We start from the raw sequence: 57,671 nt of genomic DNA, 5'->3' as shown, positions 1-57,671 counted from the left end.
GAAGACAGATACGGGTCCGTGACGGCCATGTGGAGGAATAGATGATCTGGGAGAATATCAAGCTTGCCTTAAAAGATATGATGGCGAGCAAAATGCGTACACTGCTCTCACTGCTCGGCATTGTAATTGGTGTCGCATCGGTCATCGCTATCCTTACATTGGGCCAAAGTGCCACAAAGAGCATTACCCAAACGATCGTAGAGGGTGGACTCGAGATGGTCACCATCTTCCCCGTCCGCTCTGAAAAGGCTGCCAACGAGTTCACCGAGGACTTTGGCAACCGACTCATGAACAATGTTGAGAATATCAAGACAGTTCTACCGGTAAACTCAAGTAGTGCGCTGATCCGAATTGGTCAGAATTCCATGACTGCCAATGTATCGGGAGTACTCTCCTCCTATGCTGAGATTCTCGATTATGAAGCTGAGGAGGGGCTGTTCTTTTCCCTTAGCGATAATATGGCTAGCCGACAGGTAGTCGTGCTCGGTTCCGATGTAGCCGAGGAGCTTTTCCCAGATGGTAATGCCGTAGGTGAGTATGTGAGCATTTTCCGAAACCAGGCCAAGAGTTACCAGGTGGTAGCGGTCATGCAGGAGAAGGATTCCTCTTTCAACCTCCAGTTCAACGGCAGCGTGTATATCCCCTACAATACCTACGCCCAGCGGTTCATCAAACCCTCGATCGTAGGTAGCTATGTGGTGCGTGTGGATGAAGGGGCCGATGCCTTAGCTGTTTCGGATGCGATTACCGAATACTTGGATGCGACAGTAGGATCGGATGCCTACCGGATCTTCTCCCCCGCAAGCTTAGCCGATATGGCAGAGCAAATCACCGGAACTTTCAGCTCCTTCCTTGCAGCCATCGCAGCGATATCGCTCTTGGTCGGTGGAATTGGTATCATGAATATCATGCTCGTTTCGGTCGCAGAACGGACGCGGGAGATTGGTATTCGTAAAGCAATGGGAGCCTCTCCTTGGACTATCATGGGACAATTCATCACCGAGGCGATCGTACTTACCATTACCGGTGGAATCATCGGGATCGGTTTGGGAACCCTGCTCAGCTACCTGGTGGCCGATGTCGTTGGTTGGACACTTTACATCTCCTACACATCCTTCCTGTTTGCGGCGGGATTTTCTACCCTTGTTGGGGTCTTTTTTGGATGGTATCCAGCTATGAAGGCCTCTAGACTCGATCCTATAGAGGCATTGAACTATGAATAGAAGCAGACGATGGTCCTTCATTGAGGGAAAAGAGCAGATTTTCGTGGTAGGTGGACTCATCTTCCTTTTCGCATTGTTGGTTACCTTGGTACTCTTTCTCTCCCAACTGATTATTGAGAAGGAGAATACCTTGATGCAATTCGAAGCCGAACGTGGTTTCGCCTCTTCAACTCTCCTGCTGCTTCAAGAGGAGCATTCAAGAGCACTCTCTGCCATGCGGGAGGAGAATGTCCGGGGAATCGGAGTCTATTCGAATACCGGACGTTTACGTTTAGGCTTAGGGGAGGTACCCAATACCCTGCCTCTAGAGCGATTCAACGATATCTGGAGAAATAGGAATGCTAGCCAATGGAACCAAGGGGTGGCAACCTATAATCCGGAGACAGGCATGATCGAATATATCCGCTTCAGCCGTCTAACGATCCAAGTGGAAACCGGAGATCTCATGCTTGAGGAGGATGGATATCTGCCCTCACCACTAAACTTTCCCGATGTCCTCTATATCCTATTCGATGGACAGCAGTACTACCAAAAGGTGATGCTTGTACGATTCTTCAGCGCTGCTGCATTGATCGGACTATTGGCATTCCATCTTCTTGTTTACAGCATTTACCGGAGCAACCGCAAATACCGGGAGACCTTGGCAAAGCAGGAGAACCTGGTGAATCTTGGTGAAGCTGCCCGCACCCTTGCCCATGAGATTAAGAATCCACTCAGTGCCATTACGCTGCAGATGGCTCTACTGAAGAAAACCCTTCCATCCTCATCGAAAGATGATCTGATGGTGGTCGATACCGAGGTACAACGGTTGATTCAGTTGACTAACAAAGTTTCCGACTTCCTGCGCAATCCTGTGGGAACTCCTGAGAGGATGGATACCGCCGCTCTGATAGAGTCCTTGCGGCACACATTCCAGAACAGAATTACCATTGTTCCTGGTTCCCTCCAACGGGCTTTTATCTACTTCGATCCCGATAGGGCTCGCTCTGTATTCGAGAATCTGATCAAGAATGCCTTGGAAAGTTGCATTGATTGCGATCCCAAGGTAGAGGTCGAAATCACCCGCGATAAGAAAAAGTTCGTCCATATCCTGATACGGGATAGGGGGGAGGGGATCTCGGAGGAGAATCTTGAGAAGATCTTTGATCCCTTCTTCACTACCAAGATTCACGGAAGCGGTATCGGATTGGCAATTTGCAGACAATTTGTCCGTGCCCGTGGAGGGAATTTGAAACTCTATCCACGTGAAGGTGGTGGTACCGTAGCGGAAGTGATCCTTCCACCAGAACATAAGTAAGGAACAACCATGAGAATTTTGATTGTAGACGACGAGTACAATATCAGGGAACTGATGAGAAAGTATCTCAGCCTGGAAGGGCTCGAAAGCGACGGTGCAGAGAATGGACTGTCGGCCCAACGTTTGCTTCGTGAGCACCACTACGATGCCTGTCTCATAGACCTCAGGATGCCTGGAATGGATGGAATCAGCCTTATCAGTTGGATTCGCCAAGAGGGTTTCAGGATGCCGGTGATTATGATCAGCGCTCATGGCGAGATTCGCGATGCCGTCACAGCCTTGAAGGAGGGCGCTCAGGATTATATCGTGAAACCCTTCGATCCTGAGGAGCTTACCATCCGCCTACGCAAGCTCATGGAAGCCCAGCAGCTCAAGAGTCTGGTGGAGACAAAGACTCGCTCTGTCGAAGGATTCGATGAAGGACTGGTGGGAAACTCCCCTCCAATGGCCAGGATCAAGGAGATCATTGGACGTATAGCAGACTCTCCCGCTACCGTACTGGTTACCGGTGAGAGTGGTACCGGTAAGGAGGTAGTGGCGCGTCAGATCCATGGGGTATCGGCTATGGCCGATGGTCCCTTTGTCGCTATCAATATCGGTGGAGTTCCCGAGAATCTTCTCGAGAGCGAGTTGTTCGGGTATGAGAAGGGTGCATTCACCGGTGCTGTAAACCGGAAAATTGGCATGTTCGAACTCGCCAGCGGGGGAACACTCTTTCTCGACGAGATTGGCGATATGCCCCAGACGCTCCAAGTTAAGATGCTCAGGGTCTTGCAGGATCGAAAGATCACCCGTTTGGGAGGAACCTCTCCCATGCCGATCAATGCCCGCATCATAGCTGCCACGAACAAAAATCTGGAGTCTATGGTCCATGAAGGGACCTTTCGTGAAGATCTCTTCTACCGCCTGAATGTAGTGCGGATCGAATTGCCTCCTCTTCGGGAACGAAAAGATGATATTCCTCTTCTTGCAGGAGTGATCCTCAACCGGTTGAACCGTCAGATGGGACATAGGATTGAGGCTCTGGCGCCAGAGGCTATTGAAGCTCTGAAAGCCCATCCGTTCTATGGCAATGTACGTGAGTTGGAGAATATCCTCGAGCGCGCAGTCATATTCGCCGATGGCCCAATCATCAAAGCCGATGTACTCGACCTTCGCTCTGGTATTTCACGACCGGGGAGTGAATCAATAAGTTCTACGCCCATGTATTTCTCGTCCGATGATGATGGAGCGGCGAAGAGTCTCAAGGAGATGGAGGTAGAGGCGATCATCCGTTGTCTTCACCGCTGGGAGGGCAACCGTACCCGTGCGGCAGAGGAGTTGGGAATTTCCCGCAGGACATTGATCAACAAGATCGCCGAATACAAATTGGATCTGTAACTATACCCTTTCGGGTGTAGCAATAGGACAATCATGTTAGGCTGTGCCGAACGACTGGTTAGATAATGCATTGCCATTGACCAGTAGCCATGCGATTACATACACTACAAGCCACCACTTTGATCAAGGAGCGCACACATGGAAGCATTACCGCATTGGAATCTACAGAGTATCTACCCGGGGATCGATAGTCCCGAATTCAACCTTGATCTGAAGAGTCTGGATGGACTGGTTGCTGCCATAAAAGCCGACCTAGCCGATGATACTGGTCGCAAGGCCGATTTTCCTCTCTGGTTGGTCACCTTGTTGGATGACTACCAGAAAGCCCTCGATACCACCGAGACCTTGTATGCCTTTGCCAGTGCACTGCTTACGGTCGATACGAATGACGAGCGGGCTATGCGTGGCCTGAATCGGGTAGAGGAGGCTTCCCTCGCAATCAAAGCAATCCATGTGCAGGTGATCAATGCCCTTGGTGCATACCATGAACATGTTGTTGCAGCTATAGCGACCGATGCCAGAATCGCTCCATTCCATTTTGTGCTGCAAGAACTTCTGGTTGAACAGGAACACACGATGAGTGAAGCTCAGGAGGATCTGGCCGCCGATCTCTGCCGTAGTGGAACAGATGCTTGGGGTCGTCTGCAGGAGGCGGTCTCGTCGAATGTGGATGCCCTCTGGGATGAAGATAGTGGTGCGCGAAAAACGGTAATTCAGTTGCGTTCTTTAGCCTTTGATGCTGACCGTTCTGTTCGGAGAAAGGCTTTCGAGAAGGAGTTGGCTATTTGGAAACAACACGAGGTTGCCTTCGCCTATGCGATCAATGGGGTAAAGGGAACAACCATTACGCTAGACAAGAGACGAGGGTATCGTGATCCGCTACAACGTGCTGCCATGCAGGCAAGGATTTCCGATTCCGTCCTAGATGCCCTCATCGGTACCATAGAAAAGAATCTTCCCCTATTCAGACGGTATCTGAAGGCAAAAGCCCATGCTTTGGGTCTACAGAAGCTTGCCTTTTATGATCTGTTCGCACCAGTTGGGGAGCTTGATAAGAGATACAGCTACCTAGAGGCTAAGGAGTTCATTATTGAAAACTTCAGCGCATTCCACGCTCCTGTGGGAGAGTTCGCCCGAATGGCGTTCGATAAGGAGTGGATCGATAGTGAACCTCGTAGTGGAAAAGTTGGTGGTGCCTATTGTACATCGTTCCCCCTGCGCAAAGAGACACGGATACTAGCGAACTTCGACCATACGTTCGATGGAGTATCCACAATAGCACATGAACTGGGACACTCTTACCATGACTATGTAACTAAGGATCTGCCCGCCTTGCTTCGCCATTACCCAATGACTCTGGCTGAGACGGCTTCAATATTCAGTCAGTTCGTCGTTTTCCAGGGAGCATTGCGGGAGGCTTCCGATAACGAGAGGATCGCTCTGGTGGAGGGGTTTCTGCAGGATGCCACCCAGACCTGTGTCGATATTCTTAGCCGATTCTACTTCGAAAAGAACTTGTTCGAAAAACGCCAGGATGGTGATGTGATGGCGAACCAGCTCTCCTCCATGATGGTTAAGGCACAAAAGGACTCGTATGGAGATGCACTGGACGAGGATGCCCTGCACCCCTACATGTGGGCAGTGAAGGGGCACTATTACAGTAGCGATCTCTCTTTCTATAATTTCCCCTATGCCTTCGGGCAATTGTTCGGACTGGGAGTATACCAACTCTCCCAAACCGATTCTGAGAGCTTTGGCACTCGCTATGATGCATTGCTTGCCCATACGGGGCAGGATTCCGCTGAGGCTGTCGCGGCTACTGTCGGTTGCGATATTACTACACGAGCCTTCTGGCAGCAGAGTGTCGATGTGATCGGCACCTATGTCGATGAGTTCTGCGAACTTGTCGGATACACAGGAGAATAACCGATGGAATTACGACTGGAAATAGAGAAGATGGTCTCCAAGGGAGAAGGGCTTGCCCGCCATGAGGGGAAGACGGTATTTGTTGAGGGAGCACTTCCCGGTGAGACGGTGCTAGCAGAAGAGACTACACAGAAGAGCGACTTCTCCCGAGCCGTCACGGTAGAGGTGATAGCTCCCTCGGAACACCGGAGCGTACCTGCATGTCCCCACTATGGCGTTTGTGGAGGCTGCGATATGCAGCACGCAAGCACCGAATCGCAAGTCCAATTCAAACAGGAATTCGTGAAGGAGAATCTAAAGAGGATCGGAGCTATCGATATCGATGATCCAGAAGCCGATATCGAACTGCTTGAAGCGGTCACTGGTGAGGGTTGGGGCTATCGTTCACGTGTTCGATTTCATGTCGATCTTGAAAACGAGCGTTGTGGATTTCTCGGAAGAGGGAGCAAGGATCTGGTCGATATCCACCATTGTCCCATCCTCTGCGATCCGCTGAATCGTCTATTGGATGAAAAACGTCCATTGCTACTCAAAGCAGCGGCTATGCGTAAGGCGACCGAAGGTTGGCAGAGTAAGAAGCCATTTGTCGAGGTTCCCGCCTTCGCTGGCGATACAAAGGTTTCGCTGAGCGCAACCGAGGTTTCGGTGGTGGTTGAAGGGAAGACCCTCTGGGCCGATTCCAATGTCTTTTTCCAGTCCAACCGGCAACTGCTTCCCGCGATGACTACCTTTGTAGCAGAACATACCGTCGGCGATACGGTAGTCGATCTCTATGCAGGAGTAGGGACATTCTCCGCTTTCGTAGAAAAGGAGGGAAGAACTATATATGCAGTCGAGCGAAATAAGCGTTGTATCGATCTTGCCAAGAGGAATCTATCCTCTACCGAATTCGTCGGCCAGACAGCAGAACATTGGAGCAGGATGCATAAGGATATCAAGGTAGACACGGTGATCGTGGATCCTCCAAGAACCGGACTTGAGGCCTCCGTGGTAAGGACGATTGGCTCCTGGGAACCGCAGGCGGTTGTCTATATCTCATGTGACAGCGTCACGCTGGCGCGTGATTGCAAGCGGTTCTCCGAGCAGGGCTACCGGGTAAAGACTGTCCAAGTGTTCGATCTCTATCCACAGACATCGCATGTGGAGACAGCCTGTCTGCTTGTACGCTCATAATAATATTCCGTTATCGGAATAATATTGACACTGCATGATCCTAGTTCTACTATGGTGTCGAGGCAATGGCGATGACGTATATGAGTACCAAGGAAGCAAGTACACGATGGAATATCAGTGATCGAAGAATCCGCATACTCTGTGCGGAGGGTCGTATCGCAGGAGCGAGGAAAACCGGTCGATATTGGTCTATACCAACATATGCTCCCAAACCATTCGATGCAAGGGAGCGTTTGTCAAATGAGTATAAGGATCTTGATTTCGATTACAGTCACATAGATTGTCTCAAAGCCTCTATTGATAAGCTACGGCCTTTTTCAAAAGCTCTCGCAAGCTCGCTTCGTGAGAAACTGATAGTCGAATGGACATACAATAGTAACGCGATCGAAGGGAATACCCTTACATTGTCTGAAACCAAGGTCGTTCTTGAAGGAATCACCATTGGCGGGAAAAGTGTTATTGAACATCTTGAGGCTATCAACCATCGTGAAGCAATACACTATGTACAAGATATCATCTCCGAAAAAGAACCGCTTTCGGAATGGACTATACGTAACATTCATGCTCTCATACTGCGAGGAATCGATTCTTCCAATGCAGGAAAGTATCGTGATGAGAATGTCGTTATAAGCGGTGCCAAGCACATTCCACCGAAACATTATCTCGTTGGAGATGCCATGCAAAGACTCATTGCCGAATATCTGCAAGCATGGAAGAGGTTACATCCAGTCGCCAGAGCAACTTTGCTACATGGGGAATTTGTAAAAATACATCCATTTATCGATGGTAATGGAAGGACTGCAAGGCTCCTGTTGAATTTCGAGTTGATGAGGCATGGCTATAACCCAATCATCATAAAGAATGAGAATCGTTCAACATATTATGAAGCATTGGACAAGGCACATACTACTCAGAATTACAGTCAATTCCTTGAAATGGTTGTTGCATTGGAGGTAGAGTCGCAAGAATTGTGGTTATCGTTAGCGGAATAATATCCTTTACAAACAGAGAGGGATGGTGACGCATCGACCGTCTCCGACCGGCAGACCGTAGGGGAGCCGGAGAAAAGGAGACGGACAGTCGATAGACACCAAGGGAGAGACCTCTCCCTTCACCTACTTCTGATCGTAGACACGAGGGCTAGGCGCCTTCACCACAAAGAACTCACAAACCTCTTCATGGTCATTGCGCACCTTCATGAACGTACCATAGGGAATATTTACGATATTCCCCTTAGCATACGAGTGGGGCTTCTGCTCACCTAACTCCAGCGTCAAATTACCCCGCACCACAATCATATGCACAAGGGAATTCGCATGGTGGTCAGGCACGAAATCCCCCTTGGTAAGAATCATATGGTTGATCATCACCGGATCGACATCGACCAGTTTCTCGATATGTTTGGCATCTGAAACCGCATACTCATAGCTTTTTTCAATCATCATTGACTCCTTTCGCTTGTATTATGCCCCTTTTTCTGACAGTCTGATCATATTATACTATAGGTACTCGAAATCGGGACGGAAGGAAAGCGCTAAAGGGGAGAAACCGTAGTGGAAAAATCGCTTGTGAAAAAGATACTCATTATTAGTGCGGCCAGCATCGTACTGTATTGGGCTTTGGTGAACCATACTATCCTGATATCCCTAGGTAGGCGACTGCTCTCGGTAGTCGGACCCCTTATAGCCGGAGGAGCCATCGCCTTTATCCTGAATGTTCCCGTGCGGGCTTTAGAAAAGCGGGTCTTCACAAAAGGTAAGAGCGGAGTGCGGAGAGTGCTCTCGATTATCCTCACCTTCCTTCTGGTACTTATCGTAGTAGCTTTGCTCCTCCTTATAGTCATCCCCGAACTCGTGGTAGCCATAGAACAACTGGCAACAAGCTTTCCCTCCTTCATTGACTCCACACGGGCGTGGGGAGAATCACTGGGCGAAAGACTTCCTGAACTCGGCTTCTGGCTGGAGGAACTCGATATCTCCTGGGGCAACATGAAAAGCGAGATCCTGGACTTCCTTAAACGGAGCTCTACAGCATTAGTAGGCAGCACCGTGGGTTTGGCTTCATCGGTTATCAGCGGTGTAGTGAACTTTATCCTCGGCCTCGTTTTCTCCGTCTATATGTTGGCAAGGAAAGAACAACTGGCAAGGCAGTTCAAACGATTGCTGTTCGCCTACGTAGAACAAGAGAAGGGAAAGAAAATCGTCCACGCCGCCCATCTGGTCAATACCACCTTCAGTAAATTTGTAGCTGGCGCTTGTACAGAGGCCGTCATCTTAGGGCTCATGTTCCTCGTCTCCATGCTCATATTCCGTTTCCCTTACGCCGTATTAGTTGCAGCTCTCGTATCGGTCTCGGCTTTGATTCCCATCGTAGGTGCATTTATTGCAGCGATCGTTGGAGCATTGCTCATGTTGGTAAGCAATCCCATGCAAGCACTCTGGTTCCTTGTACTCTTTCTCGTCCTCCAACAGATCGAGGGGAACTTGATCTATCCTCGAGTTGTCGGCGATTCCATAGGGCTCCCAGCACTCTGGGTATTGGCCGCAGTCATGGTGGGAGGAAACCTGTTCGGTGTGTTGGGGATGCTGGCAGGAGTACCTTTCGCTGCAGTAGTCTACGTCCTGGTACGTGAATCGGTCGGTGAACGCTTAGCACGGAAAAAGGTAACCGATGAAGGTGATTAAGGGAAAACCGAGCATTCCATCTATTCTCCGAATAATTCCCCTCCTATTGGTACTCGTACTGCTCACCTGGTTCATGGTCAGCCGTGGTGCCACCGCAGTCACCTCATTGGTAGATAGCTTCGAGGACCGTATATGGCTGACCACAGCTGCATTCATGGGACTGTTTTTACTCAAGTCGGTCTCTTTCGGACTACCGTTCGCGCTGCTCTACATTGGTGTAGGAAGCATTTACCCCTTCGGTTGGGCATTGGTGGTAAATATTGTCGGTATTGCAATAAATATGCAGATACCCTACTTTCTCGGACGTTACACGGGAGGAACCTTCGTAGAGCGTCTGGTGGGAAAGTTTCCCCGGCTGGGACGTCTGGAGGCCTTCAGTCAACACTCCTCATTCCTGTTCTCATTCATGACCAAATTCATAGGAAAGATTCCTCACGAAATTACCAATGCACTTTTAGGCTCGCTCAGAGTTCCCTATCTTGCCTACATAACGGGAGGAATCCTGGGATTATGCCCCACCATGATAGCCACAACCTTGGTCGCTGCAAGTCTTGACCAGATTGGTTCACCCCTGTTCTATATCTCCTTGGTAGTGGTGGTTGTTCTTACGCTCGTCTCATTCATTCTCTATCGTCGTTTCGGAGATACAAATGGGTAGGTGTAGTTCCCAATAGCGCCGATTGAGCATATACTGGCAATGATGAGTCTACGTTGGAGGTAGGGCAATGGATGTGTTGCAGGATTTGGGAATCTGGATTTACTTCATTATATTCTTCGGTAAGATTTTCGAGGTCACGGTCGCAACACTACGCATGGTCCTTATCAACAGGGGAGAGCGGGTAAAAGGGGCTATTATAGCCTTCTTCGATATCCTGCTTTGGCTGATCATCACAGGAACGGTACTCGAGGGGTTCAAAGAAGACCCCCTTCGGATGGTCGCCTTCGCTGCTGCCTTCGCCGTAGGAAACTACCTCGGTTCCTGGCTCGAGAACAAGCTCGCCTTCGGCCTTGCCTCAATCCAGATAATAGTTCCCGAATCGCCAAAGAGCAAGCTGCTTGCAGACGCCTTGCGTGATGCCCATTTCGCAGTAACGGTAGTGAAGGGAACCGGTCGCAACGGAAATCGGGAATTATTGATTCTCCACCTCAAACGGAAACGGACCACCGAAGCCATAAAGGTGATCAATACCACCTTCCCCGGTGCTGTAATAGCGGTAAACGATGCAAAGGGAATCCGTGGTGGGTATCTCGCCCGGAAATGAATGGTATCGCACCCCCAGGGCAAGCCCTGGACCCGGGAGGCTTCGCCTCCGCTGCCGCCCCAAGGGGCGGGGTATCTCGCCTTACGTTCCCTGCACTCACTCGGTAATGGACCAATAGTAATTGTTCCGCTACCCTCGTTTCGTTGGGGAATGAACAATCTTGGCAGTCGTTACCTAAGCTGAGGCAGTTGGCTCTATTGATTGGGAAATCGTATTGCCTATATACTGCAGCAAACCGGGAGAGGAGCACAAACATGTCTTTTGATCAGAGAGAACAGAGCCATAATCTTGTCATGGAAGGTTCGGTTATCTTGCTTGGAATGAGGATCATCCTAGATGAGATACGAACCTCAAGCGATGGCTCTGACTGCAAAAGTCTCTCCAAGGGGTTTGTCTCTGCCATGCTCGTATTGCAGGAGCACTACAGATTGGTGGTCGGTGAAGACGATGAGGGAATTGCAGACCATGGACTGGTAGAAAACCTGGTTCGACAATCGGGTGTAGCAATCCAGTTCAATCAGTACCTCAATAGGGAAGATATTGCCTACACGATACATCCAGGACACAGTGTCTCCTTCTCTCATAGACAGGCCGCTGAAGAGGTCTCCTCGACTCTTCCGGGAACGCTTACTTTACATTTCCACAATTACCGGGATATAGCGGCATGGATCGTATCGCATCCACAGCCGTACCGACAACTGGAAGCTGCCCTAGCCGATGGAGCTCAAAAGATCAGAGACGGAGCGTTAGTTGCCTTTCCGACCGAAACTGTCTATGGATTAGGTGCCGATGCAACAAATCCGATTGCCGTTGAGCAGATCTTTGCAGCAAAGAAACGACCACTGTATGATCCGCTGATCGTCCATGTCGGAGATCAGAAACAGATGGATTCATTGGTCACAGAAATAACTGAGAGAGCTGAACAGCTCATGAAACGGTTTTGGCCTGGACCATTGACGATCGTCCTGCCGAAATCACCGTTGGTACCATCGATCGTAACCGCAGGGACTCCTACGGTTGCGGTGAGGATGCCCAGTAATCCCATCGCCTTGGCATTGATCCGTCTTTCGGGCAAACCAATCGCAGCTCCAAGTGCGAATCTCTTCGGGTACACCAGTCCAACAACGGCAATGCATGTACACCAGCAGCTTGGTGACGCCTGTGCCGCAATCATCGATGGAGGGGCATGTACCGTGGGAATCGAATCTACGGTGATCTCATTCCTTGGTGAGACTCCAAAAATCTTGAGACCCGGTGGTATAGATCAGCAGGCAATAGAATCGTGCATTGGTCCTGTACGTTCAGATGTAGAGGAAGTAGCGGATGCATCGATGGTCAGTCCGGGTTTGATGCCAAGCCACTATGCTACCACCACACCGCTTTGGATTGTCGACGATTTGCATGAGTATGCATCGAGAAGCGATGTCGGTGTCCTCTTGTTCGGCGAGAGCGGGGAGGTTTTCCACGGTCCGGTGGAGTATCTCAGTAAAAAAGCCGATCCGGCTGAAGCTGCCAACAGACTATATCAGGCTATGAGGAGACTCGACGGTAAATCACTCTCTTTGCTTGTAGTAAGATTGTTGCCTGAGACCGGTATCGGGATTGCGGTGAACAATCGACTAAGGAAAGCTGCAGTCAATACCTCCTCCAAAAAAAATTAATTCACCTTTACCGAATCTTTATCTTCTGCTCAGCTTTCGTATATATACATCCAGTATCCTTCGGTCATACCAGATAAGAGCCGATTGGCTCGAAGGAGAAAAAGATGGTTAAGAAGAAGAGAGTTTTAGTTACGATCATGGTTATCGTTATGGTCGCCGCGACAATCAGCGCCGGTGTTGTTGGTCGTGGAGGATTCGGTGGCTACCAAGCTGCTTCTGTGGTAGCGGATGAAGAGAGTTCGGATACCGTGACCCGTCCAATTCAGCGTTGGCAGACCCTGACCGATGAAGAGCTGGCGGCGTGTCCTTTGTATGCTGAGGGAGTCGATGTTGAAGAGTTGAGAGCATTCCAAGCCGAACGTTTCGAACTCATGCAAGATGCCCAATTTGGAGCTGGATATGGTGCTGGTAGAAGTTACGGTCCATCAAAAGGATATCCCGGTGCTTCTACACCATTCGGGGGTCGCAATACCGTGGGTAACCAATTTCAGGGACAGCAGTACTATTATGGTAGACATATGATGTACCAGCCGAATGCAGCTCAGGGTTCGTATGGACCAGCTAGAGCTCGCTGGTAGTAGTGAAATACAAGGAGAAAGCCATGACCAAAAAATCTATCTTGATAGCGACAGTGGTTCTGTTGACCTTGGCAATGACTACCCTTTGGGGCCAAGGAGCAGTCGAATACATGGAAGCCAATCCTGATTTGGCTAGTGAAGCGCAAGCGGAAGGACCGGTCGTGGTCTCCGAAACCACTCCTGATCTGACCGACGAGGAGGGAATCCTCCTCATGCGGGAAGAGGAGAAACTTGCCCGAGATGTCTACCTTGCATTGTATGAACAGTGGGGAATCCGCACGTTCGCCAATATTGCACGCAGTGAACAGCGCCATATGGATACGGTTGCGGCATTGATGGCTACGAAGGGGATTGCGGATCCGGTAATCGGTTCGGCACCTGGCGAGTTCGTCAATAAAGAGCTACAAAGCCTATATGATGACTTGGTGGCAAAAGGTTCTGCCTCTGCAGTAGAGGCCTTAACCGTAGGAGCGATTATTGAAGACTTGGATATCTACGATCTCAAGAGGCTTCTTGAGAAAAGCGACGATCCACTGACCATGCATGTCTATACCTCGCTGTTACGAGGATCGGAGAACCATATGCGTTCGTTTGCCGGAATGTTGGAGCGGGTAGGGCAATCCTATGAAGCTCAGTATATCACCGTTGGAGAGCTGGATGCGATCCTAGGAAAGTAGTTTTCTGTAGACATAATGAACGCTGTAGGGACACGGGCGTGGTGCATGACAATTAGTGCGCTGCGCCCTTTATTATTGTATTGACAATAGTGTATGTCATACAGTATAGTAAGGCTATGAAGCAAACTGAAGGAAACGAATTCGCTAAGACATTCGAGAACTTGAGTATGGAACTCCGCCGAGGGACTGTAGTCCTGAGCGTCCTAAGTCAGCTGCAGAAACCCCAGTATGGCTACTCACTGGTAGAAGTATTACGAGAGAAAGGTATTCCGGTAGAAGCTGGGACATTATATCCCCTACTGAGAAGGTTGGAATCACAACAACTCCTGGAAAGTATGTGGGATACCGATGGGACAAAACCCCGTAAATATTATGCCCTTACCAAGCATGGGCGGGATATGTTGGAACTATTGTCAAAAGAGTGGCAGGACGTGACCAAATCGATGATCGGTTTGTTGAGACAGGAGTAGCGATATGGTAAATACAGAAAAACAGCTTATAGAGCGATATGTCTATGCAGTTACAAAGAGACTTCCTCAATCACAAAGGGAAGATGTAGGCTTAGAACTGAGTGGTCTCATTGAAGAGATGGCTCAAGACCGTCCGGTGGAGCAGATTCTACAGGAAATGGGAGACCCGGCTTTGTTGGCCGATTCGTATAGAGGCGCAGAGCGCTACCTCGTGGGTCCCAACTATTTTGATTTCTATATTCTGGTTTTAAAGATTGTCGGATTTGCCGTGACTCTGGGAATTTCGATTGCGTTGGGTATCGGTTTTTTATTCAACACCCCCAGTTCTGTCGGAACCTTCTTCACTCAATTGGTAGGAACACTTTTCGGTGCGTATGCCCAGGCTTTTGCTTGGGTAACAATTACCTTCTGGATTATCGAGTGGCAACAGAAGCGACGTGGTGTGGATGCTCCGCTTGAACAGTGGTCTCTTGAAAGTCTCCCAGACGTTCCTTCAAAATCAACGATTATTCCCCGCTCTGAACCGATTGCATCATTGGTGTTCCTGGTTTTGATTTTCGCAGGGCTGAATTCGGCTCCTTGGATCCTCAGGGTTACCGATTTAGAAAAATCTATCCACATAGTAAGTCCCTTCGTTCCACATGTGTTTCAAAGGATGCTCGTTCTCATCAATCTTACTATCGTTATCGCCATGGGGATCGAATTTGCCAAACTCTATACTGGCGTCCAATCAAAACGGTTGGCTGTATTGACGATTGGCTTGAAGTTCGTCTCACTTGCTATATCGCTCTATATCGTAGCCGGGTCAGGCCTTTGGAATCCGAATTTCGTTCAGGAGATGAGGAGCGCAATGAAGATCGGATCCGCGGATGTTTCGGTACTGCAGCGGCTATGGTCATATCTCCCGACATTCCTCGTTATCGTGATGGTACTTGGTTTTGTGGTGGAGACAGTCCAGACACTTTGGCGGACATGGCACCTGAAACTACCCGAAAAAATATAGGGAAAGGTAGCGAAATTTGACCTAGATCAAGGATAGCTGTTTTACAATGAGCTATAACAGGGTATATCCCAAACAAGGAGGTGCCCTATGAAGCACATAACGTATCAATTGGAAACACTTACCTGTCCGAGTTGTATGGCAAAGATAGACGGAATGTTGAAGAAGACAGAAGGAGTACAATCCTCTCAGGTTCTTTTCAACTCATCTCGGGTGAAGGTAGATATCGATGAGGCGGTCATAGATTCCACAAAAGTCAAAGAGCGTATCGAGGCACTCGGCTACACGGTCCTGAAAGAGAAATAGGTAGCTGGATTTGCATTCCGTTCTTCAGTCGTATAGAGGATTGTACCGACGGCATGCGATCAGGTTGATAGACCACCGATTGTCAACTATAGTATGTCCATGGAATGTGGATGCGCAGGGCATGGCCCCTACAATTGTATCGATATCGTGCCGATCTTCCACCATCTCTCACATGATGAGATGATGGAGGTTGCCGCGATTACCTCTGAACGAACCTATACCAAGGGCGAGACGATTTATCGTGTCGGTGAAAAAAGAGGTGAACTCTATGTCCTGCATACCGGCGTGGTAAAGGTCTATCGACTTACCCAGGATGGTAAGGAGCAGGTTCTGAGAACCGTTGGACCAGGCGAATTCCTCGGAGAACTCTCTCTCTTCAGCGCTCATACCCAAACCGATACTGCCGTAGTCCTAGAACCAACTAGAATGTGCGTCATAGCATGGGACCGTCTGCGGAATCTCATGCAACGAATTCCCTCTATCGCATTCAAGGTGATGGAGCAACTGAGTGGACGCTTAGAAAAGACAGAAAGTCTCCTTGAACAGACGAATCTCGCCTCCGTTGAACAACGTCTGGCTAAATATTTACTCGATTGTTGCCAACAGAATGATTCATTCACATTGCCTCTCCCAAAAGGGGATATCGCATCATTGCTAGGAATGAGTCAGGAGACGTTGAGTAGACGATTATCCTCTTTTCAGCAGGAGGGCATTCTGGAATTGCATGGACAGCGAGGAATTAGGATGCTCGATCGACAGTCGTTGGTCGATCTGTTGGATGAACCGTTTTAGCTGAAGGCATGACATGGTTGCTTCGCGTGCTCTGATGTTCACGGGGCGCCGATTGTGGTAAACTTGGATCGAACAATCCTGGGAAGTGGAGGATGAGCCGATGAAAGATGGATTCGTGCGGGTCGCGGTGGCGACTCCAAAGGTCAAGGTTGCCGACTGTATCTACAATACCGAACAGACATTGGAGTTGATTGAGAAGGCCGAAGCCACTGGTGTGAGTCTGGTTGTGTTTCCCGAGTTAGGCCTTACTGCATATACCTGTGCTGATCTTTTTCTCCAACCGACTCTGCTCAATGGAGCGATGCAAGCTTTAGAAAAGATTGTGGAGGCCTCAAGATCCTTCCAGGTAGTGAGTGTCGTCGGATTGCCCGTGGTTTGGCACGGGAAACTCTACAATTGTGCCGCAGTTGTCCACAAGGGAGAGGTACTTGGCGTAGTTCCCAAGGTACACATTCCCAACTACAACGAATTTTACGAATATCGCTGGTTCACTAGGGCTCCTGAAGAAAACGGTCTTATCGATATTGCAGGTTCTACGTGCCCGTTTGGAACCGATATCCTCTTTCAGTCGGAAACTATGATGAACTTCACCTTTGCGATAGAATTATGTGAAGACTTGTGGGTCCCTTCTCCTCCCTCGGTAAGACATGCCAAAGAGGGAGCTACCGTATTGGTAAACCTTTCTGCAAGTGATGAACTGGTCGGTAAAGCCCCCTATAAACGACAGTTGGTAGAAAACCAGTCAGGAAGGTTGGTGTCAGCCTACCTCTATGCGAGTGCAGGCCCCGGTGAGTCGACTACCGATATGGTGTTTGCCGGGCATGACATGATCGCAGAAAACGGTATGATGCTCGCCGAGAGTGCTACTCCCTTTGAAGGATTGCTGTCAACTGAGATCGATGTGGACAAACTGGCTTCGGAACGAAGAAGGAGCAATACTTTCGAGATAAGCGATGAAAGGCTGCATGATAGGATTGGCTTCTCTCAATCGTTACAGGAGATTGATCTTAGCAGGACGTTCAACCGGTATCCATTCGTTCCTCAGGAGGGACCGGACCGGAAGCAAAGATGCAAGACCATCCGAATGATTCAGGAATTGGGACTCGTGAAACGGGTACAGCATACTGGCCTTCAGCATGTAGTGATCGGGCTTTCGGGTGGTCTTGACTCCACGTTAGCCCTTTTGGTAGCGGTAGATGCATTCGATCGTCTTGGTCTACCGAGGGAAAAGATCATAGGAGTGACCATGCCCTGCTTCGGAACGACCGAGAGGACGAAAGGGAATGCTCACTCTCTCGCAAATGCATTGCAGGTGACCTTACGCGAAATTGATATCACCAAGGCGGTATTGCAGCATTTCTCCGATATAGGACAAGACGAATCGACCCATGATGTTACTTTTGAGAATGCCCAGGCGAGAGAACGTACCCAAGTACTTATGGATATCGCTAATAAGGAATCAGCTTTGGTTATTGGCACGGGAGATCTTTCCGAGCTTGCATTAGGTTGGGCGACCTACAATGGGGATCATATGTCGATGTACGGAGTGAATGCCTCTGTCCCCAAGACCTTGATACGGCACTTGGTGGCTCTCCATGCGGAGACTGCCGATTCGAAAGAGATCGAACGAGTCCTTCTCGATGTTCTCGATACTCCGGTAAGTCCTGAACTCCTCCCTGCGAAGGAGGGTAGGATATCCCAGGTGACCGAAGATATTGTAGGTCCTTACGAACTGCATGACTTCTTCCTCTATTATGCTCTGCGTTGGTCATTCGGACCTGCGAAGGTGTACCGACTGGCAAATCATGCTTTTGATGGCCTCTATGGTAAGGAGACGATTCTCCGCTGGTTGCATATTTTCTATAGAAGGTTCTTCTCTCAACAGTTCAAGCGCTCTGCATTACCCGATGGACCTAAAGTCGGATCTGTAGCTGTTAGTCCGAGAGGGGATCTCAGAATGCCTAGCGATGCAAGTAGCCGACTTTGGTTGGATGAGTTGGAGTCTCTCTCGTAATCCATATAATACCCTCTATTGGACATTACTGCTTGCAATATCGGTAAATGACAATTGTATGATATTTGTAAAATTAAGCTTTACATAGAATTGCTCAAAAAAAATTGAAAAAATTTGTATCCTTTCTTACCCTTCGGCTGTTATATTACCGATACACAATCTGTATAAGTCTGATAGAAAAAGGGAGATGGGATACTATCCAATGCGCAAACTGTTGTTCTTGACCATGATTATACTCCTGTTTTTGCCAGCGACTGTTGGTGCAAGGAACGTTTTCGAAGTAGGCCTCGGAGTCTCAGGAATCTACGATCCGAGTCAAGCCACCGAAGTCTCCAGCTTTTTCGATGGAATGGGAAACGGTGACAACTGGACGCTCGGCGTAGGTTTGAATACCAGGTTGTCAATCGTGAATCTCTCCCTTCTTGCTATGATACCGGCGGGAGATACTTCACAGGAGTTGTCCTATGGATTAAGGACCTCGCTCTCTTTGGACATCCCCCTGGTTACCGATCGTCTCTATCTATCGGCCGGTGCTGGAATATCAACCGATTTTACATCTTCCACTGCAGATAGTACGGGTCCACGTGTGAATGGTAGGGCAATGGATTCAGCTTCATTCGAGGATGCTCTCACAAGTAGCAATCTCCACATGAAGGCTGGATTGGATCTACTTTTTGGATCGGCCAAGCTGGGTTTGTTTTACCTTCTTGAAACCATTGCTACGGTAGAAGGGGTATCGGATGGCGACTGGTCTGACATGTTAAAAACCAACGGTGGAAATCGTTTTGGGATGATGGTGCAGTTGGCACTTTTCTAAATTGGGATTTGAAACTATTATGTTTCATAATTGTTATACTGTACGAGGGACGGTGAGTACCTCGAAAAAGGAGATTTTACTATGAAAAAGACTATATTGATTTTAACTATGGTCCTTCTGCTGGTTCCGGCAGGCTTGTTTGCCGGTGTTTTTGATTTAAGCCTTGGTGTTACTGCCCAAAATAAGATGGGATATGACGCAACCAGTGGCGAATTCGATGAAGATATGTTTACAGATGTTGACAACTATGCTTTTGGAGCAGATATCCGGACTCGTCTGCTGTTCGCGGAAGTTGGTATCGCAGCCCTTTACGAGCAGGTAGAACATCCTACAACAACTGAAATGACACCCTCTTTTTCTGGATTGGTTACTGGTGGGCTCTCTCTTGATCTTCTCGGACTCGTTCGTGTCGGACTCGGCCTAGGGCCTCGTGTAACAGCACTGTTCCCTGAAGGAGAAGATCCGATTTTCTACACCGATTCTGTTGGAGAACTCTCTGCGGACAACTTGATGGATGCGCTTACCAAGTCCGATCTTACTTGGAGAGCAACTGTCGACTTGAAACTCGGAAGTATTCTCCTTGGTGTTAACTACATGGTCGATAGTGATGGCTTTACCATCGAGAACAGTGATTTCACAAAGCTTATACCTACTGCCGATCTTTTCAAGCAAGGTAGAGTAGGAGCATCGGTACTGTTTACCATTTTCTAGACTTGATACCTTTTCAATTGGTTCAGCCCCGTGCTGCAAACACGGGGCTTGTCTTTCGCCCGGTAATCTGGAGAGATTAGTGAAAAAATTCGTTTACATCCTTAGTTTGATAATTCTCCTTCCCTCTTTGGCTTTTGCCGGGAATCTACTCTCGTTTGGCTTTGGTAGCATCAATCAATTCCAACTCGACCCTTTCGCTCCCGAGACTCCCTTCGCATCGGTAGTGGATGTACATAACTGGGCAACCGGAGGAGAATTCCGCCTTAAAGTCCTCGGTATAAATCTAGAGGGTTATACTCTTATCCAACAAGGAGAGATCATCGATGTCTCCGATTCGGGCAAACCAATATTCAAAGATGACATTGCACAACGACTCTTTGGTATGATAGGTGCAGGCTTAAGCACCGAAGTGGCAGCCTTTACCACACTCAGCTTTGCAGCCGGTGCTCTTACGGGCTTGGATATAACCCAAGGATTTGGTATGAATTTTTGGATGGGCGATGAGAGCAATACATTCTCACGCGACAGATGGAGAGATTTTTTAGCCAATATTCCCCTTGCCTATAGGATGAGATTGGACCTCAATCTTGGGAATTTTTCTGTTGGAGTCCACTACCAGGTCCCATCACAAGGTTTTTCCTATGCGAATCCCGACTGGAATGCCATGACACCCGATTGGCGACAGGGAAAATTCGGCGCCTCCTTCATAACAAAGTTTTTCTAAGTCTCCAAACAGGCGCTCTAGTGGCTGACGGCGAAGTATGGTAAGATAGGCGGTACTTCCATAAGGAGCAAAACAATGAAGAAATTCAGCTTTTTCGGTTCGCTGATGACTGCTGTCCTAGTTGCGGTAATCGCATTCTTTGTACTCTATTTCTTTGTTCCCTCTTTAAGTGATTCATTCTTTGGATTCAGTTACCAGTCTTCACGTGATACGAAACAATTGCAGGAGGCTGTTACCGATATTCTAGAGGATGCCAGGGTTCCAAAAGTAGCCATCGACGAATATGTGGCGAAATTGGATGATCCACAGTTGCGTCAGTCTTTGAGTGAAGCTGCCAAGAAGGGTACGGATGCTGTTGTCGGAGTTCTGGAAAAGGCTGGAGAGGGTATCGATTTCGGTAGTTTTGAGACTGCTGAATTGGGAGACAAACTCTCCTCAGGATTTTCCCGTTTGAGTTCTTTTACCTCAAAACAATGGAAATCGTTGCAAAGAATTTTTGCTGGAGCATTGGATAGTCTTTGATGGATATTACATTTCTTGGAACCGGAACATCCCACGGCGTTCCCCGTGTAGGTTGTTCCTGCCCTGTCTGCACATCCAGTGATCACAAGAACAAACGTTTCCGATCCTCAATCCACGTACAGGCGAAGGATGTCTCACTGATTATCGATACAGGTCCCGAGTTCAGACTTCAGGTACTGAGAAGCCACATACATCATTTAGATGCGGTTTTGTATACTCACAACCATGCCGATCACATGAATGGTATCGATGACCTAAGAGTATTCTCTGAAAGTGCTCCGTTACCAGTGTATGGTCCGAACCAGGTATTAGAGGATATTCGCCAGCGTTTCCCCTATGCAGTTGGAGAGAATCCATGGCATGGAGGGCTTCCACAACTCGTACTTCACGAGGTGGGAACCAATGGCGTAACCATAGGAACACTTAAGATCATACCCGTGCCTCTGATCCATGGTTGTAGGGAAGTCTTCGGCTACCGTATTGGGAAATTCGCATATTTGACCGACTGCAAGGAGATCCCTCAATCGAGTATGGCCTTGCTGCATGGATTGGATGTTGTGGTTCTCGATGCCTTACGGTATAGGAAACATCCCACCCATATGTCGGTGGACGAGGCGGTCGAGGTAGCGAAGGAAATCGGTGCACATACCACCTATTTCACCCATTTCAACCATAGGGTGGAACATAATGAGTTGGATGCATATTTACCGCAGAACATGCATCCGGCATATGACGGTCTTGCTATACAAGTATCATCGATAAACGAGGGAGTTCCCCATGTCTGAGAAAAAGAAACCAACACTCTATATTATTGACGGTTATGGATTGATCTATAGGTCCTACTTCGCCTTTATCAATCGCCCACTCAGAGATATGGAGGGGAACAACGTATCGGCCATGTATGGTTTTTTCAGTACACTCCTTATGATTATACGTGAGTATAAGCCCGATTACCTGGTGGTTGCCATGGATACGGCGGCCCCTACGTTCCGACACGAACTGTATGAACCCTATAAGGCAAACCGGGATGCTGCCCCACAAGACCTCCATTCCCAGGTTCCGAAAATTCACGAAGTATTGGAAGCAGCCAATATTCCGCATATTGGTATGGATGGTTGGGAGGCCGATGACATCATCGCCTCCCTTACTACCTGTGCCTCTAAACAGGGTATCGAGAGTATTATGGTAACAGGAGACAAAGATCTCCTGCAGTTGGTGCAAACAGATGTATTTGCATTGAGACCTCCCCGTAAAGGAGAGAAGAAATACCGACTCGTGGGACCAGATGAAGTCCTTGAGGACTTCGGCATACGGGCAAATCAGGTTATTGATTACCTCTCACTCATTGGAGATAGTTCTGATAATGTTCCGGGTGTGGCGGGAATCGGCCCCAAGGGAGCAGTAAAACTCCTGCAGGAATATGGCGATCTGAATGCTATATACGATCATATTGATGAAATGACCCCATCCGTGGCGAAAAAGCTTATCTCTGCAAAAGAATTGGCCTACTTGAGTAGGACCCTCGTCACGCTAAAGCATGATGTAGTGGATATAACCGACTTTTCCACAGACCGTTTCCGTATGGATTCGGTAGACTGGGAGAAGGCCATACCACTATTCGAACAGGCAAATGCAAAATCACTGATAACCGCAGTTGGCGCCTCATTACCTGCATCCACACAGTCCGAGGAGGATGAGAAAGAGGATGATAGTTCCTCAGCAGCTTTAGCAAAGGCTGGGACCTACCATGCGGTAGTCTCCTTAGATGAATTGAAAAGATTGTTGGAGGAGATGGCAGTCGGTGGTGTGATGGCTTTCGATTTCGAGACAACCAGCATTGACGAGATGGTCGCAGAGCCTGTTGGTTTCAGCTTTACCAATAGAAGTTTCGAAGCTTGGTATGTGCCCCTCGTTGCCGGTGGAGAAGCATATATACCCGCCGAACAAGCTAAAGAGTTGTTGCGCTCCTGTATTATTGAAAAGAGTGTTCGGATTATTGGCCAGAATCTCAAATACGATTACAAGGTCCTTGAACGGTGGGGTGTCAGTGGGGCAAACCTCTACTTTGATACGATGGTTGCAGCATGGCTTCTCGATGCAGCTAGCGGAATCTATAATATGGATTATCTGGCGGAGAAGTATCTTGGTGGCTATAAGACAGTTCACTACAAAGATGTTGTGCCGAAAGATAGCCTCTTTTCAGATGTTCCGCTCGAAAAGGCGGTCAATTATGCGGCAGAGGATGCCGATATTACTTGGCGTCTCTATGAAAAATTCTCCAAAGCATTGGAAAAGCGAAAGATGGTCTCACTCTTTGAAGACTTGGAGATGCCATTGGTGAAGATCCTCTCCGATATGGAATTGAGGGGAATATCCTTCGACCGCAAACGCCTAGAGGCTTTCGATACAGATGTTGTGAAACGGCTCTCCGACATCGAGAGGCAGATATACGAAGAGGTTGGGCATGAGTTCAATATCAATTCGACCAAACAACTGCAGGAGGTCCTCTTCCAAGAACGTGGTTTGCCAACAGGAAAGAAGAACAAGACAGGTTTCTCTACAGCGACCGATACCTTGGAGCGGTTGGCCGAGATCGATATCATTCCCCGCTTAATCTTACAAAACAGAGCATTGGTAAAACTCAAGAATACCTATATCGATACCTTGCCTCAAATGGTTAATCACCAGACCAATCGAATCCATACCTCCTATACACAGACCGGTACCGCAACCGGTCGCCTATCAAGTAGGAATCCCAACTTGCAGAATATTCCCATTAGAAGTGAGGATGGAAGGAAGATCCGTGATGCCTTTGTACCAGGTCATGGACACACGTTCTTATCGGCAGACTATAGCCAGATAGAATTGGTGGTGCTAGCTCATTTGGCAGATGACGCTGGACTGAAAGAGGCTTTCCTTCATGGTGAGGATATCCACACCCATACTGCTGCACTTATATTCGGAGTCCATCCCGATTTGGTCATGCCTGAGCAGAGACGTATTGCAAAGACCATTAATTTTGGAGTCATGTACGGTATGTCGGCATTCAGACTCTCCAATGAATTGCAGATTCCCCGCAAAGACGCCCAGACTTTTATTGAGAACTATTTCGCACGATTCTCGGGAGTAAACGACTTCATGAGACAGGTACGCGAACATGCCGAAAAGAGTGGAAAGGTATCGACGATACTAGGACGGGAACGTGCGGTTCCCGAAATATCCAGTAGGAATAAGATGGAGAAGGCTTCAGCTGAACGGATCGTAGTGAATACGGTGATACAGGGTTCTGCTGCAGATATCATGAAATTGGCAATGTTGAAGGTAGTACGTGCCATGGAGCGGGAGGGTTTGAAGACAAGATTGCTCTTACAGGTACATGATGAATTGATCTTTGAAGTTCCCGATGATGAATTGACTACCATGCAGTTGTTGGTAAAAAGGGAGATGGAGAGTGCCTACGAATTGTCCATTCCCCTACGCGTGAGCATGGAAGTGGGACACTCTTGGGGGGAAATGCATTGATAGTGATAGGATTGACCGGTAAGTATTGTGCCGGAAAGAACCATATTGCCACACTGTTTGCAGAGCGGGATATCCCCATAATCGATGTCGACAACCTTGGTCATGAAGCCTTGGAGAAGGTGAAACCTGAGTTGATAGCGCTCTTCAGCCGTAGCATTATCACACCCCAAGGTTCTGTTGATAGGAAGGTGCTTTCTTCTATCGTCTTCTCCAATCCCCAGTCACTAAGAAGTCTAGAACGGACTGTTCATCCACAAATGGTAGCTATGTGTATCACTATGATAGAAGCTTATCGTGAGCAGTGTGAACGAGCTGTGGTGATAAATGCAGCATTGCTGCATAGGATGAATCTCGATGTCCTCTGTGATACCGTGTGTTTTGTTAAAACCCCGTGTTTCTTGCGGCTCTCTCGTGCGGTGAAAAGAGATAATGCGACGCTGAGTAGCTTTCTAAGGATGGGCAAATCACAAGAAGATATAGAGCCTTCGACCATTAGAGGCGCAAATTCCCTCCATATTATCAAGAATTGGGGGAGAACAGCATTTATTCATCGACAAGTCGACGAGTTTTGCGCTACTATGGGACTATAGGAATAAAGCGGACGATGAGAAAGACAGGTATTTACATACTATTAGGAATAACCATCTCGCTGGGAATCTTTGTTTTTGCCGGAGTCCTCTATTTCCGTCCGGCGGTCCAGGAGGCTCGTATTGTAGAGGCTGCCTCTGCTGTGAAGACGATAATGCCCTCGCCAGAAGAGCCCGCCGAGCAAGAGAAGCCCGCAGAAGCGAAGCCGCAGCAAAAGACTCCTGTTGCTGGAGAAGAGACTACCGTCCCAGAACAACCGGTAATGGAAGGGCAAGAAGCAACTTCTCTCCCAGAAGTTCCCCAGACCCCAGAGGTTGAAAAACCGCGGATCCCAAGTGCTCCCGTTATGCGTATGAGCGTTTCTTCCTACCAGGAACCACAAGAGCAAGTAACTGTAGAGGAAGAACTGGTAGAGGAAGCTCTCACTGAGGAAGAGGTTGCTCAGGAAGAAGAAATTGTTGTTAGCGAAGAAGAACCAGTAGCCGAAAAACCGAAAGTTTCCGTAGAACCTGAAATCTATGGTATTCCTGTCAGGAGAAAACCTCCTGTCCCGCAGGTGGCATCCGATATTGGAACACTTTTACCGAAGTTTGTTGCTCCCCAGCCGGTTGAGTATATTTGGACACCAGTGGAGATTCCCGAAGGTCCGACCGTGCATGTCAATCCCGTATCATTCAATGATGAAGCCTTCGAGAGAAGACGAATTGCAGTAGACGAGGTTCTGGAAAAACTCACGTGGGAGTGATCAGATTTCTCCTTATATAAGCAATGGCGACCATCGTGGTCGCCATTTCAATTTCAGGGCTAACTCCTTCAATCGTTTTCAGGTTCACCCCTTGTTACCTTTGACATCAAGAGGAATGCGATGAACATACAAAGGGCTGCAAATACAAAGAGCGATCCGTAACCGAAAATATCGATAAGGGCTCCAGTAATCGGAGGAGCTACAATCGAGGCCAACTGCGAAAAGAAGTAATAGAGCCCCGTATAGATTCCCATATTTGCATAATCGGCCATCTGCCATAGCATGGGAAAGGAGTTAGTTATAACGGTAACCCAGAACATACCAAAGGCAAACATCAGAGCCCAGAATGGAATCATTCTCAAGGTCTGGGAGACCCCTTCGGCTGTGAATATCATGCTATGAACAAATATAAGTAATAAGACCACCACGATTCCTATCAACGCGAATCTGATAGTCTTCTTTCTGCCATGGTTATGGGCAATAATACCGCTGGGGATAGCAAAGATGGCATACGAAATTCCTACCATACCTGCGGCAAGGGCGGCACTGCCTGATGATGTCTTTAGGATTTCCACCGAGTACTTGCCTACGAATGGCAGCACACCTTGATAGCCTATGAACCAAAATAGCAGCGAAACCAATACGAAGAATGCACTCTTATCCTTTTCTCCGAATATCTGTTTCAGAGATTTAATGACAGGGATCTTCTCTTTTGATGCGCGTTCTTCGTAATTACCCTTAGTCTCCTTTACAAAAAAGAAGAGTAGAAGAACAGCGAGGAGAACCAAGATTCCTGCCAGAGGGAAGGCTAGTATATTGTCCGTAGGCCCCCTTCCAGGAAGATTGATAGCTACATTCATCAATTGGGCAAGACCGATTGTTCCCACGATCGTAGCGACCCCACCCATGGTATTGATTACCCCATTGGCCTCTGATCGGATGTCTCCAGGGATAATGTCCGGCATGAGTGCGACTACCGGGCCACGGACCGATTGCTTGAATACATTGAGTGCGAAGATCATGATCACCAGAAAAGCCAAGGAGGTGAGTGCCGCAAAAGGAATCAGACCGAAGGCAAACGCACTCAAAGGCAGCAACGTTATGATGAATGGCATCCGCCGGCCTATTCTAGTATGGGTACGGTCACTAATTGCGGAGAATATGGGAATGAGGAAGATCGCGAACATATTGTCCAGTGTCATGATGGTTCCGATAACCGCATTAGATGAGATATAGCGTCCAAGGAAGATTGGAATATAGGTGTCATACAAAGGATCCATCAGTCCCATGGTGAAAAATCCCAAACCGATAAAGAAGGTGGTCATGTAATACCCCTTCATATTCTTTCGTGGCTTTTTGTCTGTCATGTGTACCTCGCCTTTATTGTCGATTCAGTGTAGCAGTAAAAAGGGTATCTTGCAAAAGATTTGTACCCGTCGGCTGGACGTGGAGTCCGATATCTGGTACATCATCCTCATGGAACAACATGCGGTGGTCACCAATAAGACAGAACTCGAGCACTATCTTAAACTAACAGAAAATGAAAAAAGATGGTTCGATGATAAAGGAGACTCTTTGCCTCTTCTGATCAGTACCTACTATCTTGGTCTCATGGATCCTCATGATCCTGCCGATCCTCTCAGGCGACAAGTCGTCCCTTCGGTCGAAGAGCTCAACTATACAGAAATGGAGACGAGGGACCCCCTAGCGGAGGAGTCTCACTCGGTACTTCCACGATTGGTTCATCGGTATGCCAATAGGGTCGCTTTTCTCGTCACCGATACATGCGCGACCTACTGCAGACATTGCTTCCGCCGTCGTTTCACAGCCGGTGGATGTTCCCATGTCTCTGAACAAGAGTTGTCTGCGATTACCGCTTACCTTAGTGAACACATCGAGGTAAAAGAGTTGTTGCTTACTGGAGGAGATCCTCTCACACTCACGGATTCTAAACTGGAACATGTACTAGGTTCTCTGAGAGCGGTCCGTAGCGATCTGGTGATTCGTCTCTGTACTAGGATGCCTGCAACTTTTCCCGCAAGAGTTACCGATCGCCTTATTTCAATCTTGGCTTCTTACACAAAGGTCGCACTCTATGTCATGACACAATTCAACCACTATCGGGAAATTACCGAAGAGAGTAGGACCGCGGTTTCCCGTTTTGTGGATGCTGGTATTCCGGTGATGAACCAGACAGTTCTCCTGAGAGGGGTGAATGATGATGTGCAGACACTCGAAACGCTGATGAACAACTTGGTAGCTATCAGGGTGAAACCCTATTACCTGTTTCAAGGAGATCTCGTGGGAGGAACCGGACATCTTCGGGTTCCTCTTGAGCAAGGCATGCAACTGGAAGCCCTATTGCGTCAGAGACTCAGCGGACTAGCCATGCCCGTTTATGCAATCGATCTCCCGGAAGGGGGAGGTAAGGTCCCTCTCGGCAGCACCTATCTTATTGGCAAGGATTGCGATGGTCATTGGCAGTTTAGAACTGCAAGTGGGGAAAAACGTACCTATCCCGATCCATGAAAAAGAGCAAGGATGGTCAAGTCGTTCGATCATCTCTCTGCTAGAGTGCTATTGGAGGCAAGAGTGACACTGAGGGAAGAACACAAAGCAGCGGTGGAGCGGATGCTACGCTATATCGATGACCATCTGAACCAAAGCATCACATTGCACCAATTGGCGGAAGTTGCCCAGTACTCTCCATGGCATAGCGCGCGTATGTTCAAGGAGGCTACCGGCATGGCTCCTTTTACCTATCTACGGCATCGTCGTTTGAGCGAAGCCGCGAGAAGGTTGGAGAGTCCAGAAACCAAGGTGGTAGATGTGGCATTTGACTTTGTATTCGATTCGCACGAAGGATTCACACGGGCATTTTCGCGGCAATTCGGCGTGAATCCCATGGAGTTCCGAAGAATTTGGGCAGCACACGTTACCAATCGAGTCTCCCGTCGCTATACGTCGATGGCAAAAAAGGATGAAGGAGATACAGTGATGAAGACTGTTTTTGTGCAGGTCGTGGAACGACCGGCGAGGAAGGCGATCGTAAAGAGTGCCCAGACGGCTACCGACTATTTTTCTTATTGTGAAGAAGTTGGTTGTGATGTTTGGGAAGTTCTCAGTTCAGTAAAAGAAGCTCTCTACGAGCCGGTTGGTATGTGGATGCCGGAGAATCTGAGGAGAATCGGAACCGGAGAATATATGCAGGGAGTAGAAGTTCCCTTCGAATACAAGGGCGATGTACCTGAAGGATTCGATATAATCGAACTGCCTCCCTGTAAGATGATGGTATTCCAGGGGCCTCCATTTGAGGACGAGGATTACGAAGAGGCTATCAGTGGTCTTTGGGATGTTATGAAGAGCTATGATCCAACCTTCTATGGGTTTGCCTGGGCTGATTCGGATGGACCCCGTTTCCAGATGGAGCCCCTCGGTTATCGAGGGTATATCGAAGCTCGTCCCTGTAGAAGTATCGTGTAAGAGGTTTCGTCCAAAGAACACGAAGGGTGGGGCATCGCTGCTCCACCCTTTGATTTGGACTAAAAAAGTATGAATGGTTATTTGTTCACGCGCTCCAAGTATTCCTTGGTCTCTGTATTCACGAGAATCTTCTCGCCCTGCTTAATGAAGATTGGGACACGCACGACCAAGCCGGTTTCCGTGGTGACATTCTTCGTAGCTCCAGTAACAGTATCGCCCTTGACAGCCTCTTCGGCTTCAGCAACTTCATAGACAACCTTGGTTGGAACCTGGATATCGAGCGGTTGGTGCTCCCAGAATGTCACACGGTAGGTTTCGCCCTCTTTCATGATGAATTGGTAGTCTACGAAAGATTCCATGGGAACTTCAATCTGTTCGTATGTCTCAGTCATCATGAAATGGAAGTGTTCACCATCGTTGTAGAGATACTGGCAATCGCGATCTTCTACCGTGATCTCCTCTGCGTTGTCCTGGGTCTTCATCGTCTCACGGAGAACCTGACCTGTTGCCGGGCTCTTGAGCTTGAGACGGACAAAGGCCGAACCTTTACCTGGATTCACGAATTCCCTTTCCACGCAGATAAAGGGCTGCCCCTTAATCAACAGCGCGGTCCCTTTGTCTATTTGACCTGCTTTAATCATTATATACCTCGTAAGTGTTGCAAAATCGCCATCAATGGCCGTCGGCCATCATATCAGATAGAGGAAATAAAATCAAATCCCCAATCGTCTTGTGTCTTCCCTGGAGCATCAGAAGACGGTCGAAACCGATAGCAACACCCGAGCACTGAGGAAAATTATCGAATATCAGCGGGAATGTAGGATCCATGTCTGGAATCACCTCATCTTTGGGTGCCCGTTCAGAGGATAGTCGAGCATACTCTTGACGATAATAGTCGGATATCTGCTGGACATTGCGCTCTTCATCATAACAATTTGCAAGTTCGATTCCGCCGGCATACAATTCCCACCTACGTCGATAGGGACCTTTTTCAGTCTCCCGGGCAAGGCATACAATCTGTTTCGGATAATCACGCAGTACCAAAGGCTTGTCTTGAGGTAGCTGTGGTTCAACGAAGTTCAGAAATATTCGGTTGAAGGTCTCTTCCCAACTTTCAGGGGTATGGGGAAGCGTCAGTCCCAGATCTCGGGCAACCGTTCTCAATTGTCCGATACTCTGGTTCTTCTCCAGGTCGAAATTTGCATACCGTTCGCATGCTTCCGCTACGGTCATCTGCCTGAAAGGCGGTAGCAGATGCTCTGGTGTATTGGCAAGCGCCGTTTTCGAGAATAACTCCTCGGTGATTCCGATAGAATCCTCTTCCGTAGCATCTACGCTATAGTACTCAAGCATGGTGAATTCGGGATTATGGTAACTGCCGATTTGTTCACTATTGCGGAAACAATGGGAGAACTGGTAGACACTCCTCTGAGTTTTCGCGATCACTTGTTTCATGAAAACCTCTGGAGATGGGACCAGATAGAGTTCCCTACTGCGGTGGAATTCGCTGATGAAACGGGTGGCGAAATTAGCGATAGTAGGTTCCGGTATCAGGTGGGTGGAGAGCAGGGGGGTATCGACTTCCAGATAATTATTTTCAGCAAACCAAAGGCGCATATTGCGCATCAGTGAGCTTCTTTGTTCTATTGCTTGGACATTCATATGGGGACTCCTTCGGCGACTATACTGTGTCGGACTACCCTTTGTAAAGGAACATGATATGGACACTTACACTTCGCTTACGTATACTTGGACGGATGAATGGATACTCCTACGATACAAAAGATATGATATACGCTCTTGCGACTCCCTGGGGAACCAGTGCCATCGCAGTAATCCGGATTTCGGGTGCCGGTTGCATAGAAGCCCTGAAAGAGGTCTTCTCGCGTCCAGAGGCTTTGGCTAAGTGTAGTAGCCATACACTTGTGCACGGTCAATTGCTCAATCGCCAAACCTCCACTCCGATAGATGAGGTGCTCCTCTCGATATTTAAGGATGGTCGTGGTTTTACCGGAGAAGAGAGTGTCGAGATCTCTTGCCATGGCAGTATGGCTGGTGTTGAATCGATCTTCAAATTGCTTACAAGCTTACACATGCGTTCTGCCGCACCGGGAGAGTTCACTTTCAGGGCTTTCATGCATGGGAAAATGGATCTGACACGGGCAGAAGCGGTCATGGAGATAGTCTCTTCCCAATCGGAGCTTGGCCATTCATTGGCTTTGGAACGGTTGGAGGGTCACCTGTTTACCCTGATTGAAGAGATTAAACAACTCGTATTGCATGCCATGAGCGTAATCGAAGTTCAGTTGGACTACGCCGAGGATGAAATATCTGGGAATGTCGACTTCCCTTTCGATACGGTAGAGCGGGCACGTGGACGAATAGAGACACTATTGGCGACCTATGCGGTGGGGAAACTCTACGGAGAGGGTGCAAAAGTAGTGTTGGCAGGTTCTACCAATGCAGGAAAATCCACACTGTTCAACCTTTTGCTGAGGGAGGACAGATCGATCGTTTCCGATGTTCATGGTACCACGCGGGATTTCATAGAATCCAAGACCGTGCTTGATGGAATTCCCGTTCGTATTTACGATACAGCGGGACTGAGGGACTCCGATGACATGGTTGAGATGGAGGGAATCAGAAGAACTCGTCGGCTGATAGACGATGCTGATCTCATACTCCTTCTCCTCGATGGTACAGAACATGACAGTGAATCGGCTGTACGGTATGGAAACCTGATGGATGATACTAGATGTATCGTGGTATGGAACAAGACCGACCTTGCTACCAATCCCCCCTTGGAGGGGAGTTTTCCTTTGAGTGCAAAAAGGGGAGAAGGGTTCGCCAGACTACGGGATGAGATGGTGAGTCGATTACGCAAGGATGCAAGAAGACCTGGAGTTCAGGATGTCGTAATCGAATCTGCTCGCCAGAGGGATGAATTGATTCGTGCCAAATCTGCTTTGACTGAGGCGGTTTTATTGGCCAATCAGGAAGTCCCTCTCGATATCGTGGCAGTGGAATTAGGAGAGGCTTTAGAGGCCTTGGGATCATTAACTGGGGAGGTCGCCTCCTCTGACATACTGGAGAAGATTTTCAGCGGATTCTGTGTTGGAAAATAAGTAGGAATATACTATGGATTATGATGCGATTGTCATTGGGGGTGGCCATGCGGGAATCGAAGCCGCACTTGCCCTATCACGACTAAAATACTCTACCGTTTTAATTACCCAAAGTCTCGATGCTATCGGTAGGCTTTCATGCAATCCCGCCATTGGAGGCTTGGCTAAGGGAAACCTAGTAAGGGAGGTCGATGCTCTCGGCGGTGAGATGGCTCATCTGATCGACCATTCTATGATTCAGTTCAGAGTACTCAATCGACGGAGAGGGCCAGCAGTCCAAGCGCCTAGGGCTCAAGCGGACAAGTTCACCTATCACCGCTTGGCCAAAGAGACCTTGGAGGGGCAGAAAGATTTGGCGCTATTCCAAGATACGGTAGTCGACATCCTTTTGGACACAGATGGTCGTACTTGTATAGGAGTTCGTACCGAAAGAGGACATCAAATTTCCGCTCGTACGGTCGTGATGACGACAGGTACTTTTATGGAAGGGAAAATCTTCATAGGCGAATACGAAGCCTCTTCAGGACGTTTGGGAGAGCCGGCCGCCATCGGACTGGGTACTGCTCTCAGGAAGAGGGGGTTTACTGTCGGACGATTGAAGACTGGAACTCCAGCGAGGGTCCGTAAATCCACCATCGATTTCGATGCCATGGAGGTACAGCCGGGTGACGCAATCATGATGCCTTTTTCTTTCGACTACGATACGATCGAAAGACCCGATCTTCCCTGTTATATTACTTTCACTAATGATGGGACCCATAGGATAATCCAAGAGAATATCGGGCGTTCTCCCCTGTTCGGAGGGAAGATTACCGGAAAAGGCCCCCGCTATTGTCCATCAATAGAGGACAAGGTGGTCCGGTTTCCCGATCGGGAGAGACACCAGATTTTCGTGGAGCCTGAGGGTGTAGGGACCGAAGAGATGTATCTGAATGGAATCAGCTCATCGCTCCCAGAGGATGTGCAGGAGGCGTTCGTTCATTCGATCCGTGGACTGGAACATGCCCAAATCATGCGTCCTGCGTATGCCGTCGAGTATGACTACCTCGATCCCTTACAGCTGTTTCCCTCATTGGAAACCAAGCGGGTGGCAAATCTCTTCGTCGCAGGACAGACGAATGGTACCAGCGGGTATGAAGAGGCAGCCTGCCAGGGTCTTATGGCTGGTATAAACGCTGCTCAAAAGATGGCTGGTCAACCTCCTTTGATTCTTGATCGTACTGAAGCATATACTGGTGTATTGATCGATGATCTGGTCACCAAAGGGACGAAAGAGCCCTATAGGATGTTTACCTCCCGGGCTGAGTATCGACTCAACCTCCGGCATGACAGCGCTGACCAGCGGCTAACCCCAAAGGGATACTCTATAGGTCTGAAGGGAAAAGAGGCCATGCAACGGTTGGAGAGGAAACTTGAGCAGATTGATCTGGTCAAGGATCTTCTTTCAGAACGTAAGGTGGACGGTAAACGGGCAATCGATCTTCTTCGCAAACCCGAGATCGTACTTGATGATTTCTCAGAAGCTATTGCAGAGCTTGCCTCTTTCGATGAAACCATCCTCTATCAAGTGGAATTAGATGTAAAGTATGAAGGGTACATCAAGCGTCAGGAGCGACAGGTAGACCGATATTCGAGGATGGAACGTATTTCCATTCCACCCGATTTCGATTACGACAAAGTAGAGGGAATATCTACGGAGGCTCGGGAGAAATTCAAGTCTGTTAGACCGGTATCGGTTGGCCAGGCTGGGAGGATTTCGGGAGTCAGGACAAGCGACCTTGCTATTCTCATGGTACTCCTTGATCGGAGGGAGAGGTCCAGAAATGGCTGATATCGCACAGGATATGGAGCTATTGCGTGAAGGCATTGCCCGTATGGGACTCTCTATGGATGACAGCCAAGATCGACAGTTTTCTACCTATATTGATGAAATATACCTATTCAATACCGTCTATCGACTGGTAGGAACTGAGGGGAGAGACTTTGTCATAAAACATCTGTTGGATTCTCTGGCACCTGTTTCCTTAATTATGGATATGTTGCAGGATTTTGGTCCAGAAGGACGTCTGTGTGATGTCGGTTCAGGTGCCGGATTACCGGGAATTCCATTGGCTATCATGCTCTCCGATGTTCCTGTTTCGCTTGTGGAAAGGATGGGAAGACGTTCGGGTTTCTTACGGAATGTCGTGTCCCGTTGTAACCTTGACCACCGTGTGAATGTTATTCAAAGTGACCTCTCTGAGGTAACGGATACATTCGATGTCGTTACATTCAGAGCCTTCCATCCCTTGGAAGATATCATCCGCCCCGTTGGGAATATCCTCTCAGATAGGGGCTTTGTCTGTGCGTACAAGGGCAGGATCGAGTCCATAGCACCAGAGTTGGCAGCTGTCGATGCCCTAGTAGCGAGAGGGAAGGGGGGAAGTGTAAAGGGCTGGGCAAGACGGATAGTCCCATTGTCTGTTCCCTTCCTCGAGGCACCACGGAATTTGTGTATTTTGCAGAAAGGCGAGACCAAGAAGGAGTTGAATGGATATGGGAACTGAATTGCAGGTATGGGAAGGCCTCGTATTGGGTATTGTCCAGGGACTTACGGAATTTCTTCCTGTTTCGAGTTCAGGACATCTGGTCTTGGCTAGGAATTATATGGCCATACCAGAAGTTCCCCTTCTGTTCGATGTCCTTTTGCATGTGGCTACACTAGCTGTTATTGTTTACTACTATCGTTTGCTAGTAGGAAGGTTGGTAATGGCTACTTTTCGATTCATCGGCAGACGTACAAAAGAAGAGGATCGTAGTGAGTTACGCATGGTCCTAGTGGTTATCGGAGCAACGATATTGACGGTAGCAGTAGCCTTAGGACTGAGAAAATTGGATTTACCCGAGGATTCCACATCTATGGTATCTTTTTTGATGTTGGTAACCGCACTCCTTCTTGCCTCTACAGCTTTCGTGGATCGGTTCATAACGGTCAAGAAAGAGTATACTTGGATCCAAGCACTGGTTACCGGAATTGGACAAGGTTTTGGGACTCTGGCGGGGATATCACGATCAGGTATAACACTTTCCAGTGCCTTGTGGACAGGAATGAAGAGGGAGAAAGCTGGTGAGTATGCCTTCATTCTCTCTATTCCCGCTGTATTGGGAGCCCTTGTACTCACGTTATTTGAAGATCCTGTCGCAAGTCAGACAATGACATTTCTTCCGATTTTTATCGGATGCGTAGCCGCATTCATAACAGGAATGGCAGCATTGAGGCTCCTCCTATGGATGGTCAGGACGGCAAAACTCTGGTATTTCAGTTTCTATCTGGTTGTTGTCGGGGTGTTCGGTTTGATAATTACCGTTTAGACTGGAAGAGGGGGATTGGTTTTGCACATACGAAAGTTTCCATTGTTCTTATCCATGCTTTGTCTGGTAGCTGCAGCTGTGGCAATCCTCCCTGTACTCTTGCCGGCAGAGGTCTACTCTGTCCTCCCCTTCCATGCAGCCTTGCGAGAAATGCTTAGTACTGTGGAAACCAGTTTTATACCACCGTTGTTAACAGAACCTCTTGGTGCCTACGCCATTGCCACGATTTTAGGTGTCTGGGCGCTTTTCTTTTTGTCCACCATGCATAGACCTTTCTTTTGGTGGATGGTTCCTTATAGCCTTGTTTTTCTCTATACCCTCTTTTTGTTGTCACAATTGCGAAGTGGGGTAACAGAACCAGCTTTTCTCTTGCAACGTTTATCGCATGAACCTACTATGGGAACAATCCTACTCATACTTGCGCTTTTGCTTGAGCTGACACTCTTCTTGCTATTCACCATAATATCGATTCGTCTGAATCGTCTGTATCGTGAAAAGTGGATGCGAAAGCCAGAAGGGAATAAGAAGATTGAACCGAAGAAAACCAAGGCGTTGGAGAGAAAACTAGCTAAGAAAGAGAAGCAAGAAGCTAAACGTTTGGCGGCAGATTCAGCCAAAAATGTGAAAAAACAACCAAAGAAAAAAGGCGCCACACAATCCGATGACGATAATGGAGATTCGGCGATGGTCTTAGTTGATCGTCGTGAGGAAGGTGAGCATCGGTCTTCTTCAATGACCTATCCTTACAGAGATGAGGATTTTCAGGACCCTGATGAACCAATGACATTTCCTCCTATTCATGAATTACCGAAACTGAAAACAATAGGTTCTTCACAGATGGAATCCCACGAAGAGGGACTCTATGTCGGTAGCGTAAAGGTCCGTGACGATGATTCTCTCCTTATTGCCGATACTCCCGTAGATGACTTGGAAGAGCCTGAAGAGGCTCCACCCGGAAAAACCTATGACCCGATTCCCTCCTTGCGCAGGCAAATGGCAGAAGATGCTCGCCTCGCGACTATGGAGGTTCCCACTTCCATGCCGAAACGGGCGAAAACTCCAGAATCTCCTCCTGAAGTAGAGGTGGTGGTACCTACAGAGGAAGATAAAACGCCACCTCCTAAACCAAAGCAGCCGGTTGTTCCAACGGTAGAAAAAGAGCAAGTATCGGATGACGGCGATGACGATGAAGCTGAAGATATGGATCTGGTGAGTGGAGTGGGAGGCCTTGTCTCTTCGAATGCGGGGTCTTCGGCCTTATTGACGAGAAACAAACTGCGATACAATTATCCAAGTGAAGATCTGCTGGATACCTACCCGGATCACGTGACGGAGATTGATAACCAAACCAGAGAAGCCGGCGAAAACCTGATTATGACACTGAAGCAGTTCAAGATTGACGCCACACTCATGAATATCGTAAAAGGTCCCACGGTAACCATGTTCGAAGTCTCCCCTGCTCCTGGGGTGAGGGTGAGTTCGATCATCAGTCTCTCAGACAATATCGCGCTCCAACTTGCAGCACGACAGATACGTATTGTAGCACCCATTCCTGGTAAGCAGGCTGTAGGTATCGAAGTTCCCAACAGGCATCGTTCCATTATTGGATTTAAAGATCTACTTCCGACCATAGATGCCAAAAATTACCAAGTTCCCATGGTCTTGGGGCGCAAGATCACCGGTGAACCGGTTGTTATCGAAATTACCCAAACACCACATCTTCTAATTGCAGGTGCTACCGGTTCAGGAAAATCTGTATGCGTCAACTCACTCATCAGTTCCCTGCTCTACCGTCGTTCGCCAAAAGAGGTGAGGCTAATCCTTGTCGATCCTAAGATAGTTGAACTGAGAGTCTATAACGGGATTCCCCACCTCCTTACACCAGTCATCACAGACCCCAAGAAGACGATAAAAGCTTTGGAATTCTGCCTCTATGAAATGGATCGTCGGTATAAGTTGCTCAATGCATTGGCTGTCCGGAATATCGCAGCTTATAACAAGAAGATTATCGATATGAAGCTTGCTCGCGAACGATTACCCTATATCGTTGTGGTGATTGATGAATTCGCGGATCTCATGACTACGGTAGGAAAGGAACTGGAGACACTTTTGGCTAGACTAGCTGCAATGGCCAGAGCAGTCGGTATCCATTTGGTTCTCGCTACCCAGCGTCCATCAGCGAACGTGATCACCGGTATCATCAAGTCGAATATCCCTTCCCGGATAGCCTTTATGGTAGCTAGCCAGATAGACAGCAGGATCATCATTGATGAGACCGGCGCTGAGAAACTGCTAGGACGGGGCGATATGCTTTTTGCTCCAGGTTGGGATCCTAACTCGGTTCGTATCCAGGGCGCATTCCTAAGTGACGAGGAGGTCGAGAGGATCGTCGCATTTGCAAAGACACAAGGAGAACCCGATTACTTGGATGAAGCCTTTTTCGAAGACGAGGATACCAGCTCTTCAGACGATGATGATGACGATAGTATTGATGATGATAGTGATGAAGCCCTCATGGAGAAAGCTCTCAAGATAGTTGTGGAGAGGCAAAGTGCCTCTGCCTCCTACCTGCAAAGACGATTGAAGATAGGATACAACCGCGCCGCCCGTTTGGTTGAACAGATGGAGGACGATGGTCTGGTAGGTCCTGCCCGTGGCAGTAAGCCGAGAGAATTATTGAAATTTCCCGAGTAGGGAGTAGAGGAGCATGGTGATGGAGACACTGGGAAAACATGCAATACTGAATGGATCTCTGATCGATGCATCCGATGCAGTCCTTCCTGTCCAAGACAGGGAACTACAATATGGTTTCGGTGTCTATGAATCGCTTCGTGTGATTAGGGGCAAGATAGTCTATCCAATCGACCATATCGAGAGACTGTTCTATTCTGCTGACGGTATAGGACTACGTCATGATTTTACCACGGAACAGGTACATGGTTGGCTCCTTCTATTGCTAACAACTGATGGAATCGAAGATGCTACGGTACGTATTCTCCTTATGGGAGGCATCGAGGCGAGACTATTCATAACTACATCTACCATGCTCACATATCCCGAAAGCTTCTACTCTGAAGGGATCAAGACTATTGGATACGAGGGGGAACGGATGTTACCCCAGTACAAGACATGCTCACTCCTCATGAATTTCCTCGCTCTTAGGAAAGCAAGCAGTTTAGGGGCTTTCGAGGCATTGTTGATAGATCGCCACGGCTTGATTCTAGAAGGGACGAGGAGCAACGTATTCGCATGCAAGGGACCTGTAGTCTACACGGCACCATCGAATGCCGTTTTGGAGGGAGTCACCCGCGACAAAATCATAAAGGCTATTGACGAAATTGGGTATAAACTGGTGTATGAGGCTCCCTCGGCGAAGGATTTGCTTTCAGGAATGTACGACGAAATGTTCATCTCTTCGACAAGTATGGGCGCTATGCCGGTGGCATCCTATGAAAACCATAGCTTTATTGCTACAGGGGTGGTCGCTCGGCCAATCCATGCACTCATTCGCACTTGGGAGGTGGATGCACTACACTAATGTCGCAAAACAGAGTATAGTTGGTGCATGAAATTCAAAGAATTACCACTACACGAAGAAGTGATGAAGGGGATAGAGGCTGCCGGCTTTACCGACTGCATGCCTGTGCAGGAAAAAGTCCTCCCCGGAGCCTTGCAGGGCAAGGATGTCATGGCGCAGTCGAAAACGGGATCGGGAAAAACCGCCGTATTTCTTATCACCTTGCTACAGAAGTTTATAGACGCTCGGGAAGCAGCGAAACAACTACCAGAGGATAAGGCCTATACCGCAAAATCACCAGTGGCGTTGATTGTAGCACCAACACGGGAGCTGGCTGTCCAGATTGAAGAGGATGCACGATTGCTTTCCACAGGAATACCCGGGTTTCGGATTGGGTGTTTCTATGGTGGCGTTGGGTATGCCAAACAGGATAAGCAGATTGCTGAGGGTGTTGATCTGATCATAGGCACTCCCGGAAGAATCCTTGACTACCAGAAAATGGGTAAGCTTGACTTCAAATCGATCGATACATTCGTGATCGATGAGGCTGATCGATTGTTCGATATGGGGTTCTATCCCGATGTCCAAAAGATGTTCAAGCTCATGGTAAAGAAAGACCAGCGTCAAACCATGCTCTTCAGTGCAACCTTGGGGACCCGAGTACGTAATCTGGCATGGGATTATATGAACACACCATTGGAGATAGAGGTCCAACCTGAGGAGATTACTGTTAAGGCTATCACCCAGGAACTCTATCATGTCTCCAAGGATGAGAAATTCGACCTGTTTCTCCGTCTTATGGCAAAGGAGGATCCCTCCAACGCACTGATATTCACCAATACCAAAGCAAAGGCTGTAGAGATAAGCAAACGTCTCAATGTAAATGGGTATAAAACACAATACCTCATGGGAGACTTGCCCCAGAGCAAGCGCCTGGGGGTCATTAATCGGATGAAGAGTGGAGAATTGAGATTTCTGGTAGCGACCGATGTCGCCGCGCGGGGATTGCAGATCGATGATCTAGAGTTGGTGGTCAATTTCGATATTCCAGAAGACTATGAGAGTTATGTCCACCGCATAGGGAGAACCGCACGTGCTGGGAAATCGGGAAAAGCGATCACATTGGCTTGTGAACAGTTCGTCTATGGGCTTGAAGCGATCGAAAACTATATCCAGATGAAGATTCCCGTCATGTGGGCAGATGAAGAGACTCTTCCTAAGGTTGAAGATAAGAGCGCTAAAATGCGCTTCAGGGATCTGGTATCGGAGAGTGAATTCGCCTCACGCTCTTCAGGTGGTGCAAGGGGAGGCCGACAGTCCAAGTCTGGTCCAAGGCGTGGAAACAGCAGTTCCCGAGGACCTTCCAACCGAAACCGTTCGACAGCTAAAACTCACGGGAAAGGCTCTCCAAAGCCTGCTGCAGCCAAATCTGCGAAACCCGATACCGCCAAACCCATTAAACCGGGAAAGAGCTATGCCGAATCTGCTCCAAGACAGAAGAGCAATACCAACCGTCCTAAGCCATCGGCGAAGAGCAAGAGTTATCAAGATATCCAAAAGATGGACTTTGAAGAACGCATCGCTTATTACAAGAAAGCATATGCTGAAGATAGTGGGGCAGTGCAACCTGCAGCACCAAAAAATCCAAAGAAATCGCATGGCAAGGCTTCAGCGAAACACTCTTCTGGATCAGCTGCTACCGGTAGCCTAAAATCCTCGAATAACCAGAGCCCAAGACATGACAAGACAGCCAAGCAAGTTCAACAAGGACCCAAAGCCTCAGTAAAAGCCAAGGGTTCACCCGATGTGGTTAGCGCACCTAAGAAGAAACAAGGCTTTCTCGCCCGTTTGTTCAAAAGGAATAAAGGGGATGCTTAGACGTTTCATAGCCTATTATAGGCCGTATGGAAAACTCTTCTTCTTAGATATGGGAGCGGCGGTCTTGGGATCGTTGCTCTCAATCCTATTTCCCCAACTAACCCGTGAACTGCTTCGCACTTACATTCCCAACCACGATTGGACCATGATGCTCTCCGTATTCGGCGTTATGCTGGGTATCTATGTTGTGCAAACGCTATGCACGTATATCCGTGTCCGTTGGGGACACCAACTTGGTGTATTCATGGAGAGCGATATGCGTCAGGATTTGTTTGGCCATCTGCAGCGACTCTCCTTCCGCTATTTCGACCAAACGAAGACCGGACATCTGATGTCACGGATTACCAATGATCTTTTCATGATCACCGAAACCGCCCACCATGGCCCCGAAGACCTGTTGATTTCCGTGGTTGTGATCATAGGGGCGTACGGATTCATGTTTACCAATAGCGTTCCCTTGGCTTTGGTCTCCATAGCCCCATTGCCGATTATGCTGTTTTTCGGAATTTATTATGGGAACAAGCTGAAGGCCGGCTTTCGTGCTGTCCGCACTACAGTCGCAGATGTGAACTCGGTAGTGGAAAACTCGATACAGGGTGTACGTGAAGTCCAGTCTTTTACGAGTGAAGGTTATGAGAGACAAAAATTCAAACAAGTGAATACCATTTTCCAGACAGCAAGGAGCAACCAGTACAAGGTCATGGCCCGTTATGAGTCGACCATGATGTTCTTCAGAGAACTCTACTACTTTACCACGGTTGCCGGTGGTGCCATCCTGATCTACCAAGGGATAGTTCCTGTCTACGACCTTGTTGCATTTATTCTCTATGTAGGCATTGTTCTTCCTCCTATCGACCGGCTTATCCACTTCACTGAACAGTTGCAACAGGGAATGGCATCGTTCGAGCGTTTTTTGGAGGTCATGGATATCCAAAGCGATATCAATGATTTACCCGATGCAGTCGATCTCAAAGTCTCCGAAGGTAAGATTGCCTTCGATAAAGTCAGATTCAGATACGATTCCGATGGTGAAGAGATTCTGGGAGGAATAGATTTGACTATACCAGGCGGAAGCACGGTCGCTATTGTAGGCGAATCGGGAGCTGGAAAGAGTACTCTCGTATCACTTATACCTCGTTTTTATGAACCTGAAGAGGGAAGAATTATGATCGATGGGCATGATATTGCCCATGTGAAAAAATCCTCATTGCGTCGACAAATTGGATTCGTTCAACAGAATGTGTTCCTCTTCGATGCTAGTATCAGGGAGAATCTCAAGTACGGAAAGAGCGATGCAACTGATGAAGAAATGTGGCATGCACTGGGCGAAGCGAATCTTGCAACCTTTGTCCAAAGCCTTCCTGATGGTTTGGATACAGAGGTAGGAGAACGGGGTACACGCCTCTCCGGAGGCCAGAAACAACGGATATCCATCGCAAGAGTCTATTTGAAGAATCCTCGTATTCTTATGTTCGATGAGGCTACCAGTAGCCTCGACAGTGAATCCGAATTCCAGATTCAAGATGCGTTCAAACGGCTTGCCGAGGGACGCACCGCTATTGTTATTGCCCATCGGTTGACTACGGTACGCGATGCGGACATCATCTATGTGTTGGCCAATGGTACAATCGTAGAGTCTGGAGACCATGACTCCCTGATTGCAGCCGGAGGACACTATGCGAAACTCTATCGGAACCAAGAGCTTCGTTGATAGGGAGGTTTTTGTGTTGAAGTATATTCATGTAGCCATTGCGGTACTGATTGTCGTACCTACCTTTATACTGTCCATGTTCGTAGGGATTTTCCCTGCAGCAGTGATGCGTCTCTTTGGGGCTGGAAATACGGCCGATAGATGGATGCGGTTCAATGGAACTAATATCTCACGCACCATACTCTGGTCCCTGAATATCAAGATGGAAATCAGGGGAGCCGAGCGTATCCCTCGTGACGGTACTCCTGTATGCTTCGTCTCCAACCACCAGAGCATGCTCGACATTCCCGCAGTCATCGCTGGATTGAAAATTTGGGCGGGTTTCATCACTAAGCAGGAACTTGACCGCATACCATTGGTGAATTCCTGGATCCGCTCCATAAATTGTGTCTACATCGATCGTAATAGCCCCCGCTCATCTATAAGCGCTATCCTCAAGGGAGTCGAGAATATCAGGAAAGGCATACCTATGTTTATCTTTCCTGAAGGAACCAGAAGCAAGACTGGAGCTTTAGGGAAATTCAAGACTGGGAGTCTTAAGTTAGCCACTCGGGCAAAAGCGGTCATCGTACCTATTACCATTGACGGAACTCGGAGGGCATTAGAACAGAAACAGGGAATCGGAAGGGTTCGTGTGGTCATATCGGTAGCTGAGCCCATTCCAACGGCACAATTGGATGAAGAACAACTGAAAATTCTACCCGATACCGTATATGGAGCAATCGAAGAGCAATTTTCTTCGATTGTCGAGCGAGCGGTTTGACTACCATGTTGGAGATAGAACACCTTTCATTTGCATACGAGAGGTACAGCGATCATGAACACAGACCAGTTTTTACTGATATCAATCTGCATGTAGGAAAAGGAAAGAAGCTCTTGATTCTTGGGGCTCCCGATAGTGGAAAATCTACACTAGCCAGAATCATATGCAATCTCATTCCCCGATTTATTGCAGGAGAACTTCATGGTTCTATCACCATGGATGGACAGTCAATCGAGAATTTCGCACCTTGGGAATTGACCGACCGTTGTACTCTTATAGCCCAGAATCCCCAAGAACAACTTCTTATGACCACCTGCGGTGATGAAGTTGCTTTCCCGTTGGAGTCTATGGGGATGAGAAGAGAGCAATTGGTCGGACAGGTCCACCAGTCACTCCGTTCATGGGGTCTCTCACAGATGATCGATGTCAATCCACAAGAGATGTCGGGAGGTGAACAAAAACGCCTTTTACTAGCGATTGCCGATGCTATAGATGCCCCCCTCTGGATCATGGATGAGCCATTTGATGATCTTGATGAAACGTGGCGTTCTCGTTTGCTGCAAAAGATACAGAGAGAGAATAAGAGTGTTGTCATCTTCGGGTCACGCTATCTGGAGGAGTTTAGGGGCAGTTTTGATTCCTATGCTTTGCTTAGAGGAGGTTCTTTGGTATCAGGAAGTGAAGAGGATGTGGTCCTTGCTTTCGATAGGGAGTGCGATCTGCAATTCTCATCAACATTGGCCGAAATCTCAATTCCGCAGACCCGACAATTGGAGGCAAAGAACTTATCAATAGTCCATCCTCGACGCTCGGTCTCTTCGACAGTTCCGTTTACCTTGAAAGTTAATTCTTTCCATGTAGAATCGGGAGAGGTGGTTGCCTTGGTCGGGCCGAACGGTTCAGGGAAAAGCACGCTCAGTAGGGTTCTTTGCGGCCTCGATTCCTATTATTCTGGCAGTATCGAACTGGACGGAAATTCGAGTGTACAGAAGAGTTTACAATCCCATGTGGGATACCTGTTTCAGAATCCAGATTACGGGATATTTTTGCCTACAGTGAGAGATGAGTTGGGTTGGTCGCTTCGCCATATACCACAAATTTCTTCATCCAAACGTGGACAATTGATTGAAGGATGTGCCAAACTCTTCCACCTTTCGTGTGATGATAATCCTACGATGATGGGGTACGGAGCAAAAAAACATCTTCAGGCAGCTGTATACTATTTGCTCGATAGACCCTTTCTGATAATCGATGAACTCGATAGTGGGGTAACCTATGCCGCAGCCTTCGAGATTGTTTCTCTGCTGCGGTCCAACGGAGCCGCGATCGTACTTATCACCCATGATAAGACGTTCGCTAAGAATCTTGCCCAGAGGCAATATTCGATAAAGGACGGGGCGGTACTCGAGACGGAGGTGGGCTCATGACTACTAACACCTTTATCGCTGGCCGTGGATTTCTCTATCACATGGATGCACGGGCTAAATTACTGCTTGTATTATTGCTCTGTATTACGGTATTCCTTCCCCTTTCCCATTTGGGATTGTGGTCTATATTCTTCTTTACCTTCCTAGTTACTTGGCGAGCAACTGGCTTCAAACAAGCCCTAGAACCGTTGAAGGCAATCCTTTTCGTTCTAATTCTCATGACCTTGTTCGTTCCTTTGACTTATCGAAATGGAACGGTGGTGCTTGAAGTCGGCAGCTGGGTAGTTGCGACAGCCGAATCTTTGGAAAACTTGAGTTTCCTCGTATCAAGATTCTTAGGAATTACCTATATCTGTACCCTGTATGTATGGACAACGCCGATGGCCGATATCAACCTTGCTTTGCGCTGGTATGGGCTTTCGTATCAGGCCGCACTCGTATTGACACTAGCTTTCAGATTCATCCCATTCATCGCAGACTCTTTCAAGATGATCCAGGATTCCCATGCCCTGCGGACAAGCATTCAGGTCGAGGGCAAACATAGTCGGCGTCAACGGATTGCGGATGCTATCCCAACAGTAACCGCCGCATTGGTGTTCGCCTTGAAATCGATTCCCCAAGTCGCCATGAGCTTGGAACACCGGGGATTGGGAAGAGCAAACAAGAGAAGCCATTACAGGGTCCTCAAGGCAAAAGGGGGTCTCTTTACCCAACTGCTGCTTTCGGTTATGATTCCGACAGTTTTCTACTTGGTGTTCAATACCCTCTGAAGGAGGTCCGGCAATGGATTCGAAAAATGCTTCCAAAATGACCGCACTACGTATTGCGTTGATTGCTGTCTTGACTGCTGTGGTAGTGGTTTTTACCCTTATGGTACGTGTTCCGACTCCTATCCGAGGTTATATCAGTCTCTGTGATGTGGTCATTACCTTCGCAGCTTTTCTTTTTGGGCCTTGGGTTGCTGCAATCGCCGGAGGTCTGGGGACAGGTATCGCCGATCTGATCGGTGGTTATGCTCAATGGGCTCCTCTCTCCTTCGTTATCCATGGAGTCCAAGGTATGCTGATTGCTATTATCGCAAGAGCAGGTATGCGTTCAGGCGTGCCTGGTGATGCCAAACTATTCAAGATGGCTCTTGGTGGTGTGGTTGGTATGATTATTATGACTGGAGGGTACTATATTGCCGGTGGCTTCCTCTATGGATTCGAAGCCGCTTTGGTCGAAATTCCCCTCAACCTTATGCAAAGTGGCGTTGGAGTAGTATTGGGAATCGCCGTCTCACGGGCAGTCCTTAAAGCTTATCCACCAGTACGCACCCTAGCCCTATAACAAGGAGAATCTATGGATACGAAAACCCATGATACCATTTTAGTACTCGATTTCGGTGCCCAATACAGTCAATTGATAGCCCGACGTATACGGGAAAACCAAGTCTATAGCCAGATTGTTCCCTATACGATATCGGCAGAAGAGGTAGCGAAGATTGCCCCCAAGGGGCTGGTATTCTCTGGTGGACCATCCAGTGTCCGTACGCCCGATTCTCCCCGTCCCGACAAAGCCCTTTTTGATCTCGGAATTCCTATACTCGGTATCTGTTACGGGTTGCAGGTATTGTCTGTGATGAATGGTGGAACCGTTGAACGTCCTAGACAGAAGGAATACGGTTTTGCCCATTTGGATATCAAGCAGAAAGCATCTCTGTTACTCTCCGGTATCTCGGAAAAAAGTCAGGTATGGATGAGCCACGGGGATTCGGTAGCATCACTTCCAGATCATTTCAGCCTTTCTGCATCGACAGAGAATTGTACATACGCGGCTGTGGAGTATCCAGAGAAGGGATGGTATGGGGTGCAGTTCCATCCCGAAGTAGTCCACACGACCGAAGGTTCCAGACTCCTGGCCAACTTCGTGCTCGATGTTTGCAAAGCTACTGCCGATTGGAGCATGGAATCATTCATTGAGTCACAAATTGAAGAAATCAGACGCACTGTCGGTGATAAGCAGGTACTGTGCGGTCTCTCAGGTGGTGTCGACTCCTCGGTTGCAGCAGCTCTTATTCATAAAGCTATCGGTGACCAACTGGTCTGCGTATTCGTAAACAATGGACTGTTGAGGAAAGGGGAGGCCGACTTGGTCCTCTCAGTTTTCCGTGACAATTTCAATATCCGCCTCCAATATGCCGACGCGCAAGACCAATTTCTCTCTGCTTTGACGGGAGTCACCGATCCTGAACAGAAACGTAAAAATATCGGAAAAGTTTTTATCGATGTCTTTGAACAGGAAGCCCGCGCGGCTGGCGAGATCGACTTCTTAGCCCAAGGAACCCTGTATCCCGATGTGATCGAGAGCATCAGTCCTTCGGGAGGTCCCTCGGTAACTATCAAGAGTCACCACAATGTGGGAGGCTTACCAGAAGATCTACGCTTCTCCTTGTTGGAACCCTTACGGGAGTTGTTCAAGGATGAGGTCCGCCTGCTCGGTAAAGAACTTGGATTACCGGATGAGATCGTCAATCGACATCCCTTTCCAGGTCCTGGGCTGGGCGTGCGGTGTGTCGGTGAGGTTACCGCAGAGCGCCTTGATACGTTGCGCGAGGTAGATTCGATCTTTATAGAAGAAATCAAGAAGGCTGGGTTGTATGGAGATATCTGGCAAGCCCTTGCCTGTCTACTTCCCGTAAAGAGTGTAGGTGTCCAAGGTGACGAAAGGACCTACGAAGAGGTCTGTTCATTGCGCGCTGTTACCAGTGAAGATGCGATGACCGCCGATTGGTTTCGTTTCCCTCCCGATGTTTTGCAAAGGGCCTCTTCTCGGATTTGTAACGAAGTACAGAGGGTGAACCGGGTCCTCTACGATGTAACGAGCAAGCCGCCCGGTACCATTGAATGGGAATAGGGTATGGACGAAAAACGGGTATATGGTGCTCCTGTAGAACGACCGAAGATTAAGAAACGTTGGCGTGATCGATATGACGGAAGGCGTCTGATGCATACCGATACCTTCTTCACCCTGATTCCCCATATCATGACAACACGTAATGATTCTGAAGTCGGAGCATCCTTCAAGATCGATGTAACTCCAGTAGAGCGATATCTTCGGAAACGCAGAACAGAGGGAAGCCCGATCGGACAAGACCTTACATTCATCGATGTCGTAATGGCTGCTATCGTTAGAATGATTAGCCAAAGGCCCTATGTGAATCGTTTCATTGCCGGAAGGAAAGCCTACAGTCGTGATGAGTTGAGCATTTCTCTGGCCATTAAGAAAAACCTATCGGTGGAAGGGACCCAGACTGTGGTGAAGATGGTCTACGATCCCCATGATACAATATTCGATGTCGCCCTTAGATTGCAGCATGAGATCGAGCGGAACAAGGATCTGATGACCAACAATTCTACCGATTCCTTCGCAAAATTCGTCAACCATTTGCCCACATTGTTAATCAGAATGGTAATTGGAACAATCAAGTGGCTCGATTTCCATGGTTGGATGCCCAAGACGATACAACGTCTCAGTCCATTCCATTGCAGTATTTTCGTCACAGCTATGGGATCCATTAACTTTCCCCCGATCTATCACCATATCTACAACTTCGGTACCTGTAGCGGGTTCATTGCCTATGGCCCCAAATATTCGGAGAGGGTATTGGCAAAGGACGGCTCTGTGGTGGAACGCAAATATATTGATTTCAAGATTGTGGGCGATGAACGTATTTGCGATGGTTTCGGCATGGCTTCTGCTTGGAAGGAGCTCCTTCGCTATATCAAGCATCCGGAGCTCCTTGAAGAACCACCCGAAACTGTAAAGGAAGATTCCGGGATTTGAACCTAGAAATTCGTGTTTATATAGACGACGCCTTTTCCTGGTGAATCCTGGACAATCGACCGATCGAATACTACTCTTGCGGTAATTACTGAGGCTAGTAAGAGTAGTACCATGAGTGCTCCAGCACCCAGTAACATGATATTGCTTCTTTTCATGATTGCTTTTGCTCCTTTTGATATGTTTCGAACTGATCGATCAAATCGTTCTTGGTGAGGCCAACCTGTTCCATGGTAGCGAAGATCGCTGGCAATTCATTCCGGACGAAGGCCTCTCTCTTCTGGTCCAGTACCTTCTGACGGGCGTCGGCTGCAGTGAAGTATCCGATTCCCCGTTGATTTTCCAATGTTCCTTCCTCCTGAAGTAGTGTATAGGTACGTGTTACGGTATTTGGATTGACTTCCAGCTGGACAGCCATGTCCCGAATAGATGGTATGCGTTGCCCGTCCGGCCACTCTCCACTGAGGATCCGATCATACAGATACTCGGCTATCTGTAGATAGATGGATGTATGTTTATCGAATTGCATCGGTTGCCTGTACCTCCTTCACACGAAGATATGCAGTATACCAACAGAATGCCGGTAGTATTGCCCAGTAAATGACTGAGCCAATCCATTTCGAGACTCTCACTAACGTAAGATGGTCATACATGACATAGGAGTCGATCGAAAAGTGGAAGCCAAATGGTCCGGTGAAGTAGGGGGCGAAGACGATTCGCACCATAATGGTAGAGAGGATAGCTAGCAGGATGCCGATCACTCCAAGCGATAGTACTGTTTTCACGAAATGAGTTTTCCGAAAATAGGTTGCTCCCAGAAGAAATATGGACTGAGTTACCAGATAGTGAAGCATCATGATACCTATATGACGGGTAAAAGGATTGAACATGATGAACGGGTTTCCAAAGAATAACAATGCGATAGCCTCTACCACGATGGAGACTACGGTAAGCAAGACAGCTAGTGCAATCGGGTAGGCTATAGCGGTGAGCAATCCTTTGGCAAGGAACTTTTGTAGTCGGGAAGCTGGAAGCATGAGCCAATTGTGCTGTCCGATCCTACTGAACATGTCATCACTGAAAATGATACTTGTGGTGATGAACCCACCGAGGAATAAGAAGCCGATGAAGTTGGTCAGATAGCCATTTTCAGCAGGCTGAATGCCACCGGTCATCCTGATAAAAAATGCTCCTCCTACCTCTTGTACGAACAAGACTAATGCAATGGTGAGAGCATAGATAAACAGATTCTTTTTGTTCTCTTGGACCTCTTTATTCAATACACGAACAAGTTTCATGCGTTGCCTCCTTCACTGGTAGTAAGATTCGCGAAAGGGGAGGGATTAGCGATAACAGCATTGAAAAGGGTTTCAAGATCGACTACGGTTTCCCCGTCTCCCTCTTGCCTTTGTCGAACAGTCATCCAACCACCGGGCACCTTCTCGCTGAAAATAGCTTCTCCGAGATTTGGTTCGTTTCTTTGGAGGTCCATACAGAAATTGTCGGAGATGTCGGTAAGATTATGATTGAATACAACTTTGCCATTATTGACTATGATGATCGGGTCGATAAGGTTCTCCATATCTCGTACCTGATGCGTACTGATAATGAATGTACGATCCTCTGTCATCGCGGAGGCAACGGTTCTCCTGAATTGGCTTTTTGAGGGTATGTCGAGTCCATTGGTCGGTTCGTCCAGGATCAACAGTGCTGTATTGGATGCCAAGCCGAAGGATAGGAGGAATTTTTTCTTCTGTCCGAAAGAGAGTTCGTGTAATTTCTGTGACAAATCCAGGTCGAAATCCATGCAATAGCGGTGTAGTGCCGCGTCATCAAAACGTGGATAGAACGGAGCATAGGTAGCCAAGTATTCCTCGGCTGTCATACGTGGTAGCAAAAATTCTTCGGGAAGGTGGAAAAGATCCTCCAGCATCGCCGGATGCCTATCCACTGGGTTGTACCCGAGTACTGTCGATGACCCCTCTAAAGGAAACAGCTGGCCAGAGATGAGTTTCAGCAGAGTTGTCTTTCCCGCTCCATTCATTCCTAACAAACCATAGATGTTACCCTTGTCGATATCGAGGTCCATGTTGGCAAACAACGGTTTCTTTCCATATTGGAACCGTATGTTCTGCATTCTTATCATGGCATCACTCCTTGTAATGTATAATAGTGTACTATCAAACTAGTACACTAAGACTGTGATACTTGTCAAGAGGGAACCTGGTACGAAATATAAGTTTTGGTACTTTTTTTGTTGGAAGGCAGGAATCGAATATCTGCAAGCGAAGCCCTTGGATCAAGGTTTATGATTTGGAGAGTAAGAAACAGCCGATTATGATGTGAAAACTAGGATATTATCCAAGCATTCCTCACATAAGATTCTCTCTCAAATTCCAAGAGAATCGTAGGGTTGGGATAGCATGGATGATACTTTTACCTAAAACGCTACCACCCGAAAGATTGTTTTCTATGATCATTTTTTGAGATATGTAAAAACTAAGATCGATCACGTCTCAACTTTATTTTCGCTGTATTTTTATTTGTAAAACATGACAATATTGGCTAATATGTACGTATGAGCGAAAATAAAGATCTCCCCACCGATTTCAAGCGAAATGGGCAGTTCTACAAGTTTTGTGCCTACGGGTTCCTGAAAAACCTGCGATTCTTCGAACCGTTTCTCATGCTCTTCTTTTTGGAAAAAGGTTTGACTTATTTGGAGATCGGAACCCTATACGCTGCGCGGGAAGTGTGTGTGAATCTCATTGAGATTCCCTCGGGCGTCATAGCCGATACATTGGGACGACGTCGTTCCATGGCCGTTTCATTTATCTCCTATATACTCTCGTTCATTGTATTCTTTTTCGCCGATTCCTATTGGATTCTGTTTGTAGCTATGCTTGTTTTTGCTGCCGGTGAAGCGTTCAGGACAGGAACACACAAGGCAATGATCTTTGACTACCTGCACATGCACAACTGGGGACATCTGAAGGCTCACTACTACGGACACACACGTGCTTGGAGCCAAGCAGGAGCCGCCTTATCTGCGCTAATAGCCGCATTTTTGGTATTCTGGCAAGGCTCGTATGCCCCGGTATTCCTATTCACCATTGTTCCTTACGTACTCGATCTCATATTGATACTCAGCTATCCCGCAAACCTTGATGGTCCCCGTCACACCAGCAATAAGACCGTCGCCTCAGAATTTTCCTCGGTAGTTCAATCTCTCATGAAGAGTCTGAGAAACAAGGATCTTCTGCGCGCGATAGCTAACCAATCGCTATATAGCGGTTACTACAAAGCCTTCAAAGATTACCTGCAACCGATATTGAAGAACTTTGCGATAGCATTGCCTGTTCTCCTCGCACTCCAGGATGATCAACGTACAGCACTGATCACCGGGTTTGTCTATGCTGCATTGTACTTGCTTACCGCATATGCCTCCAAATCTTCAGGAAAGATGTCGGAGCGTTTCCATACCCTCGCTATTCCCCTGAATAGCATGTTGTTTATGGGTATCTCGTTCGGAGTTGTTAGTGGAATCGCCTATTGGTTGGGAGTTCCTCTCGTGGCGATTATTCTGTATGTGGGTATCTATGTCATTGAAAATCTTCGCAAACCCATGGGAATCGCCTATGTGACCGAAAGGATGGATAAAGGTTCACTTGCCTCGGCACTCTCGGTAGAGTCGCAGGCAGAGACCTTGTTTGCTGTTTTAATTGCCCTCATGTTGGGGTTCTTCAGCAATCTATGGGGCTTGGGTATGGGAATTCTCGTAGTATCGGCTATCTGTTTTGTGTTGGCACTATTTTTGCGATTGCCTAAACTGGAAAAGAACTCGTAATTAGATATACATCTTCACCCAATCTTTATCGACTCCTTACCACGATGACACTTTCCTCCTATAGTTTTTCGGTATACCATTGCGGTATGTAAATTCTTGGAAGGAGAGGATGAAGTGTCCAAAATATTTGTAGTTGAGGACAACGCAGGATTGTTAGATGCCATAGGCTCCTATTTGGAAGTTGAAGGCCATAAGGTGGTTTCTTTCGACCGGATCGCTGGAGTCTATGAAGCGGCTAAAATGGGCTTTCCGGATCTTATGATACTTGATGTTATGCTCCCTGACGGGGATGGTTTCCATCTGGCAAGAAGAATTAAAAAAGATAACGACATCCCAATCCTTTTCCTAACTGCAAGAACATCTGAATCTGATAGAATTACCGGATTTGAGATTGGCGCAGATGATTATGTGGTGAAGCCTTTCTCTATGAGGGAGTTGGTATTGCGTGTCAGATCCATCCTTGGTCGTACGCAACGGGATAGCAACAAATCGTCTAAAGAGCAACTGCATACTTGGATGCTCGATTCCGAGATGGCTGAAGACCATAAGCCGCATAAGCTTGAACTTAATGAGAACAGCCATCTCTGTTTGCACGATGGTATTGAGGTGAAACTCACAGCCACGGAATGGAAAATCTTATCATTTCTTGCAGAGCGCGAGAAAGTTGTCGTAAGTCGGGAAAAACTCTTAGGTATGTGCCTCGATTATCTTGCAGAGGGGTCGGAACGTGCAATCAACACTCATATGAAGAATATCAGAGCAAAATTGACAATCAACGGATGGATAGAAACCGTCCGCGGATTCGGCTATCGATTTATTGGAAAGGTAGAACATGACATTGGTTAAGAAGACCTTCCTCGTTTTCGGGGTGGTATTTATCATACAGTTGACAGTCGTTGCTCTTCTAATAGGATTGGGATATCGCCAATCGGAGGACCAGTGGCAACAAGTTCGTAGCTCTCAAGCCTATGATACCGCGAAGAATTTTCTTGTTGAAGGCGAAGAACAGGGGGGAGCTGATTCATATACTGGACCTCTCGCGATCTATGATGCGAACAGGCAATTGTTAGGCAGTAGTCGCGGGTGGGGGATGCATGGAAGCATGGGGCGAAATATGATGGCTCAAATGAAGCCCATCTATGTCGATTCTGTTTTAGTCGGATATTATGCGACTGGGGAAGAATCCTTCAGTACCGATATCGCCAATAAGACTCTTCTACGGACCATGGTGATGGTCCTTCTACTCTCACTTTTGCTCTCTTTGGGAATTGCATTGATCGCAGCACTCTTTTTTTCTCGCAAAGTCGCTCGGCCTGCCGATAACCTGGCTCGATCTCTTCATGAAATGACGCAGGGAAATTTTTCCGTTCCTGTGAAATCGGATGGTTCAGATGAATTGGTCAGGATAGGTCAATCCATCGAATCGCTCCGTTTACGGTTGTTGCATGAGAGGACAGTCCGATCCCAGTGGTCACAGGATATTGCCCATGATTTACGGACTCCGGTCGCATCGGTGAAGGCGCAGTTGGAAGGAATGATTGATGGCATCCTAAAGCCCGATGTGGCAAGATTCGAGCGCACCATGCGAGAATTGCAGCGGATGGAGATATTAGTCGACGATCTTGAGACTCTTATGCGCCTCGAATCTCCCGAGGCAGAAGCGAAACTAGAGTTGATTGATTGCAATACTATGGTTAGGGAACTCGGTGAACGGTTTGAAGCCCAACTTCTCCAATCTTCTATGCATTTAGATACCGAGATCTCATGCGATCAGATAATGGCAGATGAGGTTTTACTGACCCGTGCATTGTCGAACCTTATTAGCAATGCGATCAGATACGGTGTTGAAGGTACCCCCATTAGATTACGTGTTAGCCAGAAGGAGGGTGGGACGCTAATTGCTGTCCACAATAGCGGTAACCCCATCCCCCCTCAGGAAATTCCAAAACTGACTGAACGGCTTTATAGAGGGGAGTTCGCCAGATCGACACAAGGTTCTGGTTTGGGACTCACCATCGTTGACCGTATTGCTCAGCTCCATAACGGATCACTTACTATAGAGAGTACTAAGGAAAATGGTACTACGATGACCATAGTATTACCCTCTCCACTTTCAGCCATCCGATATCCGCAATAACCTTAGCTCATTCGACATACTGATACTCAGGAAGTTTCCCTTTGGTGATAGGCTGATGTCGGAAGCAACATAGGATCCGCAGTCCATGGGATTGTGTTCATTAAGCGAATAGACAGATGATTCGTTTATCAATCCTAGCAGATAAACGGAAGGCGCGATTCCACCATGGACAGCCCAACCGACTTGATCAATAGGGTCGAATACCATAGATGTAACCACATCATCAGTATTTCTAGCTTTTCCCGATTCTATCCATGAATTGTTGTCAGCAGAGTGGCTGTAGATATGTATTCCATCTCCCATGATGGATTGGATCCGCTCACCCGTGTAGGCCATTTCGAACGGACCTTGTAGGTTTTCTTTCTCTTCCTGATAGACCGCATCTTCCCAAATAGAATAGTTGGTATTTATGATAAAGCTATAGAACGAGCGAACCGCAGGACTGCTGACAGCAAGCTTCGTACCGCTTTCGTTGATTATAAGCTTATCGGGTTTTGGAATCGTCGAATCCATTCCTTGCAATGGGTTTCTCCTCATAGTCTCCGTTACTCCTCCGGGACCATAGGCACTCTGGTTGATATAACTTCCAGGCCATTCTCCATCGACAACGTAATCGACAAAATAAAACCGATTCGCGATTGTGTCCAAAACGACATTGGTGATATCTTCAGTCCAGACATACGTGCCAGAAGTTGGTTTTAATGAGGCAATTTTTGATAATGAATATTCTGCTGGGTTGTATTGGAAGAATTCAACCTTTCCTGTAGATCGTGCCGTTGTACAGATTATATCATCCAACGTATCTACTGCGATATCTGAGATGTCTGAAGCTATAAAACTCTCCTTCACGATAAGCTGATCTTTCTCTATTTGGCATACTTGAAGGCCTTGTGAACTTGCGATGAGTAGACTTCCATCCCTGAGGAAGGCCGTATCGGTTACACCGGTGAGCCAATAGGGGGTGTTGAACATATCGGTTTCACCATCAACGATGATCTCCACAGTTCTGGGGACACCTCTCAATGGATCAACCGTAGCTCGAAAAGGGAATGTTTCAGAGCCTACACTCCCGAGGCTATCTGTTTGTGCAACTACATCCAATCGATGTGGTCCGGTGAACGTAGAGAATTCGGCAGTTTCTCCGGTTGCGATGTTCGAACCATCTAGGTACCAATCTACGCATAGGGGAGTTGAACCACCGCCTCCTGAATGAACGAATCGGGCTGTAACCATCTCATTTGGAAGAATTTCATTTGAAATGCCTTGTATCTCGCCTACTACAGGATCAGCAACCCGGCTGATTATCTGCAAGCCAGTCGCTTCAGGTGTAACCTTATCTACGATGATGGAAATGGTTCTTGATGAAGTCATCCCATCCAAGATTCTCAGAGCAACCACCCCTCCTCCAATTTTGATGTTCGCCGAATATAGCGTGAATATCAGGTCATACGAGCCTGTCTGCAAAACGGCTTCGTAGCGGGCGCTGGCATTTGCAGTATCGATAGTTTTTCCCTCATAGACATCGAATTGTTCTCCTCCCTGCGGCCGTAGCTCCAAATCAAGTGAGATGGAGGTGAATTCCGGGTCTCCCCAGGTAAAATCTATTGCTACAGCACCCTCTCCTTCATACTCATCCAAGAAGACCTCGACGGCATTGTCTTTCGTAGTGAGGTGATGAGAAGCTGAACCGGTTGCCAGAATTGTCTCCTGCTGGTTCATACCAACAACATCTATCTGCCAGGTTCCTATCACCAGACCATTGATCTCAGCTTGGGCACTACTGGTGGTTATGGTAAAACTCTTATCGTTTGGACCCCTACCTGTGATGATATAGCTGGTAATGGATAACCCTTGCCCATCAGGACTTACCGGATCTCTCGTAGAAGATGACCTTGCCTCGACTGGCAAGAACCGCAGTTTCAAAGTGGTGGTATTGGAACTTTCTTCGCATCCAGCAAGAAGTATAGTTGCCAGTATGACCAATCCGAAAATTAACATAGTGAACTTTCTCATATGAACCTCCAACCCCTATACCGAAACGATTTCCTTCTTGCTTCAAATCGATTAGAGCTATTGCATGAAAATGACAATGGTGATATCACGTAGATATGAAAATCAAACATGTATTAAATCCTGCATTGGTCACCACTTCGTTGAAAAGCACGACGAAGGAGGGGATTATTGGCGAGTTACTCGATATATTGGTAAAAGAGAAAAAAATTTCCGATCGGGAAGAGGTTCTGTCGGCAATTATGGAAAGAGAAAGGAAAATGTCCACTGGGATCCAGCATGGAGTTGCCATTCCCCATGCCAAGACGAAGGCCGTGAAGAATCTCGTTGCCTGTATCGGACTCAAGAAAGAGGGCGTCGATTTCGCTTCATTGGATGGAGAACCCAGTCGGATATTCATCATGACCCTCTCTCCTGTGGACCGGGTAGGCCCCCATGTCCAATTTCTTGCCGAAATCAGTATGGTTATCAAGACTGAAGAGGCTCGCGAACATCTATTGCAGGCCAAGAGCGCCCAAGAAGTGCTTT

The 57,671-nt window shown here is 47.9% G+C and carries 55 protein-coding genes (2 of these 55 running past the window's edge); 46 read left to right on the top strand and 9 right to left on the bottom strand.

Going from position 1 to position 57,671, the window contains the following annotated elements:
* From ACODJP_RS10235 to ACODJP_RS10205, 7 genes are all read left to right on the top strand, one after another.
* Nucleotides 1-41 carry the 3' portion of an ABC transporter ATP-binding protein gene (locus ACODJP_RS10235; protein WP_422481147.1) on the top strand. 634 nt of this gene lie to the left of the window's left edge, so 41 of the gene's 675 nt are visible here — the last part of the coding sequence; its start codon lies beyond the left edge, outside the window; its stop codon occupies nt 39-41.
* Nucleotides 42-1,223, top strand: a complete 1,182-nt coding sequence (locus ACODJP_RS10230; protein ID WP_422481145.1) for an ABC transporter permease — start codon at nt 42-44, stop codon at nt 1,221-1,223.
* Nucleotides 1,216-2,520: a sensor histidine kinase gene (locus ACODJP_RS10225; RefSeq protein ID WP_422481143.1), complete on the top strand. Its 1,305-nt coding sequence runs from the start codon at nt 1,216-1,218 to the stop codon at nt 2,518-2,520. Before ACODJP_RS10230 ends, ACODJP_RS10225 begins: the two co-directional genes overlap by 8 nt.
* A 9-nt stretch (nt 2,521-2,529) precedes the next feature.
* Nucleotides 2,530-3,900 (top strand): sigma-54-dependent transcriptional regulator, encoded by a 1,371-nt coding sequence (locus ACODJP_RS10220; RefSeq protein ID WP_422481141.1) that lies wholly within the window; start codon nt 2,530-2,532, stop codon nt 3,898-3,900.
* A 138-nt stretch (nt 3,901-4,038) separates the two neighbouring features.
* Nucleotides 4,039-5,826 (top strand): M3 family oligoendopeptidase, encoded by a 1,788-nt coding sequence (locus ACODJP_RS10215; RefSeq protein ID WP_422481139.1) that lies wholly within the window; start codon nt 4,039-4,041, stop codon nt 5,824-5,826.
* 3 nt (nt 5,827-5,829) lie between these two features.
* Entirely contained in the window at nt 5,830-6,999 is a 1,170-nt protein-coding gene (locus tag ACODJP_RS10210; RefSeq protein WP_422481137.1) for a class I SAM-dependent RNA methyltransferase, read from the top strand.
* A gap of 65 nt (nt 7,000-7,064) precedes the next feature.
* Nucleotides 7,065-7,991: a Fic family protein gene (locus ACODJP_RS10205; protein ID WP_422481135.1), complete on the top strand. Its 927-nt coding sequence runs from the start codon at nt 7,065-7,067 to the stop codon at nt 7,989-7,991.
* Between the two features lie 123 nt (nt 7,992-8,114).
* Here the strand turns inward: ACODJP_RS10205 and ACODJP_RS10200 are convergent, their stop codons facing one another.
* Nucleotides 8,115-8,441 (bottom strand): cupin domain-containing protein, encoded by a 327-nt coding sequence (locus ACODJP_RS10200; protein WP_422481133.1) that lies wholly within the window; start codon nt 8,439-8,441, stop codon nt 8,115-8,117.
* Nucleotides 8,442-8,552: 111 nt separating this feature from the next.
* Here ACODJP_RS10200 and ACODJP_RS10195 point away from each other — a divergent pair, with 111 nt between their 5' ends.
* The 19 genes from ACODJP_RS10195 (at nt 8,553) to ACODJP_RS10105 (ending at nt 26,072) form a co-directional block, all read left to right on the top strand.
* Complete coding sequence (locus ACODJP_RS10195; RefSeq protein ID WP_422481131.1) at nt 8,553-9,683, top strand: AI-2E family transporter; 1,131 nt, start codon at nt 8,553-8,555, stop codon at nt 9,681-9,683.
* On the top strand, nt 9,670-10,341 hold the full coding sequence (locus tag ACODJP_RS10190; RefSeq protein ID WP_422481129.1) for a TVP38/TMEM64 family protein: 672 nt from the start codon (nt 9,670-9,672) through the stop codon (nt 10,339-10,341). The genes ACODJP_RS10195 and ACODJP_RS10190 overlap by 14 nt, the downstream gene beginning before the upstream one ends.
* Before the next feature lie 67 nt (nt 10,342-10,408).
* Complete coding sequence (locus ACODJP_RS10185) at nt 10,409-10,945, top strand: DUF5698 domain-containing protein (RefSeq protein WP_422481127.1); 537 nt, start codon at nt 10,409-10,411, stop codon at nt 10,943-10,945.
* A 254-nt stretch (nt 10,946-11,199) separates the two neighbouring features.
* Nucleotides 11,200-12,606 carry an L-threonylcarbamoyladenylate synthase gene (locus ACODJP_RS10180; protein ID WP_422481125.1) on the top strand — a complete coding sequence of 469 codons (1,407 nt, stop codon included), beginning with the start codon at nt 11,200-11,202 and terminating at the stop codon, nt 12,604-12,606.
* Nucleotides 12,607-12,710: 104 nt separating this feature from the next.
* The gene (locus tag ACODJP_RS10175) at nt 12,711-13,184 is read left to right on the top strand and encodes a hypothetical protein (RefSeq protein ID WP_422481123.1); all 474 of its coding nucleotides are present in this window, start codon (nt 12,711-12,713) and stop codon (nt 13,182-13,184) included.
* Nucleotides 13,185-13,207: 23 nt separating this feature from the next.
* Nucleotides 13,208-13,861 carry a DUF2202 domain-containing protein gene (locus ACODJP_RS10170; protein WP_422481121.1) on the top strand — a complete coding sequence of 218 codons (654 nt, stop codon included), beginning with the start codon at nt 13,208-13,210 and terminating at the stop codon, nt 13,859-13,861.
* Between the two features lie 116 nt (nt 13,862-13,977).
* Nucleotides 13,978-14,331: a PadR family transcriptional regulator gene (locus ACODJP_RS10165; protein WP_422481119.1), complete on the top strand. Its 354-nt coding sequence runs from the start codon at nt 13,978-13,980 to the stop codon at nt 14,329-14,331.
* Between the two features lie 4 nt (nt 14,332-14,335).
* Nucleotides 14,336-15,334: an HAAS signaling domain-containing protein gene (locus ACODJP_RS10160; protein ID WP_422481117.1), complete on the top strand. Its 999-nt coding sequence runs from the start codon at nt 14,336-14,338 to the stop codon at nt 15,332-15,334.
* 87 nt (nt 15,335-15,421) lie between these two features.
* Complete coding sequence (locus ACODJP_RS10155) at nt 15,422-15,637, top strand: heavy-metal-associated domain-containing protein (protein ID WP_422481115.1); 216 nt, start codon at nt 15,422-15,424, stop codon at nt 15,635-15,637.
* A 99-nt stretch (nt 15,638-15,736) separates the two neighbouring features.
* Nucleotides 15,737-16,429 (top strand): Crp/Fnr family transcriptional regulator, encoded by a 693-nt coding sequence (locus ACODJP_RS10150; RefSeq protein ID WP_422481113.1) that lies wholly within the window; start codon nt 15,737-15,739, stop codon nt 16,427-16,429.
* A 100-nt stretch (nt 16,430-16,529) separates the two neighbouring features.
* Nucleotides 16,530-18,443: an NAD(+) synthase gene (locus ACODJP_RS10145; protein ID WP_422481111.1), complete on the top strand. Its 1,914-nt coding sequence runs from the start codon at nt 16,530-16,532 to the stop codon at nt 18,441-18,443.
* Between the two features lie 202 nt (nt 18,444-18,645).
* Nucleotides 18,646-19,260 (top strand): hypothetical protein, encoded by a 615-nt coding sequence (locus ACODJP_RS10140; RefSeq protein WP_422481109.1) that lies wholly within the window; start codon nt 18,646-18,648, stop codon nt 19,258-19,260.
* Between the two features lie 81 nt (nt 19,261-19,341).
* Nucleotides 19,342-19,971 carry a hypothetical protein gene (locus ACODJP_RS10135; protein WP_422481107.1) on the top strand — a complete coding sequence of 210 codons (630 nt, stop codon included), beginning with the start codon at nt 19,342-19,344 and terminating at the stop codon, nt 19,969-19,971.
* A gap of 79 nt (nt 19,972-20,050) precedes the next feature.
* A complete protein-coding gene (locus ACODJP_RS10130) occupies nt 20,051-20,695 on the top strand; it encodes a hypothetical protein (protein ID WP_422481105.1) in 645 nt (214 codons plus the stop codon).
* Between the two features lie 75 nt (nt 20,696-20,770).
* Nucleotides 20,771-21,217 (top strand): hypothetical protein, encoded by a 447-nt coding sequence (locus ACODJP_RS10125; RefSeq protein ID WP_422481104.1) that lies wholly within the window; start codon nt 20,771-20,773, stop codon nt 21,215-21,217.
* On the top strand, nt 21,217-22,002 hold the full coding sequence (locus ACODJP_RS10120) for an MBL fold metallo-hydrolase (RefSeq protein WP_422481102.1): 786 nt from the start codon (nt 21,217-21,219) through the stop codon (nt 22,000-22,002). Before ACODJP_RS10125 ends, ACODJP_RS10120 begins: the two co-directional genes overlap by 1 nt.
* A complete protein-coding gene (polA, locus tag ACODJP_RS10115) occupies nt 21,995-24,739 on the top strand; it encodes a DNA polymerase I (protein WP_422481100.1) in 2,745 nt (914 codons plus the stop codon). Before ACODJP_RS10120 ends, polA begins: the two co-directional genes overlap by 8 nt.
* Nucleotides 24,740-24,741: 2 nt before the next feature.
* Entirely contained in the window at nt 24,742-25,329 is a 588-nt protein-coding gene (coaE, locus tag ACODJP_RS10110; RefSeq protein ID WP_422481186.1) for a dephospho-CoA kinase, read from the top strand.
* 14 nt (nt 25,330-25,343) lie between these two features.
* Nucleotides 25,344-26,072, top strand: coding sequence for a hypothetical protein (locus tag ACODJP_RS10105; RefSeq protein WP_422481098.1), 729 nt, complete (start codon nt 25,344-25,346; stop codon nt 26,070-26,072).
* Between the two features lie 68 nt (nt 26,073-26,140).
* Here ACODJP_RS10105 and ACODJP_RS10100 read toward each other — a convergent pair whose 3' ends face one another.
* A complete protein-coding gene (locus ACODJP_RS10100; protein ID WP_422481096.1) occupies nt 26,141-27,439 on the bottom strand; it encodes an MFS transporter in 1,299 nt (432 codons plus the stop codon).
* Between ACODJP_RS10100 and ACODJP_RS10095 the strand changes: the two genes are divergently transcribed.
* Nucleotides 27,438-28,601, top strand: coding sequence for a KamA family radical SAM protein (locus ACODJP_RS10095; RefSeq protein ID WP_422481094.1), 1,164 nt, complete (start codon nt 27,438-27,440; stop codon nt 28,599-28,601). The genes ACODJP_RS10100 and ACODJP_RS10095 overlap by 2 nt on opposite strands.
* A gap of 63 nt (nt 28,602-28,664) precedes the next feature.
* Nucleotides 28,665-29,555, top strand: a complete 891-nt coding sequence (locus tag ACODJP_RS10090) for a helix-turn-helix transcriptional regulator (RefSeq protein ID WP_422481092.1) — start codon at nt 28,665-28,667, stop codon at nt 29,553-29,555.
* A gap of 77 nt (nt 29,556-29,632) precedes the next feature.
* Here ACODJP_RS10090 and efp read toward each other — a convergent pair whose 3' ends face one another.
* Nucleotides 29,633-30,196: an elongation factor P gene (gene efp / locus ACODJP_RS10085; protein WP_422481090.1), complete on the bottom strand. Its 564-nt coding sequence runs from the start codon at nt 30,194-30,196 to the stop codon at nt 29,633-29,635.
* A 31-nt stretch (nt 30,197-30,227) separates the two neighbouring features.
* Entirely contained in the window at nt 30,228-31,217 is a 990-nt protein-coding gene (locus tag ACODJP_RS10080) for an amino acid--tRNA ligase-related protein (protein WP_422481088.1), read from the bottom strand.
* A 95-nt stretch (nt 31,218-31,312) separates the two neighbouring features.
* Between ACODJP_RS10080 and mnmE the strand changes: the two genes are divergently transcribed.
* Genes mnmE through ACODJP_RS10010 form a run of 14 tightly spaced genes read left to right on the top strand, consistent with a single transcriptional unit; the run spans nt 31,313 to nt 49,152 of the window.
* A complete protein-coding gene (gene mnmE / locus ACODJP_RS10075) occupies nt 31,313-32,680 on the top strand; it encodes a tRNA uridine-5-carboxymethylaminomethyl(34) synthesis GTPase MnmE (RefSeq protein ID WP_422481086.1) in 1,368 nt (455 codons plus the stop codon).
* Between the two features lie 13 nt (nt 32,681-32,693).
* Nucleotides 32,694-34,511, top strand: coding sequence for a tRNA uridine-5-carboxymethylaminomethyl(34) synthesis enzyme MnmG (gene mnmG / locus ACODJP_RS10070; protein ID WP_422481084.1), 1,818 nt, complete (start codon nt 32,694-32,696; stop codon nt 34,509-34,511).
* Nucleotides 34,504-35,226 (top strand): 16S rRNA (guanine(527)-N(7))-methyltransferase RsmG, encoded by a 723-nt coding sequence (rsmG, locus tag ACODJP_RS10065; RefSeq protein WP_422481082.1) that lies wholly within the window; start codon nt 34,504-34,506, stop codon nt 35,224-35,226. Before mnmG ends, rsmG begins: the two co-directional genes overlap by 8 nt.
* The gene (locus tag ACODJP_RS10060) at nt 35,216-36,031 is read left to right on the top strand and encodes an undecaprenyl-diphosphate phosphatase (protein ID WP_422481080.1); all 816 of its coding nucleotides are present in this window, start codon (nt 35,216-35,218) and stop codon (nt 36,029-36,031) included. The genes rsmG and ACODJP_RS10060 overlap by 11 nt, the downstream gene beginning before the upstream one ends.
* 21 nt (nt 36,032-36,052) lie before the next feature.
* Complete coding sequence (locus ACODJP_RS10055; protein ID WP_422481078.1) at nt 36,053-38,725, top strand: DNA translocase FtsK; 2,673 nt, start codon at nt 36,053-36,055, stop codon at nt 38,723-38,725.
* A 19-nt stretch (nt 38,726-38,744) separates the two neighbouring features.
* Nucleotides 38,745-39,569 (top strand): aminotransferase class IV, encoded by an 825-nt coding sequence (locus ACODJP_RS10050; protein WP_422481076.1) that lies wholly within the window; start codon nt 38,745-38,747, stop codon nt 39,567-39,569.
* 27 nt (nt 39,570-39,596) lie between these two features.
* Nucleotides 39,597-41,426 (top strand): DEAD/DEAH box helicase, encoded by a 1,830-nt coding sequence (locus ACODJP_RS10045; RefSeq protein WP_422481074.1) that lies wholly within the window; start codon nt 39,597-39,599, stop codon nt 41,424-41,426.
* Nucleotides 41,419-43,137 (top strand): ABC transporter ATP-binding protein, encoded by a 1,719-nt coding sequence (locus ACODJP_RS10040; RefSeq protein ID WP_422481072.1) that lies wholly within the window; start codon nt 41,419-41,421, stop codon nt 43,135-43,137. Before ACODJP_RS10045 ends, ACODJP_RS10040 begins: the two co-directional genes overlap by 8 nt.
* Nucleotides 43,103-43,900, top strand: coding sequence for a lysophospholipid acyltransferase family protein (locus tag ACODJP_RS10035; RefSeq protein ID WP_422481070.1), 798 nt, complete (start codon nt 43,103-43,105; stop codon nt 43,898-43,900). Before ACODJP_RS10040 ends, ACODJP_RS10035 begins: the two co-directional genes overlap by 35 nt.
* A gap of 5 nt (nt 43,901-43,905) precedes the next feature.
* On the top strand, nt 43,906-45,327 hold the full coding sequence (locus tag ACODJP_RS10030; protein ID WP_422481068.1) for an ATP-binding cassette domain-containing protein: 1,422 nt from the start codon (nt 43,906-43,908) through the stop codon (nt 45,325-45,327).
* A complete protein-coding gene (locus tag ACODJP_RS10025) occupies nt 45,324-46,097 on the top strand; it encodes an energy-coupling factor transporter transmembrane component T family protein (protein WP_422481066.1) in 774 nt (257 codons plus the stop codon). Before ACODJP_RS10030 ends, ACODJP_RS10025 begins: the two co-directional genes overlap by 4 nt.
* A gap of 13 nt (nt 46,098-46,110) precedes the next feature.
* The gene (locus tag ACODJP_RS10020) at nt 46,111-46,656 is read left to right on the top strand and encodes an ECF transporter S component (RefSeq protein ID WP_422481064.1); all 546 of its coding nucleotides are present in this window, start codon (nt 46,111-46,113) and stop codon (nt 46,654-46,656) included.
* A gap of 12 nt (nt 46,657-46,668) precedes the next feature.
* Nucleotides 46,669-48,222, top strand: a complete 1,554-nt coding sequence (guaA, locus tag ACODJP_RS10015) for a glutamine-hydrolyzing GMP synthase (RefSeq protein ID WP_422481062.1) — start codon at nt 46,669-46,671, stop codon at nt 48,220-48,222.
* A 3-nt stretch (nt 48,223-48,225) separates the two neighbouring features.
* Nucleotides 48,226-49,152 carry a hypothetical protein gene (locus ACODJP_RS10010; protein WP_422481060.1) on the top strand — a complete coding sequence of 309 codons (927 nt, stop codon included), beginning with the start codon at nt 48,226-48,228 and terminating at the stop codon, nt 49,150-49,152.
* Nucleotides 49,153-49,154: 2 nt separating this feature from the next.
* On the opposite strand, the gene ACODJP_RS10005 is transcribed toward ACODJP_RS10010, so the two are convergent.
* Genes ACODJP_RS10005 through ACODJP_RS09990 form a run of 4 tightly spaced genes read right to left on the bottom strand, consistent with a single transcriptional unit; the run spans nt 49,155 to nt 51,295 of the window.
* Nucleotides 49,155-49,307, bottom strand: a complete 153-nt coding sequence (locus ACODJP_RS10005; RefSeq protein WP_422481058.1) for a hypothetical protein — start codon at nt 49,305-49,307, stop codon at nt 49,155-49,157.
* A complete protein-coding gene (locus ACODJP_RS10000) occupies nt 49,304-49,678 on the bottom strand; it encodes a GntR family transcriptional regulator (protein WP_422481056.1) in 375 nt (124 codons plus the stop codon). Before ACODJP_RS10000 ends, ACODJP_RS10005 begins: the two co-directional genes overlap by 4 nt.
* Nucleotides 49,665-50,447 (bottom strand): hypothetical protein, encoded by a 783-nt coding sequence (locus ACODJP_RS09995; protein WP_422481054.1) that lies wholly within the window; start codon nt 50,445-50,447, stop codon nt 49,665-49,667. The genes ACODJP_RS10000 and ACODJP_RS09995 overlap by 14 nt, the downstream gene beginning before the upstream one ends.
* Nucleotides 50,444-51,295 carry an ATP-binding cassette domain-containing protein gene (locus tag ACODJP_RS09990; protein WP_422481052.1) on the bottom strand — a complete coding sequence of 284 codons (852 nt, stop codon included), beginning with the start codon at nt 51,293-51,295 and terminating at the stop codon, nt 50,444-50,446. The genes ACODJP_RS09995 and ACODJP_RS09990 overlap by 4 nt, the downstream gene beginning before the upstream one ends.
* A 432-nt stretch (nt 51,296-51,727) precedes the next feature.
* On the opposite strand from ACODJP_RS09990, the gene ACODJP_RS09985 reads away from it, so the two are divergent.
* The 3 genes from ACODJP_RS09985 to ACODJP_RS09975 all read left to right on the top strand — a co-directional run bounded on the left by ACODJP_RS09985 (nt 51,728) and on the right by ACODJP_RS09975 (nt 55,133).
* Nucleotides 51,728-52,996, top strand: a complete 1,269-nt coding sequence (locus ACODJP_RS09985; RefSeq protein WP_422481050.1) for an MFS transporter — start codon at nt 51,728-51,730, stop codon at nt 52,994-52,996.
* Nucleotides 52,997-53,110: 114 nt separating this feature from the next.
* Nucleotides 53,111-53,842, top strand: a complete 732-nt coding sequence (locus tag ACODJP_RS09980) for a response regulator transcription factor (RefSeq protein WP_422481048.1) — start codon at nt 53,111-53,113, stop codon at nt 53,840-53,842.
* A complete protein-coding gene (locus ACODJP_RS09975) occupies nt 53,829-55,133 on the top strand; it encodes a HAMP domain-containing sensor histidine kinase (RefSeq protein WP_422481046.1) in 1,305 nt (434 codons plus the stop codon). Before ACODJP_RS09980 ends, ACODJP_RS09975 begins: the two co-directional genes overlap by 14 nt.
* On the opposite strand, the gene ACODJP_RS09970 is transcribed toward ACODJP_RS09975, so the two are convergent.
* Nucleotides 55,110-57,146, bottom strand: a complete 2,037-nt coding sequence (locus ACODJP_RS09970; RefSeq protein ID WP_422481044.1) for a hypothetical protein — start codon at nt 57,144-57,146, stop codon at nt 55,110-55,112. The two genes, ACODJP_RS09975 and ACODJP_RS09970, sit on opposite strands and share 24 nt — an antisense overlap.
* Before the next feature lie 95 nt (nt 57,147-57,241).
* Here ACODJP_RS09970 and ACODJP_RS09965 point away from each other — a divergent pair, with 95 nt between their 5' ends.
* Nucleotides 57,242-57,671, top strand: the 5' portion of a protein-coding gene (locus ACODJP_RS09965) for a PTS sugar transporter subunit IIA (protein ID WP_422481042.1). It continues 17 nt past the right edge of the window; 430 of the gene's 447 nt are visible here — the first part of the coding sequence; it begins with the start codon at nt 57,242-57,244; its stop codon lies off the right edge, out of view.

It is taken from the genome of Pleomorphochaeta sp. DL1XJH-081, assembly GCF_049310885.1.
Taxonomy (GTDB): domain Bacteria; phylum Spirochaetota; class Spirochaetia; order Sphaerochaetales; family Sphaerochaetaceae; genus CAYZJV01.
The sequence above is the reverse complement of the archived record's forward strand: the minus strand, read 5'-3'. Positions and strand labels throughout refer to the sequence as shown.

Bases quoted from the DNA above. Each gene is read 5' to 3' on its own strand.
- ACODJP_RS10230 (WP_422481145.1), top strand. From the start codon at position 42: ATGATCTGGGAGAATATCAAGCTTGCCTTAAAAGATATGATGGCGAGC.
- ACODJP_RS10225 (WP_422481143.1), top strand. From the start codon at position 1,216: ATGAATAGAAGCAGACGATGGTCCTTCATTGAGGGAAAAGAGCAGATT.
- ACODJP_RS10220 (WP_422481141.1), top strand. From the start codon at position 2,530: ATGAGAATTTTGATTGTAGACGACGAGTACAATATCAGGGAACTGATG.
- ACODJP_RS10215 (WP_422481139.1), top strand. From the start codon at position 4,039: ATGGAAGCATTACCGCATTGGAATCTACAGAGTATCTACCCGGGGATC.
- ACODJP_RS10210 (WP_422481137.1), top strand. From the start codon at position 5,830: ATGGAATTACGACTGGAAATAGAGAAGATGGTCTCCAAGGGAGAAGGG.
- ACODJP_RS10205 (WP_422481135.1), top strand. From the start codon at position 7,065: ATGGCGATGACGTATATGAGTACCAAGGAAGCAAGTACACGATGGAAT.
- ACODJP_RS10200 (WP_422481133.1), bottom strand. From the start codon at position 8,441: ATGATTGAAAAAAGCTATGAGTATGCGGTTTCAGATGCCAAACATATC.
- ACODJP_RS10190 (WP_422481129.1), top strand. From the start codon at position 9,670: ATGAAGGTGATTAAGGGAAAACCGAGCATTCCATCTATTCTCCGAATA.
- ACODJP_RS10185 (WP_422481127.1), top strand. From the start codon at position 10,409: ATGGATGTGTTGCAGGATTTGGGAATCTGGATTTACTTCATTATATTC.
- ACODJP_RS10180 (WP_422481125.1), top strand. From the start codon at position 11,200: ATGTCTTTTGATCAGAGAGAACAGAGCCATAATCTTGTCATGGAAGGT.
- ACODJP_RS10175 (WP_422481123.1), top strand. From the start codon at position 12,711: ATGGTTAAGAAGAAGAGAGTTTTAGTTACGATCATGGTTATCGTTATG.
- ACODJP_RS10170 (WP_422481121.1), top strand. From the start codon at position 13,208: ATGACCAAAAAATCTATCTTGATAGCGACAGTGGTTCTGTTGACCTTG.
- ACODJP_RS10165 (WP_422481119.1), top strand. From the start codon at position 13,978: ATGAAGCAAACTGAAGGAAACGAATTCGCTAAGACATTCGAGAACTTG.
- ACODJP_RS10160 (WP_422481117.1), top strand. From the start codon at position 14,336: ATGGTAAATACAGAAAAACAGCTTATAGAGCGATATGTCTATGCAGTT.
- ACODJP_RS10155 (WP_422481115.1), top strand. From the start codon at position 15,422: ATGAAGCACATAACGTATCAATTGGAAACACTTACCTGTCCGAGTTGT.
- ACODJP_RS10150 (WP_422481113.1), top strand. From the start codon at position 15,737: ATGGAATGTGGATGCGCAGGGCATGGCCCCTACAATTGTATCGATATC.
- ACODJP_RS10145 (WP_422481111.1), top strand. From the start codon at position 16,530: ATGAAAGATGGATTCGTGCGGGTCGCGGTGGCGACTCCAAAGGTCAAG.
- ACODJP_RS10140 (WP_422481109.1), top strand. From the start codon at position 18,646: ATGCGCAAACTGTTGTTCTTGACCATGATTATACTCCTGTTTTTGCCA.
- ACODJP_RS10135 (WP_422481107.1), top strand. From the start codon at position 19,342: ATGAAAAAGACTATATTGATTTTAACTATGGTCCTTCTGCTGGTTCCG.
- ACODJP_RS10125 (WP_422481104.1), top strand. From the start codon at position 20,771: ATGAAGAAATTCAGCTTTTTCGGTTCGCTGATGACTGCTGTCCTAGTT.
- ACODJP_RS10120 (WP_422481102.1), top strand. From the start codon at position 21,217: ATGGATATTACATTTCTTGGAACCGGAACATCCCACGGCGTTCCCCGT.
- polA (WP_422481100.1), top strand. From the start codon at position 21,995: ATGTCTGAGAAAAAGAAACCAACACTCTATATTATTGACGGTTATGGA.
- ACODJP_RS10105 (WP_422481098.1), top strand. From the start codon at position 25,344: ATGAGAAAGACAGGTATTTACATACTATTAGGAATAACCATCTCGCTG.
- ACODJP_RS10095 (WP_422481094.1), top strand. From the start codon at position 27,438: ATGTGTACCTCGCCTTTATTGTCGATTCAGTGTAGCAGTAAAAAGGGT.
- ACODJP_RS10100 (WP_422481096.1), bottom strand. From the start codon at position 27,439: ATGACAGACAAAAAGCCACGAAAGAATATGAAGGGGTATTACATGACC.
- efp (WP_422481090.1), bottom strand. From the start codon at position 30,196: ATGATTAAAGCAGGTCAAATAGACAAAGGGACCGCGCTGTTGATTAAG.
- ACODJP_RS10080 (WP_422481088.1), bottom strand. From the start codon at position 31,217: ATGAATGTCCAAGCAATAGAACAAAGAAGCTCACTGATGCGCAATATG.
- mnmE (WP_422481086.1), top strand. From the start codon at position 31,313: ATGAATGGATACTCCTACGATACAAAAGATATGATATACGCTCTTGCG.
- mnmG (WP_422481084.1), top strand. From the start codon at position 32,694: ATGGATTATGATGCGATTGTCATTGGGGGTGGCCATGCGGGAATCGAA.
- rsmG (WP_422481082.1), top strand. From the start codon at position 34,504: ATGGCTGATATCGCACAGGATATGGAGCTATTGCGTGAAGGCATTGCC.
- ACODJP_RS10060 (WP_422481080.1), top strand. From the start codon at position 35,216: ATGGGAACTGAATTGCAGGTATGGGAAGGCCTCGTATTGGGTATTGTC.
- ACODJP_RS10050 (WP_422481076.1), top strand. From the start codon at position 38,745: ATGGAGACACTGGGAAAACATGCAATACTGAATGGATCTCTGATCGAT.
- ACODJP_RS10045 (WP_422481074.1), top strand. From the start codon at position 39,597: ATGAAATTCAAAGAATTACCACTACACGAAGAAGTGATGAAGGGGATA.
- ACODJP_RS10040 (WP_422481072.1), top strand. From the start codon at position 41,419: ATGCTTAGACGTTTCATAGCCTATTATAGGCCGTATGGAAAACTCTTC.
- ACODJP_RS10035 (WP_422481070.1), top strand. From the start codon at position 43,103: ATGCGAAACTCTATCGGAACCAAGAGCTTCGTTGATAGGGAGGTTTTT.
- ACODJP_RS10030 (WP_422481068.1), top strand. From the start codon at position 43,906: ATGTTGGAGATAGAACACCTTTCATTTGCATACGAGAGGTACAGCGAT.
- ACODJP_RS10025 (WP_422481066.1), top strand. From the start codon at position 45,324: ATGACTACTAACACCTTTATCGCTGGCCGTGGATTTCTCTATCACATG.
- ACODJP_RS10020 (WP_422481064.1), top strand. From the start codon at position 46,111: ATGGATTCGAAAAATGCTTCCAAAATGACCGCACTACGTATTGCGTTG.
- guaA (WP_422481062.1), top strand. From the start codon at position 46,669: ATGGATACGAAAACCCATGATACCATTTTAGTACTCGATTTCGGTGCC.
- ACODJP_RS10010 (WP_422481060.1), top strand. From the start codon at position 48,226: ATGGACGAAAAACGGGTATATGGTGCTCCTGTAGAACGACCGAAGATT.
- ACODJP_RS10005 (WP_422481058.1), bottom strand. From the start codon at position 49,307: ATGAAAAGAAGCAATATCATGTTACTGGGTGCTGGAGCACTCATGGTA.
- ACODJP_RS10000 (WP_422481056.1), bottom strand. From the start codon at position 49,678: ATGCAATTCGATAAACATACATCCATCTATCTACAGATAGCCGAGTAT.
- ACODJP_RS09995 (WP_422481054.1), bottom strand. From the start codon at position 50,447: ATGAAACTTGTTCGTGTATTGAATAAAGAGGTCCAAGAGAACAAAAAG.
- ACODJP_RS09990 (WP_422481052.1), bottom strand. From the start codon at position 51,295: ATGATAAGAATGCAGAACATACGGTTCCAATATGGAAAGAAACCGTTG.
- ACODJP_RS09985 (WP_422481050.1), top strand. From the start codon at position 51,728: ATGAGCGAAAATAAAGATCTCCCCACCGATTTCAAGCGAAATGGGCAG.
- ACODJP_RS09975 (WP_422481046.1), top strand. From the start codon at position 53,829: ATGACATTGGTTAAGAAGACCTTCCTCGTTTTCGGGGTGGTATTTATC.
- ACODJP_RS09970 (WP_422481044.1), bottom strand. From the start codon at position 57,146: ATGAGAAAGTTCACTATGTTAATTTTCGGATTGGTCATACTGGCAACT.